The organism is Ureibacillus massiliensis 4400831 = CIP 108448 = CCUG 49529 (assembly GCF_000772965.1).
In the GTDB taxonomy this organism is placed as follows: domain Bacteria; phylum Bacillota; class Bacilli; order Bacillales_A; family Planococcaceae; genus Ureibacillus; species Ureibacillus massiliensis.
The window spans coordinates 230,686-288,356 of sequence record NZ_JPVQ01000001.1; the positions used below are offsets into that span (position 1 = coordinate 230,686).

53 protein-coding genes (1 of these 53 running past the window's edge) are annotated in these 57,671 nt (G+C 36.7%); 51 read left to right on the forward strand and 2 right to left on the reverse strand.

What is annotated here, in order from left to right; all coding sequences use genetic code 11:
• Both CD30_RS01150 and CD30_RS01155 read left to right on the forward strand, forming a co-directional pair.
• Positions 1-53, forward strand: the final stretch of a protein-coding gene (locus CD30_RS01150; protein WP_036171198.1) for a hypothetical protein. Its footprint begins 721 nt before the window's first position; the window shows 53 of its 774 coding nt (coding positions 722-774); its start codon lies off the left edge, out of view; the stop codon is at positions 51-53.
• 259 nt (positions 54-312) lie between these two features.
• Entirely contained in the window at positions 313-534 is a 222-nt protein-coding gene (locus CD30_RS01155; protein ID WP_036171203.1) for a hypothetical protein, read from the forward strand.
• A gap of 80 nt (positions 535-614) precedes the next feature.
• On the opposite strand, the gene CD30_RS01160 is transcribed toward CD30_RS01155, so the two are convergent.
• Positions 615-1,151 carry an HXXEE domain-containing protein gene (locus CD30_RS01160; RefSeq protein ID WP_036171206.1) on the reverse strand — a complete coding sequence of 179 codons (537 nt, stop codon included), beginning with the start codon at positions 1,149-1,151 and terminating at the stop codon, positions 615-617.
• 264 nt (positions 1,152-1,415) lie between these two features.
• Here CD30_RS01160 and CD30_RS01165 point away from each other — a divergent pair, with 264 nt between their 5' ends.
• The 9 genes from CD30_RS01165 (at position 1,416) to CD30_RS01205 (ending at position 15,785) form a co-directional block, all read left to right on the forward strand.
• Positions 1,416-3,551 (forward strand): (Fe-S)-binding protein, encoded by a 2,136-nt coding sequence (locus tag CD30_RS01165; protein ID WP_036171209.1) that lies wholly within the window; start codon positions 1,416-1,418, stop codon positions 3,549-3,551.
• A 421-nt stretch (positions 3,552-3,972) separates the two neighbouring features.
• The gene (locus tag CD30_RS01170) at positions 3,973-5,166 is read left to right on the forward strand and encodes an acetyl-CoA C-acetyltransferase (RefSeq protein ID WP_036171212.1); all 1,194 of its coding nucleotides are present in this window, start codon (positions 3,973-3,975) and stop codon (positions 5,164-5,166) included.
• Between the two features lie 159 nt (positions 5,167-5,325).
• On the forward strand, positions 5,326-6,180 hold the full coding sequence (locus CD30_RS01175) for a 3-hydroxybutyryl-CoA dehydrogenase (RefSeq protein ID WP_036171463.1): 855 nt from the start codon (positions 5,326-5,328) through the stop codon (positions 6,178-6,180).
• A gap of 13 nt (positions 6,181-6,193) precedes the next feature.
• Positions 6,194-7,330 carry an acyl-CoA dehydrogenase gene (locus CD30_RS01180; protein WP_036171216.1) on the forward strand — a complete coding sequence of 379 codons (1,137 nt, stop codon included), beginning with the start codon at positions 6,194-6,196 and terminating at the stop codon, positions 7,328-7,330.
• Between the two features lie 99 nt (positions 7,331-7,429).
• Positions 7,430-8,569: an acyl-CoA dehydrogenase gene (locus CD30_RS01185; RefSeq protein ID WP_036171218.1), complete on the forward strand. Its 1,140-nt coding sequence runs from the start codon at positions 7,430-7,432 to the stop codon at positions 8,567-8,569.
• A gap of 2 nt (positions 8,570-8,571) precedes the next feature.
• Positions 8,572-9,213: a TetR/AcrR family transcriptional regulator gene (locus CD30_RS01190; protein ID WP_036171221.1), complete on the forward strand. Its 642-nt coding sequence runs from the start codon at positions 8,572-8,574 to the stop codon at positions 9,211-9,213.
• Positions 9,214-9,383: 170 nt separating this feature from the next.
• On the forward strand, positions 9,384-12,656 hold the full coding sequence (icmF, locus tag CD30_RS01195; RefSeq protein ID WP_036171224.1) for a fused isobutyryl-CoA mutase/GTPase IcmF: 3,273 nt from the start codon (positions 9,384-9,386) through the stop codon (positions 12,654-12,656).
• Positions 12,657-13,008: 352 nt separating this feature from the next.
• Complete coding sequence (rpoE, locus tag CD30_RS01200) at positions 13,009-13,608, forward strand: DNA-directed RNA polymerase subunit delta (RefSeq protein ID WP_170933628.1); 600 nt, start codon at positions 13,009-13,011, stop codon at positions 13,606-13,608.
• A 575-nt stretch (positions 13,609-14,183) separates the two neighbouring features.
• Positions 14,184-15,785 carry a CTP synthase gene (locus tag CD30_RS01205; RefSeq protein WP_036171233.1) on the forward strand — a complete coding sequence of 534 codons (1,602 nt, stop codon included), beginning with the start codon at positions 14,184-14,186 and terminating at the stop codon, positions 15,783-15,785.
• A 161-nt stretch (positions 15,786-15,946) separates the two neighbouring features.
• On the opposite strand, the gene CD30_RS01210 is transcribed toward CD30_RS01205, so the two are convergent.
• Positions 15,947-16,483, reverse strand: coding sequence for a DUF2529 family protein (locus CD30_RS01210; protein WP_036171235.1), 537 nt, complete (start codon positions 16,481-16,483; stop codon positions 15,947-15,949).
• Between the two features lie 231 nt (positions 16,484-16,714).
• Between CD30_RS01210 and CD30_RS01215 the strand changes: the two genes are divergently transcribed.
• The 40 genes from CD30_RS01215 (at position 16,715) to CD30_RS01405 (ending at position 57,575) form a co-directional block, all read left to right on the forward strand.
• Positions 16,715-17,110, forward strand: a complete 396-nt coding sequence (locus CD30_RS01215) for a response regulator (protein ID WP_235801984.1) — start codon at positions 16,715-16,717, stop codon at positions 17,108-17,110.
• Between the two features lie 392 nt (positions 17,111-17,502).
• Positions 17,503-18,357 (forward strand): class II fructose-bisphosphate aldolase, encoded by an 855-nt coding sequence (locus tag CD30_RS01220; RefSeq protein ID WP_036171241.1) that lies wholly within the window; start codon positions 17,503-17,505, stop codon positions 18,355-18,357.
• Positions 18,358-18,852: 495 nt separating this feature from the next.
• The gene (gene fsa / locus CD30_RS01225) at positions 18,853-19,503 is read left to right on the forward strand and encodes a fructose-6-phosphate aldolase (protein ID WP_036171245.1); all 651 of its coding nucleotides are present in this window, start codon (positions 18,853-18,855) and stop codon (positions 19,501-19,503) included.
• A 158-nt stretch (positions 19,504-19,661) separates the two neighbouring features.
• Entirely contained in the window at positions 19,662-20,942 is a 1,281-nt protein-coding gene (locus CD30_RS01230; protein ID WP_036171248.1) for a UDP-N-acetylglucosamine 1-carboxyvinyltransferase, read from the forward strand.
• 89 nt (positions 20,943-21,031) lie between these two features.
• Positions 21,032-21,994: a class II fructose-bisphosphatase gene (gene glpX / locus CD30_RS01235; protein WP_036171251.1), complete on the forward strand. Its 963-nt coding sequence runs from the start codon at positions 21,032-21,034 to the stop codon at positions 21,992-21,994.
• Between the two features lie 152 nt (positions 21,995-22,146).
• Entirely contained in the window at positions 22,147-23,430 is a 1,284-nt protein-coding gene (gene rho / locus CD30_RS01240) for a transcription termination factor Rho (RefSeq protein ID WP_036171254.1), read from the forward strand.
• A gap of 275 nt (positions 23,431-23,705) precedes the next feature.
• A complete protein-coding gene (gene rpmE / locus CD30_RS01245; protein WP_036171257.1) occupies positions 23,706-23,906 on the forward strand; it encodes a 50S ribosomal protein L31 in 201 nt (66 codons plus the stop codon).
• Positions 23,907-24,398: 492 nt separating this feature from the next.
• On the forward strand, positions 24,399-24,980 hold the full coding sequence (locus tag CD30_RS01250) for a thymidine kinase (RefSeq protein WP_036171260.1): 582 nt from the start codon (positions 24,399-24,401) through the stop codon (positions 24,978-24,980).
• Positions 24,981-25,813: 833 nt separating this feature from the next.
• Positions 25,814-26,890 (forward strand): peptide chain release factor 1, encoded by a 1,077-nt coding sequence (gene prfA, locus CD30_RS01255; RefSeq protein ID WP_036171262.1) that lies wholly within the window; start codon positions 25,814-25,816, stop codon positions 26,888-26,890.
• Positions 26,877-27,740 carry a peptide chain release factor N(5)-glutamine methyltransferase gene (gene prmC, locus CD30_RS01260; protein ID WP_036171265.1) on the forward strand — a complete coding sequence of 288 codons (864 nt, stop codon included), beginning with the start codon at positions 26,877-26,879 and terminating at the stop codon, positions 27,738-27,740. Before prfA ends, prmC begins: the two co-directional genes overlap by 14 nt.
• A 44-nt stretch (positions 27,741-27,784) precedes the next feature.
• Positions 27,785-28,402, forward strand: coding sequence for a stage II sporulation protein R (locus CD30_RS01265; protein WP_052126004.1), 618 nt, complete (start codon positions 27,785-27,787; stop codon positions 28,400-28,402).
• 116 nt (positions 28,403-28,518) lie between these two features.
• A complete protein-coding gene (locus CD30_RS01270; RefSeq protein ID WP_036171268.1) occupies positions 28,519-29,544 on the forward strand; it encodes an L-threonylcarbamoyladenylate synthase in 1,026 nt (341 codons plus the stop codon).
• A 304-nt stretch (positions 29,545-29,848) separates the two neighbouring features.
• On the forward strand, positions 29,849-30,352 hold the full coding sequence (locus tag CD30_RS01275) for a manganese efflux pump MntP (RefSeq protein WP_036171271.1): 504 nt from the start codon (positions 29,849-29,851) through the stop codon (positions 30,350-30,352).
• A 41-nt stretch (positions 30,353-30,393) separates the two neighbouring features.
• Positions 30,394-30,834 (forward strand): low molecular weight protein arginine phosphatase, encoded by a 441-nt coding sequence (locus CD30_RS01280; protein WP_036171274.1) that lies wholly within the window; start codon positions 30,394-30,396, stop codon positions 30,832-30,834.
• Positions 30,835-30,839: 5 nt separating this feature from the next.
• On the forward strand, positions 30,840-32,147 hold the full coding sequence (locus CD30_RS01285) for a methyl-accepting chemotaxis protein (protein WP_036171277.1): 1,308 nt from the start codon (positions 30,840-30,842) through the stop codon (positions 32,145-32,147).
• 523 nt (positions 32,148-32,670) lie between these two features.
• Entirely contained in the window at positions 32,671-33,108 is a 438-nt protein-coding gene (gene rpiB / locus CD30_RS01290; RefSeq protein ID WP_036171279.1) for a ribose 5-phosphate isomerase B, read from the forward strand.
• A 9-nt stretch (positions 33,109-33,117) separates the two neighbouring features.
• Positions 33,118-33,663, forward strand: coding sequence for a TIGR01440 family protein (locus tag CD30_RS01295; RefSeq protein ID WP_036171467.1), 546 nt, complete (start codon positions 33,118-33,120; stop codon positions 33,661-33,663).
• A 217-nt stretch (positions 33,664-33,880) separates the two neighbouring features.
• Positions 33,881-35,125, forward strand: a complete 1,245-nt coding sequence (gene glyA / locus CD30_RS01300; RefSeq protein WP_036171282.1) for a serine hydroxymethyltransferase — start codon at positions 33,881-33,883, stop codon at positions 35,123-35,125.
• A gap of 145 nt (positions 35,126-35,270) precedes the next feature.
• Positions 35,271-37,451 carry an EAL domain-containing protein gene (locus tag CD30_RS19385; RefSeq protein WP_052126005.1) on the forward strand — a complete coding sequence of 727 codons (2,181 nt, stop codon included), beginning with the start codon at positions 35,271-35,273 and terminating at the stop codon, positions 37,449-37,451.
• A gap of 296 nt (positions 37,452-37,747) precedes the next feature.
• On the forward strand, positions 37,748-38,377 hold the full coding sequence (gene upp / locus CD30_RS01310) for a uracil phosphoribosyltransferase (RefSeq protein WP_036171284.1): 630 nt from the start codon (positions 37,748-37,750) through the stop codon (positions 38,375-38,377).
• A gap of 394 nt (positions 38,378-38,771) precedes the next feature.
• The gene (gene wecB / locus CD30_RS01315; protein WP_036171287.1) at positions 38,772-39,893 is read left to right on the forward strand and encodes a non-hydrolyzing UDP-N-acetylglucosamine 2-epimerase; all 1,122 of its coding nucleotides are present in this window, start codon (positions 38,772-38,774) and stop codon (positions 39,891-39,893) included.
• Between the two features lie 744 nt (positions 39,894-40,637).
• Positions 40,638-41,009, forward strand: a complete 372-nt coding sequence (locus tag CD30_RS01320) for an ATP synthase subunit I (protein ID WP_036171291.1) — start codon at positions 40,638-40,640, stop codon at positions 41,007-41,009.
• Between the two features lie 29 nt (positions 41,010-41,038).
• Entirely contained in the window at positions 41,039-41,764 is a 726-nt protein-coding gene (gene atpB, locus CD30_RS01325; RefSeq protein ID WP_036171294.1) for a F0F1 ATP synthase subunit A, read from the forward strand.
• Between the two features lie 80 nt (positions 41,765-41,844).
• Positions 41,845-42,069, forward strand: a complete 225-nt coding sequence (gene atpE / locus CD30_RS01330; protein WP_036171299.1) for a F0F1 ATP synthase subunit C — start codon at positions 41,845-41,847, stop codon at positions 42,067-42,069.
• A 252-nt stretch (positions 42,070-42,321) separates the two neighbouring features.
• Positions 42,322-42,849, forward strand: coding sequence for a F0F1 ATP synthase subunit B (atpF, locus tag CD30_RS01335; protein ID WP_036171300.1), 528 nt, complete (start codon positions 42,322-42,324; stop codon positions 42,847-42,849).
• Entirely contained in the window at positions 42,846-43,382 is a 537-nt protein-coding gene (locus CD30_RS01340) for a F0F1 ATP synthase subunit delta (protein ID WP_036171303.1), read from the forward strand. Before atpF ends, CD30_RS01340 begins: the two co-directional genes overlap by 4 nt.
• A gap of 28 nt (positions 43,383-43,410) precedes the next feature.
• Positions 43,411-44,919, forward strand: a complete 1,509-nt coding sequence (atpA, locus tag CD30_RS01345; RefSeq protein WP_036171305.1) for a F0F1 ATP synthase subunit alpha — start codon at positions 43,411-43,413, stop codon at positions 44,917-44,919.
• Between the two features lie 49 nt (positions 44,920-44,968).
• Positions 44,969-45,832: an ATP synthase F1 subunit gamma gene (gene atpG / locus CD30_RS01350; protein ID WP_036171307.1), complete on the forward strand. Its 864-nt coding sequence runs from the start codon at positions 44,969-44,971 to the stop codon at positions 45,830-45,832.
• 112 nt (positions 45,833-45,944) lie between these two features.
• Positions 45,945-47,360, forward strand: a complete 1,416-nt coding sequence (gene atpD / locus CD30_RS01355; protein WP_036171309.1) for a F0F1 ATP synthase subunit beta — start codon at positions 45,945-45,947, stop codon at positions 47,358-47,360.
• 22 nt (positions 47,361-47,382) lie between these two features.
• Positions 47,383-47,790: a F0F1 ATP synthase subunit epsilon gene (locus CD30_RS01360; protein ID WP_036171311.1), complete on the forward strand. Its 408-nt coding sequence runs from the start codon at positions 47,383-47,385 to the stop codon at positions 47,788-47,790.
• Between the two features lie 198 nt (positions 47,791-47,988).
• Positions 47,989-48,231, forward strand: coding sequence for a DUF1146 family protein (locus tag CD30_RS01365; RefSeq protein ID WP_036171473.1), 243 nt, complete (start codon positions 47,989-47,991; stop codon positions 48,229-48,231).
• Positions 48,232-48,736: 505 nt separating this feature from the next.
• The gene (gene murA / locus CD30_RS01370) at positions 48,737-50,053 is read left to right on the forward strand and encodes a UDP-N-acetylglucosamine 1-carboxyvinyltransferase (RefSeq protein WP_036171314.1); all 1,317 of its coding nucleotides are present in this window, start codon (positions 48,737-48,739) and stop codon (positions 50,051-50,053) included.
• 319 nt (positions 50,054-50,372) lie between these two features.
• Positions 50,373-51,323, forward strand: coding sequence for a stage II sporulation protein D (gene spoIID / locus CD30_RS01375; RefSeq protein WP_052126006.1), 951 nt, complete (start codon positions 50,373-50,375; stop codon positions 51,321-51,323).
• Between the two features lie 69 nt (positions 51,324-51,392).
• A complete protein-coding gene (locus tag CD30_RS01380; RefSeq protein ID WP_036171317.1) occupies positions 51,393-52,064 on the forward strand; it encodes a M23 family metallopeptidase in 672 nt (223 codons plus the stop codon).
• A gap of 304 nt (positions 52,065-52,368) precedes the next feature.
• On the forward strand, positions 52,369-52,626 hold the full coding sequence (locus CD30_RS01385; RefSeq protein WP_036171320.1) for a sporulation transcriptional regulator SpoIIID: 258 nt from the start codon (positions 52,369-52,371) through the stop codon (positions 52,624-52,626).
• A 236-nt stretch (positions 52,627-52,862) separates the two neighbouring features.
• Positions 52,863-53,045: a hypothetical protein gene (locus CD30_RS20270; RefSeq protein WP_170215794.1), complete on the forward strand. Its 183-nt coding sequence runs from the start codon at positions 52,863-52,865 to the stop codon at positions 53,043-53,045.
• Positions 53,046-54,256: 1,211 nt separating this feature from the next.
• Positions 54,257-55,252 carry a rod shape-determining protein gene (gene mreB / locus CD30_RS01390; protein ID WP_036171322.1) on the forward strand — a complete coding sequence of 332 codons (996 nt, stop codon included), beginning with the start codon at positions 54,257-54,259 and terminating at the stop codon, positions 55,250-55,252.
• An 89-nt stretch (positions 55,253-55,341) separates the two neighbouring features.
• Positions 55,342-56,178, forward strand: a complete 837-nt coding sequence (locus CD30_RS01395; protein ID WP_036171325.1) for a flagellar hook-basal body protein — start codon at positions 55,342-55,344, stop codon at positions 56,176-56,178.
• Between the two features lie 108 nt (positions 56,179-56,286).
• Positions 56,287-57,126, forward strand: a complete 840-nt coding sequence (locus CD30_RS01400; RefSeq protein ID WP_036171328.1) for a flagellar hook-basal body protein — start codon at positions 56,287-56,289, stop codon at positions 57,124-57,126.
• 134 nt (positions 57,127-57,260) lie between these two features.
• Positions 57,261-57,575, forward strand: coding sequence for a DNA-directed RNA polymerase subunit beta (locus tag CD30_RS01405; RefSeq protein ID WP_036171330.1), 315 nt, complete (start codon positions 57,261-57,263; stop codon positions 57,573-57,575).
• The last annotated feature ends 96 nt before the right edge of the window (positions 57,576-57,671 follow it).

The following is a 57,671-nucleotide window of genomic DNA, read 5'->3' on the forward strand; positions in this document are numbered from 1 at the left end:
AAATTACTAGAAACGAAGGTAATATTGAATATATTCAAGATAGCGAGAAATAGTAATATATTTGTAGATAAGATATCAGGCTTTTATGAATGCATTCCAGATTATAAGAGTAAGTAAAAATACAAAAATAAATACTCATTAAGTAATTTGCTATTGTAAAATATTATATTTAAAGAACGGACACTATCCTTGAGGATAGCGTCATTTTTATTTTAAGGAAATTTTCAAAAATGGAAATTTCTAAATGAAGGACATAGTATATGCTCTTCTAAAAATGAGTAGAGAAGAATTATAACTAGAGGGGGAGCATTAATGAAGAAAACTATAATTGGCGGAATTATTACAGCAATCTCTAAAGAAATAGCAGTAAATATTTTAAATGATTTAGAAGGAACCGATATCACGGTAAGTCAAATACAAGCAGGATTTAATGCAGGGGTTGAAGGTAAAAAAATAACAAATAATATTCGTGCATTTTCTAGCTATAGTCCTGAATTCAAATCAACATATATGGATATCTATATCATGAAATAATGATTATTAAAATGATGGATGCTCTAAATATCAGAGTCATCCATCATTTTTTATTTGTTAAGCAAGGAGGGCACAATCTCTTAAATGAATTTTTTACCTACCCAATGAGCGAAAAGTAATACAGGGACAATTAGAATACTTAAAGGCAAGGAAATCCATATCGTTTGCCAACTAATAATTTCATAATGAAGCATCGCAGGAAATAAATATAAACTATAAGGAATGATAATGATAACAGAAGTAATGGCTCCGGGTGTAATTGAACGAAGAAGAATAGATTGACCGATATGAGTAAAAGCATGTAAAAAGAATACGAGTTGCACAGTTGTAAATAAATAAATATCACCAAAAGGTTCGCCTAGTACATAACGACTTGCAAGAATCGTTGAAATACTAACGAACAGGAAGACTACTAGAACGGCGACAGTAAATTGAGCTGTTGTCATTGAAAACTGTTTAACAATTTGCTCCGCCATTTTTTTAGGCAAAAGCGTGAATATCTTTGATTTATTTCGAGCTAACCATTTTTCCACCATAATAATCTCTTCAAAATCATGAAAAATAAATAAAATTGGAAATAGCCAAATTAACGTTAATAAATAACCCCAATGCTCCATAAACGTGCTCCTTTATTTTGATTTAAACAGACCACAACAATAATGTTCCTATATTTACCATAACTTTTCAATCGAAATTGTGAAAGTATCGTAATTCAAACATTTCGGAAATTTCAAACTACTTATTGACTGAATGCTCATTCATCTCTTAGAATAAAAGTATAGATATACGTTTCGTAGTGGATGGAAAACTAGCATTATATTTAAGTCTAATAGGGGTAATAAATAGCCAATTATATTGGGGAGACAAGAGAGGGAGACAAGATGAGTCCTTTATTAATTGCAAACTGGGTATTCTTCATTTTAGTAGTGTTTTATGCTTTAGGATTATTTATCTATTTATTAAAGACAAGATATGAATATGTAAAGCTAGGAAAAAAAGAAGAATTCAATGACAGTGTCAAAGAGCGACTTGAAAAAATTTGGGTTAATGTTTTTGGACAAAAGAAATTATTAAAAGATCCTAAGAGTGGTCTTATTCATGTATTTTTCTTCTATGGTTTTATATTAGTTCAATTTGGTGCGATCGATTTCATTTGGAAAGGACTAGCACCTGGTTCTCATTTGCCGCTAGGGCCACTCTATGAAGTGTTTACTTTATTTGAGGAGTTCGTAGCCGCAATAATTTTATTTGCTGTTTGTTGGGCATTTTACCGACGTTATATTGAAAAGCTTGTTCGTTTAAAACGCGGATGGAAAAATGGACTAGTGTTAATTTTTATTGGCGGTTTAATGGTATCGACATTAGTTGGCAACGCAATGAGCATGATTTGGCAAGGACATGGCTTTACAGGAAGTGAACCAATTGCTTCGAGTATCGCAGCGGTATTTGGATTCTTACCTCCAACAGCTGCTGCGGTAGTCTTTTATGCTATGTGGTGGGTTCATTTACTTATCTTATTAACATTCTTAGTATATGTTCCACAGTCGAAGCACTTCCACTTAATCGCAGGTCCAGTCAATGTTTATTTTCATCGACTTGATCGTGCTGGTACACTCCGTCCGATTAACTTTGAAGCGATGGAGGAAATGGAAGACGAAGAAGAAATGCCATCTTTTGGTGTTGGTAAAATTCAAGATTTCACTCAAAAGCAATTAATAGATTTATATGCTTGTGTTGAATGTGGGCGTTGTACAAACATGTGTCCAGCTACTGGAACAGGGAAAATGCTTTCACCAATGGATTTAATCGTCAAATTACGAGACCACCTTACGAATACTGGGGCAGTGGTGACAAAGAAAAAACCTTGGGTACCTGCTTCATTCTTTAGAAATACAAATGGCAATCAACTTGCTATGGCAGCAGGAGCAGAAGGTGCAATAATTGAGGATATTTACAGTCCATCTTTAATCGGAGATGTTATTACGGAAGAAGAGATTTGGGCATGTACAACTTGCCGTAACTGTGAAGATCAATGCCCTGTAATGAATGAGCATGTTGATAAAATTATTGATCTTCGTCGTTACTTAACAATGACAGAAGGAAAAGTAAACTCTGACGCACAACGCGCTATGAATAATATTGAACGTCAAGGAAATCCTTGGGGACTTAATCGTAAAGAAAAGGAAAACTGGCGTGATCTTGATCCAACAGTCACTATTCCAACAGTGAAAGAAGCAAATAAATCTGGAGAAGGCTTTGAATATTTATTCTGGGTTGGCTCAATGGGTGCATTTGATAGTCGTTCACAAAAAATTGCATTATCCTTTGCTCGATTATTGAATGAGGCAGGCGTGAAGTTTGCAATTTTAGGTAATAAGGAAAAGAACTCTGGGGATACGCCAAGACGTTTAGGAAATGAATTCTTATTCCAAGAACTTGCTACTGCAAACATCGATGAGTTTGAAAAAAACGATGTAAAGAAAATCGTCACAATCGATCCGCATGCATACAATATATTTAAAAATGAATACAAAGATTTCGGTTGGGAAGGCGAAGTTTACCATCACACAGAGTTATTGTATGACTTAGTGGAACAAGATAAATTAACGTTAAACCATCGTGTGGAAGAAACAATCGTATTCCATGATTCATGTTACTTAGGTCGATATAACGACGTTTATGATCCGCCACGTGAAATTTTAAGATCCATTCCAGGTGTGAAGTTAGTAGAAATGGAACGTAACCGTGAAACAGCAATGTGCTGTGGAGCAGGTGGAGGATTAATGTGGATGGAAGAGCATGTTGGTAATCGAATTAACGTCGCTCGTACTGAACAAGCATTAGCGACAAACGCATCGGTCATTTCTTCAGGCTGTCCATACTGCTTAACAATGCTTTCTGACGGTACAAAGGCAAAAGAAGTAGAAGATAAAGTAGGCACATACGATGTTGTAGAATTACTAGAACGCTCCGTCTTTGGAGAGCAATTGAATAAGTTGGAAGAAGCTGTGATGTAAGTAACCATTTTGAAGTGAGTAAATTAGCAATAATCTTCATTCTTTACGATCAAAGTCATCTAAGTAAAAATGGGAGTTCTAAAACACTCCCATTTTTCATAAATATTATCCGAGCGAGCGTTCAGTCAATTGAGCGTCTGAACACGTAGCGGTGAGACGCTCAATTTGCGACGAGGATAGCGAAGCGACGCAGGAGCAAATTGGTATAAAACTGAAATTGAGTCATCGAATTTGCGACGAGGATGGTGCCATCTGTGATGTGACCACCGCAGTAGCACATGGTTTTGACTCAACTGAAATTGAGTCATTTTGTTTGCGACGAGGAACCACTGCAACGCAAGAGCGTACAAAATTTTATCTATAACTCTATGAATCCAGAAAATCGTTTACTAGTTTAAACAAATAATATAGGGGTGGAAAAATGAACAAAACAGTTATTTTAGATGGGGCAAGAACTGCTTTTGGAAAATTTGGTGGTGCATTATCGGCACTATCAGCAAGTGATTTAGGTGGTATTGCCATCAAAGGTGCATTAGAAAAAGCAAAGGTAAAACCTGAGGAAGTAAATGAAGTAATGATGGGTACTGTCTTACAAGGGGGACAGGGACAGATTCCTTCACGCCAAGCAGCTTCCAAAGCTGGTATTCCATTTAACGTGAAAACAGAAACGATTAACAAAGTATGCGCATCCGGTATGCGAAGTGTTACGTTAGCAGATCAATTAATTCGCCTAGGGGAAGAGGAAGTTATCGTTGCAGGTGGCATGGAATCGATGTCAAATGCCCCTTACTATTTACCAAAAGGACGTTGGGGTCTTCGAATGGGTGACGCAACATTAATCGATGGCATGGTATATGATGGACTATCCTGTGCATTCCATCCAAACAATGTTCATATGGGAACTTATGGCAATAGCACAGCGAGCGAGTTCCAATTAACAAGAGAGCAACAAGATAGCTGGGCATTGCGAAGTCATACATTAGCACTACAAGCGATGGAATCTGGAAAATTTGCAGAAGAAATAGTGCCTGTTGAATTGAAAGGACGTAAAGGAGATATCACACTAGTTGAAACAGATGAAGCGCCTAGAAAAGACTCTTCTTTGGAAGCGTTATCAAAACTTAGACCAGCCTTCGATAAAGAAGGAACGGTTACAGCAGGGAATGCCCCTGGTGTAAATGACGGAGCATGCGCAATGGTTCTAATGAGCGAGGAAAAAGCTGAAAGAGAAGGTCGTACACCACTTGCTACAATAGTTGCTCACGCAGAAGTAGGTGTGGACCCTAAGGACTTCCCACAAACGCCAGGGCTAGTCATTAACGAAATATTAAAGAAAACAGGTAAATCTATCGAAGAAATCGATTTAATTGAAATTAACGAAGCATTTGCAGCTGTTGCATTAGTAAGTAATCAAATTGCAGGGATTGACCCTGAAAAAGTAAATGTCAATGGTGGTGCAGTTGCTTTAGGCCATCCAATAGGCGCATCAGGTGCAAGAATTATTTTAACGTTAGCTTATGAATTAAAACGTCGAGGTGGTGGCATTGGCATTGCCGCTATTTGTTCGGGTGGCGGTCAAGGGGATGCCATTATGATTGAAGTACCTAAACAATAATAGATTCACAAGCAATCCTTTCACTAATCGTTTCTTAAAATACTCTGTTTATCACGACTTCAAAGTTTTCTGATGAGGAAGAGAATGATCCCTTCCTTTCGTTCGGAACCTTATGCAGTTTTATTTAACAGTGCAATTAAAATATGGGAGGTAAACGATATGGCAATTCAAAAAGTAATGGTAATCGGTGCTGGACAAATGGGATCAGGCATTGCGCAAGTATGTGCTCAAGCAGGATATGAAGTCATCTTAAATGATATTAAACAAGAGTTTCTAGATCGTGGACTAAATGGCATTACTAAAAATTTAGGTCGTGATGTGGAGAAGGGTCGTAAAACAGAAGAAGAGAAATCGTTAATTTTAAGTCGTATTACCCAATCTCTTGAAACAAAAGATGCCTTTGATGTGGATATTGTCATTGAAGCTGCAACGGAGAATATGGATATTAAACAATCCATCTTTAGAGAAATTGATGCCATTGCACCAATGCATGCAATACTTGCTACTAATACATCTTCCTTACCAATTACTGAAATTGCAGCAGTAACAGAACGCCCTGAGCAAGTAATTGGAATGCATTTTATGAATCCCGTTCCGGTTATGAAGCTAGTAGAAATTATTCGAGGTCTTGCAACAACTGATGAAGTATATAAAGCAGTTGAAGAGATGACAACTTCTTTAGGAAAAACACCAGTTGAAGTAAATGATTTCCCTGGATTTATATCAAATCGAATTTTATTGCCAATGATTAATGAGGCGATTTATGCATTGTATGAAGGGGTTGCAACAAAAGAAGCAATTGATGATGTTATGAAGCTTGGAATGAATCACCCAATGGGACCACTAACGTTAGCTGATTTCATTGGTTTAGATACTTGCTTATACATTATGGAAATTCTTCATGAAGGATTAGGAGATAGTAAATATCGTCCGTGCCCGTTGCTTCGGAAGTATGTGGCGGCTGGTTGGTTGGGTCGAAAATCAGGTCGAGGCTTCTACGTCTATGACATCTAGGGAGTGACTCTGTATGGATTTGCAAATGACGAAAGAGCAAATCATGGTTCGAGATATGATCCGGGATTTTGCTCAGTCGGAAATTACACCATTTATTGAAAACATGGAGCAAGGTGAGTTTCCGACACCTATCCTAAAAAAAATGGGAGATCTCGGGCTAATGGGGATGACTACACCAGAAAACTTAGGTGGAGCAGGAATGGATTTCACTTCCTATATCTTAGCAATTAATGAACTTTCAAAAGTAAGCGCTGTCGTAGCTGTTATTTTATCTGTTCATACATCTGTCGGGACAAATCCGATTCTATATTTCGGTAGTGAAGAGCAAAAGAAAAAATATATTCCGAAATTAGCAAGCGGTGAATTTTTAGGTGCCTTCTGTTTAACAGAACCAGGTGCTGGATCAGATGCGGCATCACTTAAAACACGTGCAGTAAAAGACGGCGACCATTATATTCTCAATGGTTCAAAGGTGTTTATTACAAATGGTGGAAAAGCGGATGTTTACATTGTATTTGCTTCTACCAACCCAGAAAAAGGTCCCCGTGGGATATCTGCATTCATCGTTGAAAAAGATACACCTGGCTTAATTATCGGGAAAAATGAAGAAAAGATGGGGCTTCACGGCTCAAAAACCGTACAGCTTACCTTTGAAAATATGAAAATCTCAGATAGTCAGTTATTAGGTGAGGAAAATCATGGGTTCAAAATTGCTATGGCTAATTTAGAGGTTGGACGTATTGGAATTGCAGCACAAGCTCTTGGGATTGCAGAAGCTGCTTTTGAAGCAGCTGTTGACTATGCAAAGGGGCGAATTCAGTTTGGTAAGCCAATTGCCACTCAACAAGGAGTAGGCTTCAAACTGGCAGATATGGCAACTCAAATAGAGGCTGCTCGATTACTCGTCTATAAAGCCGCTGATTTAAAAACAAGAGGCCTATCCTGTGCGAAAGAGGCATCAATGGCAAAATTATTTGCTTCAAGAACCGCCGTTAAAGTAACGACAGAGGCGATTCAAGTGTTTGGTGGGTACGGATATACAAAGGATTATCCGGTAGAGCGATTTTTCCGTGACGCAAAAATTACTGAAATCTATGAAGGTACAAGTGAAATCCAAAAGATTGTCATTAGCAAAAATTTATATAAGTAAGTGTTTCATAAAGAAAACTACGACCAAATACCAAGCATAAGTTTTTTTAAAACTTCGAACAAAGGGTTGTATATAAAAAATTACACTGGGGGTAGGAATATGAACTTTCAATTATCAGAAGAACATGAACAATTACGAGAAATGATCAGAGACTTTGCACTAAATGAAGTAGCACCAACTGCTGCAGAAAGAGATGAAAACGAAGCATTCGATCGCAAAATTTGGGATAAAATGGCTGAACTCGGCTTAACAGGAATTCCGTGGCCAGAAGAATACGGGGGAGCGGGGTTCGACTACTTAGCTTATGCAATCGCAGTTGAAGAACTTTCCAGAGTTTGTGCATCAACAGGGGTAACGTTATCAGCACACACTTCATTAGCGGGTTGGCCACTTTATAAATTTGGCACAGAGGAACAAAAACAAACATACTTACGCCCAATGGCAGAAGGTAAAAAAATCGGTGCTTATTGTTTAACAGAACCAGGCTCAGGCAGTGATGCAGGTGGGATGACAACAAATGCTAGACTTGAAGGTGATGAATATGTTTTAAACGGATCGAAAATTTTCATTACCAATGGTGGAGAGGCTGAAATTTATATAGTTTTTGCAGTTACTGATCCGTCCTCAAAACATAAAGGAACAAGTGCGTTTATTGTTGAATCAAGCTTCCCAGGATTTAAAGTTGGGAAAAAAGAAAAGAAAATGGGCATTCGTTCTTCACCGACTACGGAAATTATTTTTGATAATTGTCGTGTTCCAAAAGAAAATCTACTTGGAGAAGAAGGGGAAGGCTTCATCATCGCGATGAAAACGCTAGACGGTGGTCGAAATGGAATCGCAGCACAAGCGGTAGGTATTGCTCAAGGTGCTTTAGATGCCGCTGTTGGCTATGCAAAAGAACGTGTTCAATTTGGAAAGCCAATCGTTGCAAACCAAGGTGTGTCATTTAAATTAGCAGATATGGCGACAGCGATAGAAGCTTCTAGACTTCTTACGTATCAAGCTGCTTGGTTAGAATCAAATAATTTACCATATGGGAAGGAGTCTGCAATGGCGAAATTAATGGCAGGCGACACAGCGATGTCTGTCACAACAGATGCAGTACAAATTTTTGGGGGCTATGGCTATACAAAAGAATATCCAGTCGAGCGCTATATGCGTGATGCCAAAATCACTCAAATATACGAGGGAACACAAGAGATTCAACGTCTTGTCATCTCCCGTATGATAACAAAATAAAAATGGCTCAAAAAAATAAAATTGTCGTTCAGACATCAGTAAAAGATGAAAGTCTAATTGAATTAAGAAGGCAGCAAATTATAGGTGGGGCTGTCAAACTTTTTAAAGAAAAGGGCTTTCATCGAGCGACAACGAGAGAAATCGCAAAATCGGCTGGATTTAGTATTGGGACGTTGTATGAATACATTCGCACAAAAGAAGATGTCCTCTATTTAGTATGTGATCATATTTATGATGAAGTGAAACAGCAACTAGCGGGCATTACAACTCATTCAGGAACCCTTGGAGAATTGAAGCACGCTATTAAACAATATTTTAAATTGATTGATAGTATGATAGATGAATTTACAATCATGTATCAAGAAACAAAATCGCTTTCAAAAGAAGCGATGCATTACGTATTTGAAAAGGAATTAGGGATGGTTAGCTTCTTTGAACAAATTATTAAAAACTGTATGCCATCTGGGGGGAAGGCATTAACAGATGATGAAATCTTCCTTGTAGCAAATCAAATTGTTGTTCAAGGGCAAGCTTGGGCCTTTCGTAAGTGGACACTTCAAAAACGATACACGCTAGAAGAATACACTAATGCTCAAACAAAACTATTGCTTTCAGGGATGATACATCTACAAGAAGAAGAGTAAGAAGCTCATTACACCGCTAATAAGCATATATCTATTGCTTGTCATTAGCGGTGTTTATTCATAACAGGTACTAATGATGCACGCGACATTGAATCTGTATGCAAATGTTGATTCTGACACAACTCACAAAGGAATTGCACAATGTTTACGTTAAGAAAGGGGTAAGACGTATGGTGAAATTAGAGAAAGAACAAGCAGAACTAGGGGTATATCGTCCAAAACATCATGTTCGGTTTGTAACTGCTTCGAGCTTGTTTGATGGGCATGATGTATCCGTTAATATTATGAGAAGAATTTTACAAGCAAGTGGCGCAGAGGTGATACACCTTGGTCATAACCGTTCTGTAGAAGAGGTTGTGAATACAGCAATACAGGAGGATGCACAAGGCATTGCAGTTTCATCTTATCAAGGTGGTCATATGGAATACTTTAAATATATGTATGACCTGCTCCAACAAAAGGGAGCACCCCATATTAAAATATATGGCGGTGGTGGCGGAGTAATTCTGCCACGAGAGATTAAAGAGCTCCATGAATACGGAATCGCTGGCATTTTCTCACCGGAAGATGGCATGAAATTAGGTCTTCAAGGAATGATTAATAAACAGATTGAAGGAGCAGATTTTTCAACATTAACAGGGAATTATTTGGAGCTTCTAAATGAGCTTTCGACAGAGAGACCAGAAATTGTAGCAAACTTAATTACAGCAGCTGAAATCGGTGGTTCTGAAGAAATCGCTCAGCTCATAATCGAAGCGAAAAAAATAGCACAAAAAACACCGGTTATCGGTATTACTGGTACAGGTGGTGCAGGAAAATCATCCTTAACTGATGAATTGATTCTTCGGTTCCTACGAGAGTTCCCTGATAAGAAGGTTGCTATTATTTCAGTTGATCCAACAAAGCAAAAAACGGGTGGCGCCTTACTTGGTGACCGCATACGTATGAATGCCATATTCAATGATCGGGTTTATATGCGCAGTCTTGCCACGAGAGGGTCAAGAACAGAATTATCCGACTCTATCGGCGATGTGCTAACGATTGTTAAAGCGGCAGGATATGACCTAATCATTGTTGAAACGAGTGGTATTGGTCAAGGGGATGCAGAAATTACAAAATATACAGATCTTTCAATGTATGTGATGACGAGCGAATTCGGTGCACCAACGCAGCTTGAAAAGATCGATATGATTGATTATGCAGATTTGATCGTTATAAATAAATTTGAGAAAAAAGGTTCTGAAGATGCCCTTAGACAGGTACAAAAGCAATACCAAAGATCCCACGGCTTATGGAATGAAAGCTTAGATCGTATGCCCGTTTACGGTACGATTGCAAGTCAATTTAATGATAAAGGAACGAATGCATTATTTGCTGCCCTTATTTCGAAGATAAATGAAAAGCTCCAATACAATTGGCAAACTTCCTTTGACCAGTTTGTGAAAACACAAAAACAAGACGTAATTATTCCAAATAACCGAAGATACTATTTAAGAGAAATTGCTGAAACGGTTCGCAATTACCATAAGCACGCAGCACAACAAGTAGAGCTTGCTCGAAAGCTATATCAATTAGAAGGTACGATTGAAACGGTCCGTACACAAACACCAGATGCCGATGCTTTATTAGCTTCATTGACATCATTAGCAGAAGGTGTGAAAAGCCAACTAACTCAGCAATCGATCCGCATTATCGAAAACTGGGAAAAATTAAAGGAAGCCTATTCAGGTGATGAATTTGTTACAAAAGTACGGGATAAAGAAATACGAACAATCCTAACAACAACTTCTTTATCTGGTACAAAGATTCCTAAAATTTCATTACCAAAGTTTAAAGATTATGGTGAAATTCTACGATGGGTATATGCAGAAAATGTACCTGGCGAGTTTCCATATACAGCTGGTGTATTTCCATTCAAACGTGAAGGGGAAGATCCAAAGCGCCAATTTGCAGGGGAGGGTACACCAGAACGAACAAATAAACGATTCCATTATCTATCTAAGGATGACGATGCAAAACGGCTTTCAACTGCCTTTGATTCTGTAACATTGTACGGCGAAGACCCAGATTACAGACCGGATATTTACGGAAAAGTTGGGGAGTCTGGTGTTAGTGTTTGTACGTTAGAGGATATGAAAAAGCTCTATGATGGATTCGACTTATGTGCACCTAGTACTTCCGTTTCAATGACTATTAATGGTCCAGCACCTATTATATTAGCGATGTTCCTAAATACAGCGATTGATCAGCAAGTACGCCAAAAAGAACAAGAGCTTGGTAGACCGCTTTCGTTGGATGAATTTACAGAAGTGCGGGAAAAAACATTGCAGGTTGTGCGCGGGACAGTACAGGCGGATATTTTAAAAGAAGATCAAGGACAAAATACTTGTATCTTCTCTACGGAATTTGCACTTCGTATGATGGGAGACATTCAACAATACTTCATTGATCATAAAGTAAGAAATTATTATTCAGTATCGATTTCTGGCTATCATATTGCAGAAGCTGGTGCTAATCCAATATCTCAGCTTGCATTTACACTTGCAAATGGTTTCACATATGTTGAGTATTATTTAAGTCGAGGTATGAATATTGATGACTTTGCACCAAATCTTTCATTCTTCTTCTCTAATGGGCTAGATCCTGAGTATACAGTAATTGGTCGAGTAGCTCGTCGTATTTGGTCAATTGTCATGCGCGATAAATACGGAGCAAATGAACGGTCTCAAAAATTGAAATATCATATCCAAACTTCTGGACGCTCCCTTCATGCACAAGAGATGGATTTCAATGATATACGCACTACTCTACAAGCTTTGATGGCATTGCAAGATAATTGCAATTCATTGCATACAAATGCTTATGATGAAGCGATCACAACACCAACGGAAGAATCGGTTCGCCGTGCGATGGCAATCCAGCTTATTATTACGAAGGAACATGGTTTATCGAAAAATGAAAATCCAATGCAAGGTGCCTTTATTATTGAAGAGCTTACAGACTTAGTAGAACAAGCAGTGTTGGACGAATTTGAACGGATTAATGATCGTGGTGGCGTATTAGGCGCGATGGAAACTCAATATCAGCGCGGGAAAATTCAAGAAGAATCCATGTATTACGAGCAATTAAAGCATACTGGACAATTACCGATTATTGGCGTCAATACCTACTTGAATCCGAATCCGAAAACAGAAGAAGAGATAAATTCATTACAAGTGGCACGTGCTTCGAAAGAAGAAAAGGAGCTTCAAATTCATAATTTAAGAGATTTCCAAAAAACACATGAAGGTAAATGCGAAGAAGCCTTGAACAAATTAAAAGAAGTAGCACTGTCCGGTGGAAATATATTTGCACAATTAATGGAAACAGTGAGAGTAGCAAGTCTAGGACAAATTACAAAAGCTTTATATGAGGTTGGCGGAAAATATAGAAGAAATATGTAATAAATAAAAGTAGTCTAACGGTGTGTTGTTATTACTATGATAAATACAAAGATATAATTATCTTATAGTAATATTAAAGGCAGGCTATAGCTTTTGAAACCAATTTTTCACAAGATCACAGTACTTGCATCTATCATTGCCGCCTTTCTTCTGTATAATAGTGGAATGGGTGCTATTCCTTTATATATTACCTGTATATTTTTTTCATTTTTGGAATAGTAGCGATATATAAAATAAAAAACAATAAATCAAACTAGCATAGTATATGATACTTTGTATATAATGGGTATTATTGTTAAGATTACTTTAGCGAAGCTTAAATGTAATGTATTAGAGAAAGGACGTGCACGAATTGAACCTTCGTGAAATGACAAAAGAACAATTAGCAGAGGAATCGTTAATTGACCTAGCATATGCACTGTTAGAAGAAAAAAAATCACCTATCCCGTTTACGGATTTATTAAAAGAAATTCAAAACTTAAATGGTGCTTCTGATGAAGAAATCCAAAAATATTTAGTACAATTTTACACAGATATGAACATTGATGGTCGTTTTTTACTTAATCAGGAAACTCAATGGGGTCTTCGTGAATGGTACAAAGTGGAGACTATCGAAGAAGAAACAGCACCAACAGTTAAATCACGTAAGAAAAAATCAAAATCTGCTCTTCTTGATGATGAAGAAGAAATCGAAATTGATGAAGACGATTTAGTATTCGAGGAAGACTTCGAAGAGTTTGTTGAGGAAGAGATAGCTGACGATGATGAAGAAGAAATCGATGATGAGGATATCGATTTCGATGAAGACATAGATGCAATAGACTCTGACGTGGATGTTGAAGTCGATGTAGATGAAGAAATCGACGATGATTTAATCGATGACGAAGAAGCATTTATCATTGATGATGAAGAAGAGGAACTAGATGAAGAAGATGTAGAGGAAGAAGAATAAATTATTTTGAACCTTGCGCTTTATATCGGTAATTTCAAGTTTTGTCACTTTTTCATTCTGAAATGACTTGACTTCTTTATATGATACGTTTAATCTTTTACTTGGGCTCCATTAGAAATGGAGATTGGCCGTGATTATTCAAAGCTCCCCCTGCAACATATGCAGGAGGAGCTTTTTTGTTTTTTAGCTCGGTAATATTTTATTTGTTGATGAAAGTTGATAGTCGTAAAATGCTAAGGTGAAGTAACGAATACGCGTCCGACTAAGTTAATTTTGGAAACGAAAATCAACAATATAGTAAGTTTCAGAGCTTTATTTATAAAAGCAAGGTATCACAACTTCGTATCAAAAATACTTGTACATAGTGCTGTGTACCTTGTGCAAGATAATAAATACACTTATTGTAAAGTGCGCCAAAAACCCTTCCAATCACATCAATGAAAAAATAAAAGAAAAGTAAATAGTGATTCATTGTATAGCTATGAAAAACTCGTGGAAGGTTGCTTATATAAAAGCACGACTCGAGGAACTCAAGGCTTTTCTTATTTTTTAAACGTATAAGAGGAGGATAACAAATGACAAAGTATATTTTCGTAACAGGTGGAGTAGTTTCATCACTAGGGAAGGGAATTGTAGCATCTTCTCTTGGAAGACTATTAAAAAATAGAGGACTACAAGTAACGATTCAAAAATTTGATCCATACTTAAACATTGACCCAGGTACAATGAGTCCATATCAACACGGTGAAGTTTTCGTAACAGATGATGGTGCAGAGGCTGACTTAGACTTAGGTCACTATGAACGTTTCATCGATATTAATTTAGGTAAGCACTCGACAGTAACTTCTGGACGTGTATACCAATCGGTTCTTGCAAAAGAACGTCGTGGTGATTACAACGGTAAAACGGTACAAGTTATTCCTCATGTAACAAATGAAATTAAAGACCGTATTCAACGCGCAGGCCGTGAAACAAACGCAGATATCGTTATTACAGAGGTAGGCGGTACTGTTGGTGATATCGAGTCTTTACCATTCTTAGAGGCGATTCGCCAAATGAAATCCGACCTTGGCCATAACAATGTTATGTATGTTCACTGTACTTTAATTCCGTACATTGCAGCTGCTGGGGAATTAAAAACAAAACCAACTCAACATTCAGTGAAGGAATTACGTTCACTTGGAATTCAACCAAACATTATTGTAGTTCGTACAGAGCACCCTGTTTCTCAAGAAATGAAAGAGAAGTTAGCTTTATTCTGTGATGTAACGCCTCGAGATATTATTGAGTCCCGTGATGCAAATTATTTATACGAGATTCCTCTAAACCTTCATGCTCAAGATTTTGATGATATCGTTTTAGAACACTTCCGCATTGAAGCACCAGAAGCGAATATGGAAGAATGGAAAGAGCTTGTTGATAAAGTTGCCAATTTAAAACATAAAACACGCATTGCTCTTGTTGGGAAATATGTAGAGCTACAAGATGCGTACATTTCAGTTGTAGAAGCATTGAAACATGCTGGCTATGTTTATAATTCTGATATCGAAGTTGACTGGATCAATGCTGAAGATGTAACAGAAGAAAATGTTCATGAGTTATTAAATACTGCAGACGGGATACTTATTCCAGGTGGATTCGGAGACCGTGGTATCGAGGGGAAAATCTCAGCAATTAAATATGCCCGTGAAAATGATGTGCCATTATTAGGGATTTGTTTAGGTATGCAACTTGCATCTATCGAATTTGCTCGTAACGTATTAGGTCTAAAAGGGGCACATACTACTGAGATTGATAAAGAAACACCATACCCAATTATCGACTTCTTACCAGATCAAAGTGATGACATCGATTTAGGTGGTACATTACGTTTAGGACTATATCCTTGTAAATTAAAAGAAGGCTCTCGTGCGATGGAAGCTTATAATGACGAACTAGTATACGAACGTCACCGTCATCGTTATGAATTCAATAATGAATTCCGTGAAGCAATGGAAGCTGAAGGTCTTGTATTCTCAGGGACAAGCCCAGATAATAAACTAGTTGAAATTATCGAATTACCAGAGAAAAAATTCTTCGTGGCATGTCAATTCCACCCAGAATTTGTATCTCGTCCACAACGCCCGCAACCATTATTCCGTGAGTTCGTTGGCGCAGCATTTAATAATAAAAAATAAAATCTCTCTTTTTAGTAAAAGGGAATCTTTAAATTCTCAATGATTGAAACGAAAAAAGGCTATTTTCCAAACCATTCAGTTTGGAGAGTAGCCTTTTTATAATATTTAATCTAGATTTAATTTTAATTGTTTAAAATAGATAAAATTGAATTCAAAAAGAACTAGAGAAGTTCATCATCGGTAAAAATCATTTCATCATAGCTTAATTTTATCGCTTCATAAACAAACAATGCAGCTATTAAATGAGGGATCACGGTTCTTTCACCAAGTTTTGTAGGATGTGGTAAAATACCACCACGAATTTTCATAGAAACATACGTATAGGCCAACTCGCTTAATTCGTTTGTTTCACTTGCTGGTTCACTTGCCACAACCGCAAAAGGAATAAACTCATCATTCAGCTTTTTAGCCAGCTGAAGGGCATCTGCATTTTGACAGCTTTTTGTAAAAATACAAACACGATCAACATCCGTAATTTCAACATCCTTTGACCATTTCACGAGCTTATAAAAAGGTTCTGTACTATGTAATGCATTAAATTCTACTGGCTCTAAATTATCAAAACATGCAAAATAAATGTTTCCTTCACCAACGGATGCCTGTGCAAGCAGTCGTGCCGTTTCTTCTATAACTTCTTCCTCGCTTTGAGAAATTCTTTGTAATAATCCTGTTAATTGGGTAGTAAGTATTTTCAAAATTATGCCACCTTTCGACTTTATTATATAAAGTTATTTTGATAAAAACAAAATTTCTATACTTAATAAAACAAAATCCCACGAAAAATTATATTATTTTATTTTTTTCGACTATATTAAAAGATATATATAAAATAGTTGTTATAAAAATGTTTAGGGTACCAGAAAAAAGGGAATTAAAGGAATTGGATTGAATATATCGAATATTATATTAAATCAGGAATGTTGGGGGCAATGAAGGTGAAGGAATTATTAATTGTAGATGACAATCGTGGTATAAGAATGTTGCTGGAAGAGGTCTTTAGTAAAGATGGATATTTAGTTCATCTAGCTACAAATGGTGCGGAGGCTATTAGTATTGCAGAAAATAAGGATATTCATTGTGTCTTACTAGATATGAAATTACCTGACATGAACGGCATTGAAATATTGAAAACCATCGTACAATTCAAAAAAAATCTACCTTTCATCATGATGTCTGCCTATGCAGAGCAAGATTTAATAGAAAAAGCGAAAAATAATGGAGCTATTCATTTCATAACAAAACCCTTTAATATCCATGAATTAAAAGAGTTAGTTAGCAAATTTATTAAAAGTCATTCAGAATTACGGGTTAATGAAATTATTTAGAAGTTCATGTCACTATGTTTACATTTATTAAAGATTGACGGAAAATATTTACAATGAATATATTATGAATTTGAGGGAAACGCTTTATTTCGTGAATAAAGTTTGGGACGCTAAACATATTTATTACAATTATTAAGATATTTTTACACAAATTTGAAGGCTGTGGTTATTGTTCTAGTATTTCAATCGGCAGCTTTATAAGTGATATTATTGGGGAATATGTCAAAATGATTTCATTATTTAAGCTAGTATTAAAAAGGTGCACGAAAGCTGATAAAACGCCTTTCATATGAAAAACGGACGCCTCCATACGACTTGTGAGGCGTCCGCCTTTTTGATATGATGATATGGAATATTACACAAATAATTCTATCTTCAGGAGGATTTTCATAATGCCATTAGTATCGATGAAAGAAATGTTAATAAAAGCAAAAAATGAAGGGTATGCTGTAGGTCAGTTCAATATTAATAACCTGGAATTTACTCAAGCAATTTTACAAGCGGCAGAAGAAGAAAAATCTCCAGTGATCCTTGGTGTATCTGAAGGCGCAGGAAAATATATGGGTGGATTTGTTGCGGTGGTTCATATGGTTAAAGGCTTAATGGAAAGCTATAAAATCACAGTGCCTGTTGCCATTCATTTAGACCACGGTTCAAGTTTTGATAAATGTAAAGAAGCAGTAGATGCAGGATTTACTTCAGTTATGATTGATGCTTCACATCATCCGTTTGAAGAAAACGTAAAAATTACAAAAGAAGTAGTCGAATATGCACATGCAAATAATGTTTCAGTAGAAGCTGAGCTTGGTACAGTTGGCGGTGACGAAGATGGGGTAATCGGAGGAATTATCTACGCGAACCCAGAGGAATGTAAAGCGCTTGTTGAACAAACAGCTATCGATTGCCTAGCACCTGCTTTAGGTTCTGTTCACGGTCCTTACAAAGGTGAACCAAACCTAGGATTTGCTGAAATGGAGGAAATCTCAAATTTAACTGATTTACCTCTTGTTTTACACGGTGGAACTGGTATCCCAACAAAAGATATTCAACGTTCTATTTCATTGGGTACAGCTAAAATTAATGTAAATACTGAAAACCAAATTGCAGCAACAAAAGTAATTCGCGAAATTTTAGAAAATGACAAAAAAGTTTACGACCCACGCAAATATTTAGGTCCAGCTCGTGAAGCTATTAAAACAACAGTTATTGGAAAAATGCGCGAATTTGGTAGCTCTCAAAAAGCGTAATAAATAATATATAAAGAATGCAGTAAAATTTATCCCGCATTAACAGGTGCTATTTTCCAAAGTTATTAAACGAGAGTGGAGAAAGTGCCTGTAATGCCCGATTGGTTCGGCCCAACACAAAGTTGGTCACTTAGGTGTTGCCCTAAAGGCAATTTGCGACGAGTAAAAGCGCATCGACCATGAGCAGGACATGGCGGTTTAATTTAGCCTAAGTTCCAAATATTAGTGATGAAGCGGAATAAATTTGTATTTTCCTTTCACAACTATTGCTCCTTGATGCCACCCTATGTGATAGAACCCCACTCACTAAATTATCGTTTCACTTTATTATTAAACGAATTACGTGTATTATCCATAAATAACATGGCACGTATGCTAATAAGATTTTTTCATTCACAAAATGAAATGTAATATATATGCAAAAGAAGTGTTTGATGAAAAAAGAACCTTTACTGGTTTTTAAATCGTTTTTTAAATAGAATAGGGGGCATAAAAATGAAATTTTTTATAGATACAGCAAATTTTGATGAAATAACTGAAGCACATTCTTGGGGTATTATCTCAGGAGTGACAACAAATCCTTCATTAGTTGCAAAGGAAGAGAACATTTCTTTCCACGATCGTCTTCGTGAAATTGCAGAACTAGTCGATGGATCTGTAAGTGGTGAAGTCATTTCACTAGATGCTGAAGGTATGATTAAAGAAGGTCTTGAATTAGCAAACATTGCACCAAATATCACAGTAAAATTACCAATGACACCAGAAGGTTTGAAAGCGTGTAAATACTTTTCTGAAAAAGGTATTAAAACGAACGTGACATTAATTTTTAGTGCAAACCAAGCATTAATGGCAGCACGTGCGGGCGCTACATATGTTTCGCCGTTTATTGGCCGATTAGATGATATTGGGCAAAGTGGGAGTGAATTAATATCAACAATTGCGGATATTTTTGCAATTCATGATATTCAGACTGAGATTATTGCAGCGTCTATTCGTCACCCGCAGCATATTACTGATGCAGCATTGGCAGGAGCAGACATTGCAACAACTCCTTTTAAGGTATTGAAACAATTATTCCATCATCCACTAACTGACAAAGGAATTGAAGCCTTTTTAGCGGATTGGAAAAAGCGCGAAGGACAATAATATTATTAAGTGAAATAAAAAAATTTATGTAAAGAAAAACTCGTATCGTACCGAAAAGTAAAGCAATTGCCTAAAAATAATTGCATAGGTACACATACAAAAATTGAAGAAGTTGACTATAATAAGAGAAACTTTCCAATTACGAGGGAGAAGGCGTTATGGATGTTTATAAAATCATTGGCGAGAATCGTCTAAAAGGTACAGTAAAAGTCAGCGGTGCCAAAAATAGTGCAGTCGCGTTAATCCCAGCATCAATCTTGGCGAATTCTCCAGTAACAATTGGAGGAATACCTGAAATTGCTGATGCTTGGACGCTTAAAGCACTATTAGAAGAAATCGGTGGAGAAGTAGCTTTTGACAACGGACAAATGACCATTGATCCGACGAATATGCTTGCAATCCCTTTACCAAATGGCAATGTAAAGAAACTACGTGCTTCTTATTATTTAATGGGGGCAATGCTTGGGCGATTTAAAAAAGCAGTAGTTGGTTTGCCTGGAGGTTGTTTTTTAGGACCACGTCCGATTGATCAACATATTAAAGGGTTTGAAGCATTAGGAGCAAAGGTTACCAATGAGCATGGTGCAATTTATTTGCGTGCAGACGAATTAGTTGGTGCGAAAATATACTTGGACGTAGCAAGTGTTGGTGCAACGATTAATATTATGCTAGCAGCTGTTCGTGCAAAAGGGCGGACGGTTATTGAAAATGCTGCTAAGGAACCAGAAATTATAGATGTAGCAACACTTTTAACAAATATGGGTGCCAATATTAAAGGTGCAGGTACGAGTGTTATCCGTATCGAAGGTGTAGATGAACTTCATGGTACAAAGCATACGATTATACCGGATCGTATAGAGGCCGCAACATTTATGATAATGGCAGCAGCTATTGGCGATGGAATTACGATTGATAACATCATCCCATTACATCTTGAAGCGGTAATTGCAAAACTTCGAGAAATGGGTGTGAAGGTAATGGAAGGAGAAGAAAGTGTCTACATTCCTAGACCAGAAACTCTCCAAGCCGTTGATGTAAAAACATTAGTATATCCTGGATTCCCCACAGATGTTCAACAGCCGCTCTCCGTACTTATGACTCAAGCAGTAGGAGCTTCAAAAGTTACAGATACAATTTATTCGGCTCGTTTTAAACATATCGATGAATTGCGTCGTATGAATGCAATCGCAAAAGTTGAAGGCAATACAGCTGTAATTCAAGGACCAACAAAACTACATGGTTCATCTGTAACCGCTACAGATTTACGAGCAGGTGCAGCGCTTGTATTAGCAGGTCTGATCGCTGAGGGCGAAACCGAGATTCATGATATACACCATATTGAGCGAGGATACAGTTCTTTAATCGAAAAACTAAATTCTCTTGGTGCAAATATTCGCCGTGAAACCATTGCAGTTAGTACGATGGAATTAAAAGATTAAAAATAAAAGTTAAGCAGTTACTGAAGTATGTTACAATAGATGTGACATATAAATGTTCGTTTTTTCGAATAGCAGGAGGCAATTTAGAAATGGAACGTAGTTTAACTATGGAAGTAGTTCGCGTAACAGAAGCAGCTGCCATTGCATCTGCAAAATGGATGGGACGCGGATTGAAAGAAGAAGCAGATGACGCAGCAACAACAGCAATGCGTGCTCTATTTGATACAATTCCAATGCATGGTACGGTTGTAATTGGTGAAGGTGAAATGGATGAAGCACCAATGCTTTATATAGGAGAAGAGCTAGGTCTTCGTAATGGCGGACCTCAAGTGGATATTGCGGTAGACCCTCTTGAAGGAACTAATATCGTAGCAAAAGGTACAAACGGAGCGATGACGGTATTAGCCATTGCAGATCGTGGTAATTTATTAAATGCACCAGATATGTATATGGAAAAACTAGCGGTTGGACCAGAAGCAGCTGGTAAAGTTGATATAACAGCAAGTGTTACTGAAAACTTAATGGCAGTAGCAAAAGCGAAAAACAAAGAAATTTCAGATGTTGTAGCAGTTTTATTAGACCGCCCACGTCATCAACACATTGTAGATGAAATTCGTGCAGCAGGTGCACGTATTAAATTCATTCAAGATGGTGATGTGAGTGCGGCTATTAATACTGCCTTCGATGAAACAGGTATAGACATCATGTTTGGTACTGGTGGTGCTCCAGAAGGTGTTATTTCAGCCGTTGCACTAAAATGTCTAGGCGGAGATTTCCAAGCAAGACTAGTACCAGAAGATGATGCACAAATTGCACGTTGTGAAAAAATGGGCATCGATGTTTCCAAAATACTTTACTTAGACGACTTAGTAAAAGGTGACGATGCAATTTTCGCAGCAACTGCTGTTACGGATAGCGAATTAATGAAAGGTGTTCAATACAAAGGGGCGTACTGCTTAACTAATTCATTAGTTATGCGTGCTAAAACAGGTACAGTTCGCTTTGTTGAAGGACGACACAATATTGATAAAAAACCTAGATATGTAAAATAAACTTCTAAACTAAGATGTCTGATAATATATTTATTTATCAGACATCCTTCCTATAAATCTTTCATATGATTTCCTACGACGACTTCAATTCCAAAAGTGTAGTAATCAAAAATTTAAGTATAATCAAAAATTAATAAGACTGGAGTAATGCTATGACAGCGCATACAATAGCTCAATTAGAAAACATGACTTTAAAAGAGTTATATGCTCTTGCTCGTGATTATAAAATTTCGTATTATAGTAAATTAACAAAAAAAGAATTAATTTTTGCGATATTAAAATCACGTTCAGAACAAGAAGGCTTTTTCTTTATGGAAGGAGTTCTTGAAATTGTTTCAAATGAAGGATTTGGTTTCCTTCGTCCAATTAACTATTCACCATCAAAAGAAGATATTTATATTTCGGCTTCTCAAATTCGCCGTTTTGATCTTCGAAATGGGGACAAGGTATCAGGTAAAGTACGCCCACCAAAAGAAAACGAACGTTACTTTGGTTTATTACAGGTTGATGCAGTAAATGGGGAAGATCCTGAAATTGCTAAGGAACGTGTTCACTTTCCAGCACTTACACCACTTTATCCAGACCGTCAGATTAAACTTGAAACTGAACCGAATAAAGTATCAACTCGCATCATGGATTTAGTTGCACCTGTTGGTTTTGGGCAACGTGGCTTAATTGTCGCACCTCCAAAGGCAGGTAAAACATCTCTATTAAAGGAAATTGCTAATGCGATTACAACCAACTATCCAGAAGCGGAGTTAATCGTATTACTCATCGATGAACGACCTGAAGAAGTAACAGATATTGAACGCTCCGTTAATGCGGATGTTGTAAGTTCGACATTTGATGAACTTCCTGAAAATCATGTAAAAGTAGCGGAGCTTGTTCTTGAACGTGCTCGTCGCTTAGTTGAACATAAACGAGACGTTATCATTTTAATGGATTCTATTACACGCTTAGCCCGTGCTTATAACTTAGTTATTCCTCCAAGTGGACGAACTCTTTCAGGTGGTATTGATCCAGCAGCATTCCACAGACCGAAACGCTTCTTTGGATCGGCTCGTAATATTGAAGATGGCGGTAGCCTAACAATTTTAGCTACAGCACTTGTAGATACGGGTTCACGTATGGATGAAGTGATTTACGAGGAATTCAAAGGTACAGGGAACTTAGAGCTGCATTTAGATCGTCATTTAGCAGAACGTCGTGTATTCCCAGCGCTTGATATTCGTCGATCAGGTACACGTAAGGAAGAATTGCTTATCCCGGCTGAACAATTGGAAAAGCTATGGGGAATTCGCAGAACCTTCACCGATGCGCCTGACTTCACAGAACGCTTCTTAAAGAAACTTCGCGCCTCAAAAACAAACGAAGAATTTTTCGAAAAGCTAAATGAAGAGATGAAAAAAGCAACGAAAGGGAAAGGGTTAATTTAAAGTTCCTTTTTCCGATAATGTTGTACAAGTATTCTATGCGATCTAAACGAGAGTTAAGTGATCATTTAAGTGTGACAAAGTAATAGACTAAAACAATGTATAGCAGTATATAATTGAACAGGAATAATCTTCTTCTTGCAATCATTATTTATTCTTGCTATAATTTTTCAGGTATGCAACGTGTGCATATGTAACTGGCATATTCGGGTTATGTAAGGCACAGTTCGAATAAAAACTCTGTTCCAGATGGTTCAGGGCGAGAGGAGAAAACGAATATGAAACAAGGAATTCATCCAGATTACAAAACTGCAACAGTAACATGCTCTTGCGGTAACTCATTCCAAACTGGTTCAGTAAAAGAAAGCATCACTGTAGAGTTCTGCAACGAATGCCACCCATTCTATACTGGACGTCAAAAATTCGCGGCTGCTGATGGTCGTGTGGATCGTTTCAACAAAAAATACGGTCTTAAATAAGATTGACCTAAAACAAAACGTCTGCCACAAAATCGTGGCGGACGTTTTTTCTAGTTTTGATAGTCTTGTTTGGTGCTGAGTAAAGGGTTAATCCTGGAAATATCAGGAAAAACCTAGCGCTGAATGGACAAAAGTAGCATCTGAGCGGACAAAATGAACGTCTGAATGGACAAAAAATATGAGTGTGGACAAAACCTGACGCTGAATGGACAAACCCATGTCTGAGTGGACAAAACCCATGTCTGAGCGGACAAAATGAACGTCTGAATGGACAAAAAATATGAGTGTGGACAAAACCAGACGCTGAATGGACAAACCCACCTACTGAATGGACAAAAAACTACTTTTAAAAGTATCCAGACCAATAGTGAAAGGTTACATCGTGATATAAATGCTATCACTAATAGTACTATTACAATTAATCCATTGCAGACATCTTAAATAACGATAAAATGAATAAAGTAAGATCATCCTAAGAAAGAGGTAGTTTTGATGGCGCAATTATTCTTCAAACATGGAGCTATGAATAGCGGAAAATCTATTGAAATTCTAAAAGTTGCACATAATTATGAAGAGCAGAACAAACCTGTATTAATCTTTACATCTGGTATTGATGATCGAGATGAAGTTGGCTATGTTTCTAGTCGAATTGGTTTGCGCAGAAAAGCAATTCCAGTTTTTGAAGAGACAGATATTTTTGAATACGTAAAAAATCACCAAGAACAAAATGGATTGCTTCACTGTATCCTAGTCGATGAAGTTCAATTTTTAAAGAAAGAACAAATCCTACAGCTAACAAAAATTGTTGATGATCTTAATATTCCTGTGATGGGATTCGGGTTGAAAAATGATTTCCAAAACGAACTTTTTGAAGGTAGCCGCTACATGCTTATATACTCGGATAAAATCGAGGAAATGAAAACGATTTGTTGGTTCTGTCACAAAAAGGCGACGATGAATCTGCGAGTTGATGAAAATAATAAACCAATTTATACAGGCGAACAAATCCATATCGCTGGAAATGATACATACTATCCAGTTTGCCGTAAATGTCATGCCAATCCGCCACTTTAAAAGTTAGAAAGAAATGAAAAGAGATGGACTCATTGATTAACTTCTATGAAGGGTAAATTTACGATTTGATCGGATAGATGAAGGATTGGGGCGTATAATCTTGCTTTTGAGCACAATTGAAATTTGAATGTAATCAATCATTTATTTTGATCACATACTTCTCCAATACGAGCACATAAATTAATGATTGGAGCGCTAGTATCCGGTTATTGAGCGGAAGATACTCCCATTGGATCACATAGAGAAATTTTGGGCGTATACAAATATCATTCGAGCGGATAACACCCTTATTGGATCACATAGAATCAATTTTTGAGCGCGAAAGCAATCCGAAAAGTAGCCAAGCGATAATTCGATCACATAGAAATCCGATTCGGGCGGATAACACCCTTATTGGATCACATAGAATTAATTTTTGAGCGCAAAATCAATCCGAAAAGTAGCCAAGCGATAATTCGATCACATAGAAATCCGATTCGGGCGGATAACACCCTTATTGGATCACATAGAATTAATTTTTGAGCGCAAAATCAATCCGAAAAGTAGCCAAGCGATAATTCAATCACATAGAAATCCGATTCGAGCGGATAACACCCTCATTGGATCACATAGAATCAATTTTTGAGCGCGAAAGCAATCGGAATACAACCAAGCCATAATGGGATCATATTGAACCTGTTTTTAAGCACTAGATACCCATCAAAAACTTTCCATAACACTAGCTATACTGCAAAAATTTCTATATACTAATAAAGTGACTTTTTTCGAAATGACGTACAGTTAAACAATAAATATAATAAAATAAATAGAGCGAATAATTAGAGGTGAAATACATGTTTGATCGTCTGCAGGCGGTTGAAGATCGTTATGAAAGGCTAAATGAATTACTTAGCGATCCAGACATCGTAAGCGATAGCAAAAAGCTTCGTGAATATTCAAAAGAGCAATCGGATATTCAGGAGATGGTTGAAGTTTATCGCGAATATAAGCAAGTAAAGCAACAGCTAGCTGATGCTAAAGAAATGTTGGATATTGAAAAAGATCCAGAAATGCACGAGCTTGTTAAAGAAGAGTTTAATGAATTAAATGCCCGCATTCCACAATTGGAAGAGCGTTTAAAAATCCTTTTAATACCGAAAGATCCGAATGATGATAAAAACGTTATCATGGAGATTCGTGGGGCAGCTGGTGGGGACGAAGCGAACATTTTTGCAGGTGACCTATTCCGCATGTATACACGTTATGCTGAAACACAGGGCTGGAAAATCGACATCATGGAAGCAACACCAAATCCAGCAGGTGGTTATAAGGAAGTTATCTTTATGATTAATGGTCAAGGTGCTTATTCAAAATTCAAATTTGAAAATGGTGCACACCGTGTACAACGTGTTCCTGCAACAGAATCTCAAGGTCGTATCCATACTTCAACAGCTACAGTCGCTTGTTTACCAGAAGTAGAAGAAGTAGATGTTGAAATTCATGAAAAAGATATCCGTGTTGATACATTTGCATCATCTGGTGCGGGTGGTCAGTCTGTAAATACAACGATGTCAGCTGTTCGTATGACCCATCTTCCAACAGGTGTTGTTGTATCTATGCAAGACGAACGTTCGCAAATTAAAAACCGTGAGAAAGCATTAAAAATTTTACGTGCCCGCGTAGCTGATAAGTATATGCAGGAAGCGCAAAAAGAAATCGATGCAACACGTAAATCTGCTGTTGGTACAGGAGACCGTTCTGAACGTATTCGCACATATAACTATCCACAAAATCGTGTCACAGACCATCGTATCGGCTTAACAATCCAAAAGCTAGATCAAATTATGGAAGGTAAGCTTGATGAAATTATTGATGCACTGATTTTAGAAGACCAATCTGCGAAATTGGCGAACTTAAATGATGAAGCATAAAACAAATTATGAGGCCCTGCAATGGGCTTCTTCTTTTTTACTAGAGCATGGTCGTGACGAGAATGCTGCACGGTTGTTATTGCAGAACGTTTTAAAAACGAATTATTCAGGATTAATGATGCGAATGCACGATGAAATAACATCAGAACAGCTCATGCAATTCGAACTATACGTAAAACAGCATGCAGAAGGAAAGCCTGTTCAATACATTACAGGTGTAGAAGAGTTTTATGGTAGAACTTATCAAGTGGATGAATCTGTATTAATTCCTCGTCCAGAAACAGAAGAATTAATCGAAGGTACACTAAAACGAATACAAACACTATTTGGGGATAAAAAAGAACTCAACATTGTGGATATCGGTACTGGTAGTGGAGCAATTGGGATTACAATGAAATTGGAGTACCCAACAGCAAATGTTACGGCGACGGATATTTCAGAAGCCGCGCTCCAAACCGCGAAGAAAAACGCTAAATTGCTGAATGCGGAAATCGATTTTCGTTTAGGAGATTTAACTGAACCGATTCGAAAGCAAAAATGGGATGTGGTATTATCCAATCCACCATACATCGCATTTCAAGAGGCAGAAGAAATGTCTGAAGTTGTATTAGCCCACGAGCCACATAATGCATTGTTTGCGGAAGAGGATGGCCTTATTCTATATCGCAAACTAGCAGAAAACCTTCCAAATCTATTAAATAAACCAGCATTAATAGGTGTTGAAATAGGTTATACACAGGCAGTAGCAGTGGCAAATTTCTTTAAAAATAGTTTTCCACAAGCCAAAATCGAAATCGTAAAAGATATTAACAAAAAAAATAGAATGATTTTTTGTGAAATACATGAATAAAAAAATTCCTTTCTGACAATGATGTTGTCAGGGAGGAATTTAATATGTTAAATGATTACGAGATTACAAGAGTTGAAGAAAAAATTGATTATCATCCAATAGTTAGTGTTTTAAGACTTATCGCAGGTGGATTAGCAATCTACTGTATTATTCTAATGACACCACATTTTTTTAATGGAATCTATGAAACTCGAGAAAATTTAATAGAAGATTCATTGAAAATTCGTGTAGTAGCAAATAGTAATACATTTGCAGACCAAAAACTAAAAGAAGATATGGTGGAAAACTTATCCCCGATTTTCAATGAAATTAAACAAAACGAAATGTTAGCTGTGAGTAATGAGGAAGCGTTACAAAAATTATCAACAGCTATTGAACAAAACTATCCACAACACGATGTAAAGGTAACGGTAGGGGAGCACTTAATCCCAGCAAAAGCCGATTTTCATTATTTTTATCCACAAAGCTTTTATGAATCGATTGTTGTAACAATTGGAAGTGGCCGTGGGGATAACTTCTGGTGTAGTATTTTCCCTGATGTATGTGAGGGTCCGAGTGGTGACGATAAGGATCAGAAAAACAATTCTGAATCAGAGAAAGAGGAAGAGCCAGAAGTCGTGTTTGTTATTTGGGAATGGTTTTTAAGTTTATTTGGTTTATAATTTTGTAAAATACAAGATATACACAAATTTCTGAAAACTTATACACAATTGGTAGTGACTTTTCCACAAATTGTGCATAAGTGTGTTGGAACCTTTATTTAAAGGGAGATGTTCATATGGAAACAATTCGAATTTCTGTGGAAAATAATGTGGATAGTACAGAACTTTATTCACAAGCTGTGGATTTATTAAATGAAGGGGAAGTTGTTGCATTCCCAACTGAAACCGTATATGGCTTAGGGGCAGTGGCAACAAATGACCAAGCAGTGAAAAAAATATTTAAAGCAAAAGGTCGACCTTCAGATAATCCACTCATCGTACATATTGGAACTATTGATGAGGTATCTCATTATATTGAATATATACCAGAAAATGCTAGAAAATGTATGGATGCATTTTGGCCAGGGCCATTAACGATTGTAATGAAAGCGAAAGATAACATATTGGCACCTAGTGTAACAGCAGGATTAGAAACAGTTGGATTACGTATGCCAAGTCATCCAGTTGCGTTAAAATTACTCCAAACATTAAAAAAACCAGTCGCTGCGCCTAGTGCAAATCGTAGTGGCAAACCAAGTCCAACGAAAGCACAGCATGTGGAAGAGGATTTACAAGGAATTATTCCATTAATATTGGATGGTGGAACAACAGGAATCGGTCTTGAGTCAACAGTGCTTGACGTAACCGTTAATCCACCGGTGATATTACGTCCAGGTGGAGTTACGAAAGAAATGTTAGAAGATGTAATTGGACAAGTCATGCAGCCAAATCAAGAGCAGCAAAAGCTTGACTCAACGCCAAAAGCACCGGGAATGAAATATACACATTACGCTCCAAACGCGCCAGTTTATTTAATCGAAAGCAATAAAGAACTCGTTCACAAAGCCCTTATAAAATTGAAAAATGAAGGGAAAAAAGTAGCGCTATTAGCACCCGTTTCATATAAAGAATTGCAAAGTGACTTTTTCTTCCAAATTGATCATGAAGGGGTTCAGCTTTATGATGCTCTAAGATCTTGCGATAAAACAGATGCAAGTATAATATTGGCAACGGCCACAACTGTCGAAGGAGTTGGTGCAGCAATTATGAATCGATTAGAAAAAGCTGCGGGTGGAAAGTGGTTTGAAGCAGAATATGAGTAAATATAAATTAAATAAATGACTGTACATATTTCTGACTATATATGTACAGTCATTTTATTTTTTTTGGAAAGCTACATATCTTTAAAATTCCCATAGATAATGCTGAATCAAGTAGTTCAATGATTCGTTGGTCCTTCAGGTATATTTTACTGTACGCTGATTAACAACATAATGAAAAACAAGGGTTTCACAATAGTAAGAAACATAATTAAATAACTGTACCTGTATTTTAGATAATTAATGATATTGCCTGTCCTTTGAGCATAAAATGGTAAAAATTTAGCTTAAGGAAAGAGGACTTTAATTGCAGGAGATATTAATCGGACTTATTGTGGCACTTGATGTAGTGGCACTTTATTTATTGCTTCCCACTGTAAAAAAACGATTCTTATTAGCAGTTTGGACAGCCCTTTTACATATGATTTTTCCCATCATCGGGTTTACCCTAGGAAGCTGGATGGTTCAAATTCTAATGCAATGGTCAAACTTAATTTCGAGCACTTTATTATTTTTTATTGGCCTCCATTTAATTTTATCTACACAAAATCGTCAAATTAAGCCAATTCCAGTCCCAATTTTAGCTGTTTCTGCCAGTTTAGACACCTTTTCAGTTAGCATTTCTTTTGGTATGCTTAATTTACAAAAATATTTATTTATAGTAAGTGCAGGTATTTGGACATTTTTACTATCTTATATATCTTTGTACATTGCTAAAAGAGGTCATCGTTCCTTTAAAGGGAACTCTTTAAAGTGGATTGCTGGAATTTCTTTAATTTCTTTCAGCATTTATGCATTCATGAACAACTAAGATTTGAGATAAAATTCAAAAGAAAGAGTGAAGCAAACAGCATGAATATTTATTTTGTTTGTACAGGAAATACTTGTCGAAGCCCAATGGCAGAAGCAATTTTAAAACATAAACAATTGGATGGGGTTCATGTTAAATCGGCAGGAATATATGCATTAGAAGGAGGAGGAATATCAGAAAATTCAAAAGCTGTCCTTGAAAAGGAAAACATACCTTTTGAACATAAAACGAGCCAAGTAAATGAAAATGATATTGAATGGGCAGATCTGATATTGACGATGACATTAGCCCATAAGCAGATGATTCTTCATTCATTTCCAATGGCAAAAGACAAGACCTTCACTTTAAAAGAATATGTAGCACCATACAGTTCTAAAGACGTATCAGATCCTTTCGGAGGAGACATTTATACGTATACACAAACATATCAAGAACTAAAAAAACTGATTGATGAGCTCGAAATCAAAATCAATGGAGGCTAATACTAATGAATGAAAATAATAATAAAACATTTAGCTTACGTAAGAAACTTGTTTTATTTGTAACGTTACTTGCACTTATCACTTATTCAACTAGCTTTGTGTTTATTCATTTCCTTCATCCATATTTCTTCTCAAATTTTGCGTTTTTATCAAATAAAATCTGGTTTGAAATACTTACATATATTTTAGGGATTACATGGTCAGGTATTTTAGCTGCTATTTTAAGTGTTGTCATAACAAAACCATTGCAACGGTTAGAAGCAACAGCAACTCGTGTAGCGGAAGGTAAAATTGGACAAGATGTGGATATGCCGAAAACACGCGACGAAATCCAATCTGTTGCAGAAGCATTCCAGTTAATGCTTGTGAATCTTCGTCAAATGGTAGAAAGTATTGATTCAAACTTCCAAAAAACGAATTCTGCTATTATTGATTTATCAGAACAAACAGCATCTGCCTCTAACCAAGCGGAAGGGATTGCTCGTACTGTCGGGCAAATCTCATCGGGTGCAGAATCTTCTGCTGAAGCTGTACAAGAAACAGTTGAAGCGATAGAAGATGTAAGAGAGCTTGCTACTGAAGTAAATCAACGTGCATTAAATTCGGCAAATCAATCAAAGCAAATTATTGGTGAATTAAATACAACAACTGATTCAATTCAAGGTTTAGTAAATAGCATACGTAAAATTGTAACAGGCAATGAAGATGCTTTAAAAAATATCCATCAATTAGAGAAAAATGCTGAACAAATTGAGCGCATTATCGGTCTTGTTGGAGATATTGCGGCGCAAACGAATTTACTCGCGTTAAATGCCTCCATTGAAGCGGCGCGTGCTGGTGAGCATGGAAAAGGTTTTGCCGTTGTTGCTGAAGAGGTTCGTAGTTTAGCAGATGAAAGTGCAAAAGCAGTTCAAGGGATTACATCACTTATTCAAACAATGCAAGAAAACGTATCAATCGTTGTACATCAAATGAATGATCAAGTTGCTTTTGCTGTTAAAGAATCAGCAAAAGTTTCAGAGACTACTACTTTAGTAGAAAGTATGGCAAATAGTGTTCATGAGATGGCAGATGCAGTTGTTGAGATTTCGGCTCTAATTGAAAAGCAAATGTCTAATATTGAAACAACAGCACATCAATCTCAGGAAGTTGCTGCTATTGCAGAGCAAACATCTGCTGGTGCAGAAGAAGTGCGAAGTGCAACAGAAGAGCAAGCCTATGCTATTGAACAAATTGAAAAATTGTCGAAAGACTTGAAATTGCAGTCTGAACAGCTTTACAAAGTAATACAACAATTCGATCGTACTCAGTAAAAGGAACAGTTTAATAAAATGTAAGTCGAGAAGGTTAACCTATGAGAAAGTTCATTAGGGTTAACCTTTTTTATTAATAACTTTCATTTATAAGGGGAAAAAATAGGTTGTCTCTGATATGGATAATTTTGGGGTTTGAATCAATTTTAAAGTTCATCCTATCTAGAATGATAAATAATCTTGGATTTTAGTTTTCGTATTTGATAAACCGAACAAAAGGCGAATAATATGTTCGATATTCTCATGTTTACTATTAAAATATGAACATTTTATTATATGTAAGCGAAAACATTCGTATTTTGAGAAATTGTTTTAATGAAAGATGTGAAATTTCATGTTATTCTATTTCAAGAAGTGGTACACTGTTGATGATATGTTTTAACGGAGTTTTCCGTTTATAAAACCGCTATAGAACTAACAATACATTCAAAAGCTTAAATACATGAATATGTTAGTAAATAGCATTCAACACAAAAATGAGCAGTAAAAGTAAAATGCAGAACAATCGAAGTGAGGGAATAACATGAAAATAGCCATTTCTTCAGATCACGGTGGCAATAATTTACGTAAAGAAATCATGGCGCTTCTAGATGATCTTCAAATACATTATGAAGATTTTGGACCACAAACAACAGATTCAGTCGACTATCCAGACTTTGCAAAACCAGTTGCAGAGGCTGTAGCAAAAGGCGATTTTGATCGTGGTATTTTAATTTGTGGTACGGGAATTGGTATGTCCATTGCCGCTAATAAAGTCAAAGGCATTCGTTGTGCATTAGTACACGATGTATTTAGTGCAAAGGCAACAAGATGTCATAACGATTCAAACATTTTAGCGATGGGAGAACGTGTTATTGGCCCAGGTCTTGCTTGTGAAATAGTAAAAACATGGTTAAACACTGAGTTTGAAGGTGGGCGTCACGTACGCCGAGTAGAAAAAATTTCTGAAATTGAAGGGTAAGTGCTAACATTGGCAACTTTAGATCTTATTCAAAAACAAATTTCTCTACTATTAACAGAATTGGAACAACAAGTGGAGTTTCAACCAAAGCAATTGTTTGTAGTTGGGTGTTCTACTTCTGAGGTACTCGGATCAAAAATTGGAACTGCTGGTGCAATGGAAGTAGCGGACATCTTATATGAAGAGCTTGCTACATTTGCACAAAAACACGACTTATATTTAGCTTTCCAAGGCTGTGAGCATATTAACCGCGCATTAACATTGGAATATGAAGCTGCTCGAGAGTTTGGCTATGAGCCTGTAACAGTCATTCCGGTAAAACATGCTGGTGGGTCTATGTCAGCACACGCTTATTCAAAAATGAAAAAGCCAGTTGTCGTTGAATATATTCGCGCACATGCAGGAATTGATATTGGTCAAACTTTGATTGGCATGCATTTGAAAGAAGTTGCTATTCCCATCCGTACATCTGTTAAACAGATTGGTGAGGCAGTAGTGACGATTGCAAAAACTAGACCAAAGTTAATAGGCGGACCACGTGCAGTCTATGAATAACTAATAGCACTGATTTCAATTCAGTGACTTTAGTTCAAAAAGTTGAATCATCTCTAAGAACCTTGTAAAGACTTCTATGACATTTCTATCAAAGGTGCTCAAAAATCTATCTAAAAGAAAAGATACGAAAAATTTGTAACTCAACTAATTAATTCAACCTGAATTTGTTAGTTTGAAATAAATAAAAATAACTTTCTATTTAGGGGGACATATTAAAATGGCTTATGAAAAACTAGCTGCACAAGATAAAGCGGTATTAGAAGGAATTTTAGCAGAGAAAAAGCGTCAACAATCAAACATCGAATTAATTGCATCTGAAAACTTTGTTTCAGAAGCGGTTATGGAAGCACAAGGTTCTGTATTAACAAATAAATACGCTGAAGGTTATCCAGGTAAACGTTACTATGGTGGCTGTGAACATGTAGACGTGGTAGAGGATATTGCTCGTGATCGTGTTAAAGAATTATTTGGTGCGAAATTTGCGAACGTACAACCTCACTCAGGTGCACAAGCAAATATGGCTGTTTATTTCACAATTCTTGAACCTGGCGATACAGTACTTGGTATGAACCTATCACATGGTGGTCACTTAACACATGGTTCACCAGTAAACTTCTCAGGTGTTCAATACAATTTCGTAGAATACGGTGTAACAAAAGACACAAACGTAATCGACTATGAAGATGTACGTGCAAAAGCTTTAGAAAATAAACCAAAATTAATCGTGGCTGGTGCTTCAGCATACCCACGTGAAATTGATTTTGCGAAATTCCGTGAAATCGCTGATGAAGTTGGCGCATATTTCATGGTAGATATGGCGCATATCGCAGGTCTTGTTGCGACAGGTGAACATCCATCTCCAGTACCATATGCTCACTTTGTTACTTCAACAACTCACAAAACATTACGCGGTCCTCGTGGTGGATTGATTTTAACAAACGACGAAGAACTAGCTAAAAAAATTGATAAAGCTATTTTCCCTGGTATCCAAGGTGGTCCATTAATGCACGTAATCGCTGCAAAAGCAGTTGCTTTTGGTGAAGCATTACAACCTGAATTTAAAGAATATGCAATACAAATTAAGAAAAATGCAAAAGCTCTTGCAAATAGCTTAACAGCAAACGGCTTAAAGCTTGTGTCTGGTGGTACAGATAACCACTTATTACTAGTAAACGTTAAATCTGTTGGCTTAACTGGTAAAGTAGCTGAACATTTACTTGATGAAGTTGGTATTACAGCAAATAAAAATACAATTCCTTACGATGAAGAAAAACCATTTGTCACTTCAGGCATTCGTCTAGGTACAGCGGCAGTGACTAGTCGTGGATTCAAAGAAGAAGACTTAGAAGAAGTTGGTTCAATAATTGCAACACTTCTTAAAAACCCTGAAGATGAAGCAGTTAAAAACGAATGTGCTAATCGTGTGAAAGTACTTACAGACAAATATCCATTATATGCTTAATCATTAAAAAAGAGACCCTAAAGTGAGTGGTAAATACTTGCAGGGTCTCCTTTTTTCTATGAAAACAATATGTTTACTTGCAGTATTATATAAATGTAAAATACTAATTAAATAATACTATTATTTTCAAGGAGGGGAGAAAGAGATGACAACTAAACCCTTGAATAGTAAAAATGATGCTTTATTTCAGACTTTAAAAAGCATAGGAAACCAATCGAAAAAAAGCTATGTCATTTTAGAATTGGTGAACAAGCAGCTGAAAATTTGTTATTGCAATGAACAACTTTATAATATAACTCGATATACATCGAATGATTTAATAAATAAGTCTTTTGAAACTCTATTCTCCAATGAAAATAGTAGTGTTTTAAAGCAAGTAGAAGAAAATATACATAAAGGTGAGTTGTTTAAAGAAGATTTATTGCTGAATATATTTTTAGACACACCAATATTAGTAGATGTTACGATTATCCCACTCCAGCTTGAAAAAGGAGAAGGTCTCTTATCATTACTAATCATAAATGAATTTTCACATAATCATTTGGAACAAATCCTTCATCACATAGAAGAACAAATCTATAAAGCAATTGAACATGAAAGTACATTAGTGAAAAAGTTGCAAATCGTTTGTGAAGGCATCGAAGAATTATTAAATGGACGAACGGTTTCAAAAATCTACATCCGAGAAAATAATAATCATAAACAGCTTCAAATGGTGATGGCACAAAAATATGGGCTGGAAGAGCCATATATATTCAGAAGAAGAGCTGATATCCAGTATTTAAATAATTTGATTGACCAAGCAGAACTTAATATGTACGAAAATATTGATTATCATAGACTCGATGAATGTACTCGAAAAGTTATAGAAGAGAAAGGTTTAACAAAATACTGTACAGTACCTATTGAAAATCATGTTAACAATCGAATTGGTATGATTGTAATTTATTTTGATAGCATTGTCTTTGATCATCTCGAAAGATATAAAGCGTTTCTTCATAAAATTAATAATTTAATTTCGTTAGCTTATATTTATGACCAGAAGCTGAGGGAGATCTCTTTTCTAGCCTACAATGATGTGTCTACAGGTATACCAAATCGACTAGGCTTTATGGAAAGTTTAAAAGAGTTAGAGCAGAAGCAAATATATGGCCTTATCCATATTATAGAGCCTAGTGAATTCGCAGAAGTCGTCGAGTTATATGGGCGCGAAGCAGGCGATGAACTACTAAATCAATTATGTAGAAAGTTGAAAATGCTGCGAAGGAAAGAAGAGGATTTCATCGCTCGTTTTTCAAGCTCAAAAATTATTGCCTTCACTCATCATAAAAAAGGTGAAAAGATAGTTGATTTTAATCGGATTTCAGAAACGTTAGTTGAAGTACCTTTTATTATTCAAAATAATCCCGTATACATAACGTTGAAATGTGGTATAGCACCATTCAATGAAGAGATTCCATACAAAGATTCTATACGCTTTGCTGAAAATGCCTTTTCAGAAGCAAAACATCGCGCGGGGAATGTATTAGTTTCCTTCAAAGGTGACATGGATGGAAAGCTAAAAAAGAACTTATTAATTAGTAGTCTTTTAACAAAAGCAGTAAAAAATAGTGAGATAGAGGTTTATTTCCAGCCTAAGGTGAATTTAAAGGATGGGTCTATTAGTAGTATTGAAGCTTTAGCAAGATGGAATTCACCGACACTAGGTTTTATTTCCCCATTTGAGTTCATGCCTGTTGCTGAAAAGACAGGGTTAGTAAGGGAAATCGATTTACAAGTTATAGAAAAAGTCTTGCAATGGTTTAGTTTGCGTGAAGAAAAAAGAAAGCCAATTGTCCCAATCGCTGTAAATATTTCTCCAGATCATTTTTATCATCCGAGATTTGTAGATCAGCTTGTCGAATTAGTAAAAAAATATAACGCAAACCCTTGTAATATTATTATTGAAATTACAGAAAATATGAGTCTTGTTGATCTAACAAAAGCAAGAAGAATCATCAGGGAGTTAAAATTTTGGGGCTTTCGTACAAGTGTCGATGATTTTGGTATGGGCTATTCATCATTAAACTACCTTCAGGAGCTTTCCTTCGCCGAGTTAAAAATCGATCGCAATTTTACGATGAAAATTCATGAAAAAGGTACATATGCCATCGTGAAAGCAATCATACAAATTGCACAAGCATTAAATATTGATACTGTTGCTGAAGGAGTGGAAACCGAAGAACAAGCACGTACATTAAAGGAACTAGGCTGTGATACAGGGCAGGGCTACTTATTCTATAAACCTATTTCAATGAAAGAATTTGAAGAAAATATTGAGTTGTAATCTTGGATGTAGCTAATACGTGGCTGCATCTTTTTTCTGTTTTGAAGAAGATGCGGGAACATAATTAAAATGGATTTTAAGCTTTAAGTTAGTTGGGGAGTTTGCTTATTGGTCCTAAACGAAGAATAAATAAAGCTGAAAGGAAAGTAACGAAAGAATCCACATAGTTAATAGCATTTTAATAGATAATACGTATATGAAATTTCTATGTAATAAAAGTGTCGAAAACTGTACTTTTGAGACACCTACAATTTTGTTATACTTATAAGGATAAACAACAGATAGGAGAGATCCCAATGGGCAAAGTATATGTATTTGATCATCCATTAATCCAGCATAAGTTAACGTATATTCGCGATAAAAATACTGGAACAAAAGAATTTAGAGAATTAGTTGATGAGGTTGGCACTTTGATGGCTTTTGAAATAACAAGAGACATGCCATTAGAAGAAATTGATGTGGAAACACCAGTACAAACAGCGAAAGCAAAAGTATTATCAGGTAAGAAAATTGCACTTGTGCCAATTTTAAGAGCAGGTCTTGGAATGGTTGAAGGCGTTTTAAAACTAATTCCAGCTGCGAAGGTCGGACACATCGGATTATATCGTGATCCTGAAACTCTAAAACCAGTTGAATATTACGTAAAACTTCCAACAGATGTGGAAGAACGTGAATTCATCGTAGTTGACCCAATGCTTGCTACTGGGGGATCTGCTGTTGAAGCTATATATGCATTGAAAAAACGTGGTGCTAAAAATATTAAATTCATGTGTTTAATTGCTGCTCCAGAAGGTGTAGAAGTTATGCAAGAGGCCCATCCTGATGTGGATATTTACATTGCTGCACTAGATGAGAAACTAAACGATCATGGCTATATCATTCCTGGACTAGGTGATGCAGGTGACCGTTTATTTGGAACGAAATAATTCCAGCATTTAAAAATTATGAGTTAAGGTGTTCCAAAGGCAAGGGATATTCAATTTGCTCTACTTACTTTAAACACATGGGATTGACGGGATACTAAGAAATGAAATCTCACCCGACGTGTGAAAAGCGTACAATATAGGAAACAAAAGAGGTGTTCTTTAGTATCAAACGAAAAGTCGTTTCATTGTACTAGAGAATCCCCCTTAGTCCTGTATAAAGAGAGGTTAGCTTTAAAAGTTACTATTACAACGTTAACGAATGCTTTCTCCCTTGAACGAATTTCGTAGCAATATTTCAAAATCCCAGAACTAACAAGAGCCCCAAGCAAAACTCACAAATTTCATGCCTAAACAAAAACGATAATATTTACATACAAAGGATGGTGCAGTTATTTTGCAAAAAAAGTGGAAAGTAATGACCATATTTGGGACTAGACCAGAAGCGATTAAAATGGCACCGCTTGTTTTAGAGCTTGAAAAGCATCCAGATGATATTGAATCTATCGTTGCTGTTACTGCACAGCATCGTCAAATGCTAGACCAAGTATTAGAAACATTTGAGATTACGCCAAATTATGACTTAAACATTATGAAGGACCGCCAAACATTGATTGACGTTACAACAAATGCACTGCGTGGCCTTGATGAAATTATGAAAGAAGCAAAACCAGATATTGTCCTTGTTCACGGGGATACATCTACAACATTTGTTGGAAGTCTTGCTGCTTTATACAATCAAATCGCCATTGGTCATGTTGAGGCAGGTCTAAGAACAGGGAATAAATACTCACCTTATCCTGAGGAAATGAATCGACAATTAACAGGTGTAATGGCAGACTTGCATTTTGCGCCAACTGAACAATCAAAAGAAAATTTATTAAAAGAAAATAAAAATCCAGAAACAATATTTGTTACTGGAAATACAGCAATTGACGCATTAAAAACGACAGTTCGTGAACAATATAGTCATCCTGTTTTAGAGAAAATAGGAAAGGATCGTATGATTCTACTTACAGCACACCGTAGAGAAAACTTAGGCGATCCAATGCGTCACATGTTCCGCGCAATTAAACGTCTTTTAGCAGAGCATGAGGATGTGCAAGTGGTATATCCAGTTCATTTAAATCCCGCAGTTCGAGAAGTAGCTGATGAAGTATTAGGCAATGACGAAAGAATTCATTTGATTGAGCCACTTGAGGTTTTAGATTTCCATAACTTTGCTGCAAGATCTTACATGATTTTAACCGATTCTGGTGGTGTACAAGAAGAAGCACCATCCCTAGGGAAGCCAGTTCTAGTATTAAGAGATACGACAGAGCGGCCGGAAGGAATTGCTGCGGGTACATTAAAGCTTGCAGGAACAGAAGAAGAAACAATTTACTCAATGGCAAAAGAATTGCTAGAGGATCAACATGCCTATGAAAAAATGGCAAAGGCCTCAAATCCATATGGAGACGGAGAAGCATCACGCCGAATCGTTGAAGCATTGATTAATTTCCTAAGTAAAAGTAAATAATACTATTCATTATTATAATTTGCCTAGAAAAGGTAAATTATAATAATGAAGAAATTATATTAGGGAATTGCAACTGTTTTATTAAAAATAAATAGGTAGCAATATTTAAGAACTCTATTAGTAAATTATGAATTTAATTCCTTATTTTATGTAATCGGCGAATTTGATCACTAACATGAAATTCTGTTTGCGCTCCTTTACTAGCAATGCACAAAATTGCAATGTACCAAAATAATGACTTTAAGAGTAAATCTTGTCAAGAAAGTATTAATTTTTTTAGATTTTATTTTTTAAACAAGATGAAAGTAAATTTAATAAACAAGTCAAAATTCATTCATGAATTTGTCAACAATTTGACAATGTTTTTGAAGTTGTGAAGTTTTTCACCTTAACTAATTGACATCATTTTTTGGCTATTGTATGCTTACAAAGGGTAAGTGTGATAAGGGTTTTTCAGGGTCAACTGGCCAAAAAACACTTGTTATATCAAGTTTCTACTAGATTGACAGTTAAAACTGTTTAACGTCAATTTGCAACGTCATCAAGCGTTAATTTGCTAAAATTTACTGCGGGAAGTAGCAATAAAACAGAAGTTTCCCTCGAATTCGAGAAATTTCGACATTATGACATCATTCTTAGTTGTTTTATTCATTTGTGAAGTCCGTAAGTAAACATGCACTTGATATCAAAAAAGTGGCAACCGATTACATGTTTACTCGAAAAAAGATCAGGAGATATATGCCAATGCTAGATTTGCATCACATTTTCGCTATGCAGAAGAAAGCGTTATTTTTTTTGTTCGCTCTCAGTGCATTAGGTTGGGGATTTACATCTTATCAATCCATATTCCTAGGAATAAGTTTAGGTGCATTCTTTGGTACATATAACTTTTGGATTCTAGTTCGACGGATGGACAAGTTTGATCGGAATTTGGGCGAAGGAAAGAGAACAGCCTCGCTCGGGACAGCATTACGCTTTGGATCAGGTGTTGCAGCAGTAGCTATCGCGATTACGTTGCCAGAATATTTCCACTTAATTAGCACAGTAACTGGGCTAATGATTCCGTACGTATTCCTCATTGTAGGGGCTATCGTATATTTAGTTAAAAATAAGTAGAGCAATGGAAAGTGAGGTGAAATGCAGTAATGAATCATAGTGCTCCAGAGTTAACGTTGGACTTAGGTGTGTTTTCGCTCACGTTCAACCTTTCCACAGTTTTAATGTTATTGATTACAGCTGTTATCGTGTTTATTATCGCAGTTGTTGCTACTCGTAATTTGAAGCTAAAACCAACAGGGATGCAAAACTTCTTTGAATGGATTATGGACTTCGTAAAAGGAATCATCGGTAGTAACATGGACTGGAAAACAGGTGGGCGATTCCACGTATTAGGGATCACGCTTATCATGTTTATCGCAGTAGCGAACCTTTTAGGGTTACCATTTTCAGGTATCGTTATAAATGGCGATTTATGGTGGAAATCACCAACAGCTGACCCAGTAGTTACAATGACGTTAGCATCTATGATAATGGTTCTATCCGCTTACTATGGTATTAGAATGCGCGGTGCAAAACATTATTTTGGAACTTTCTTCCAACCGATGTCTTTCATGTTCCCGCTAAAAATTATCGAAGAGTTCGCGAACACATTAACATTAGGTTTGCGTCTATACGGTAACATTTACGCTGGTGAAATCTTACTTGGCTTACTAGCAGGTTTAGTAGGTTCAGGTGCTGTAGGTTTCTTAGGCGGTATTATCCCAATGATGGCATGGCAAGGATTCTCGATCTTTATCGGCTTTATCCAAGCATTCATCTTCACTATGTTAACAATGGTTTATCTTTCACATAAAGTGAGCACAGACCATTAATAATAAAAGCTTTTAGTGTCTTACATTAATTTGCTTTAAAAAAACAAAATTTTAAACAATTCCAAGGAGGATTTTAATCAATGGTAGGTTCAGTAGGTTTATTAGCAGCGGCAATCGCAATCGGTTTAGCAGCATTAGGAGCAGGTATTGGTAACGGTCTTATCGTATCTCGTACAGTAGAAGGTATCGCTCGTCAACCAGAAGCACGTGGCGTTCTTCAAACTACTATGTTTATCGGGGTTGCGTTAGTAGAAGCATTACCGATCATCGCGGTAGTAGTAGCATTCATCGTAATGAACCAATAATGGTTGAATTTAAATTTAAGGATGGCGAAGCAATTTTCCTTTAAGAAACTTCGCCATTCCTTTTATTGAGAATAGACGACAGTTGTCTATGAAGTTTTTCTGAAATTGAAAGTAAATTATTTTTAAATAGAAGAAAAGCGTCTTTTTGCTCGAATATCCTAGTGTACATATCACTTAGGGCAGGACATTCAAGTTCCATTGAGCGTTCATGGGCGCATGTGAATCATAGCTCTTGAAGGGAGTGAAACAATCGTGGGTTTAGATTATTTAGTACTGAACGCGGCGGAAGGTGACCATTTATTTAATGGTGGTGACGTACTTGCTACAGTTATCATCTTCGCTGTTTTAATGTTACTTCTTAAAAAATTCGCTTGGGGTCCATTAATGGGCATCATGAAACAACGTGAAGAGTTAGTTTCTAGCGAAATCGATGCAGCTGAAAACGCTCGCAAAGAGGCAGCAGCACTTTTAGAGGAACATAAAGCTTTATTAAAAGAAGCACGCACTGAAGCACAAACAATTATTGAGAGTGCGAAAAAACAAGGCGATGCTCAACGTGAAGAAATTATTTCAGCAGCTCGTGCAGAAGCAAACCGCTTAAAAGATTCTGCTGTTCGTGAAATCGAAACAGAAAAAGAAAAAGCAATCGCAGCTGTACGTGAAGAAGTCGTTTCACTATCAGTTCTTGCAGCATCTAAAGTTCTTGGTAAAGAAATTTCTGAAGAGGACAATAGTGCTTTAATTAAAGAAACGATTGCGAAGGCAGGCGTTGCAGAATGAGTAAATCTCAAGTAGCAAAACGTTATGCCGAAGCATTGTTTCAATTAGCGCAAGAAAAAAACGCTCTTGTTGAAGTTAGTAACGATCTAAAAGAATTAGTAAAAGTAATTGAAAGTACTCCAGAGTTAATTTCATTACTTGTTAATCCTAAATTCTCTATCGAACGTAAAAAACAAATTGTTGCAGAAGTATTCTCTAAAGCAAATCCATTTGTTGTAAATACACTAAATCTTCTTATTGAGAAGAAACGAGTAAATGAAGCAGCAAATTTAGCTGAAGAATTTTCTGAACTAGCAGCAGCAGCTCAAGGTTTTGCTGTAGCAAAAGTATTCTCAACTCGTGCATTAACAGACGATGAATTAAATGAAATCTCTTCTGCATTTGCAAAACGTGTTGGTAAAGAACAACTTAACATTACAAACGAAATCGACCCATCAATTTTAGGTGGCGTGCGAGTTCAAATCGGTAACTACATTTTTGATAACACTGTAGCTAGCAAGCTTCAGGGTTTAAAACGTACGTTAGTTGGTTAATCAAAAAGAAATGTGAGAGGTGACATTCATGGGCATCAAGGCTGAAGAAATCAGCGTGCTGATAAAAAAGCAGATTGAAAATTACCAATCTGAATTAGAAGTAAGCGAAGTTGGTACAGTTATCACTGTTGGTGACGGTATCGCTCGTGCTCATGGCCTCGACAACGTCATGGCTGGAGAATTATTAGAATTCTCAAATGGTGTTATGGGTATGGCTCAAAACTTAGAAGAAGGTAACGTTGGTATCATTATTCTAGGTAACTACCTTGGCATTAAAGAAGGCGATGAAGTTCGTCGTACAGGTCGTATCATGGAAGTACCAGTTGGTGAAGAACTAATTGGTCGCGTTGTAAACCCACTAGGAATTCCTGTGGATGGACAAGGCCCTATTAATACTACAAAAACTCGTCCTATCGAAAGTCCAGCTTTCGGTGTAATGGCTCGTAAATCAGTACACGAACCATTACAAACAGGTATCAAAGCGATTGACGCTCTAGTACCAATCGGTCGTGGTCAACGTGAGTTAATCATCGGTGACCGTCAAGTTGGTAAAACATCTGTTGCGATCGATACAATTTTAAACCAAGCAGACCAAGATATGATTTGTATCTATGTTGCAATTGGTCAAAAAGAATCTACAGTACGTGGCGTAGTAGAAACACTACGTAAAAACGGCGCTTTAGATTACTCAATCGTTGTAACTGCATCTGCTTCTCAACCAGCTCCATTATTATACTTAGCTCCTTATGCTGGTGTATCTATGGCTGAAGAGTTCATGTTACAAGGTAAACACGTATTAATCGTATATGATGATTTATCTAAACAAGCAGCAGCTTACCGTGAGCTTTCATTATTATTACGTCGTCCTCCAGGTCGTGAAGCTTATCCTGGTGACGTATTCTACTTACACAGTCGTTTATTAGAACGTGCTGCGAAATTAAACGAAACATACAAAAATGGTTCGATTACAGCTCTTCCATTCGTTGAGACTCAAGCTGGGGATATCTCTGCATACATCCCAACTAACGTTATCTCAATTACAGATGGACAAATTTTCTTACAATCTGACTTATTCCACTCAGGTGTACGTCCAGCGATTAACGCCGGTTTATCAGTATCACGTGTAGGTGGATCTGCGCAAATTAAAGCGATGAAAAAAGTTGCTGGTACACTACGTCTTGACTTAGCTGCTTACCGTGAACTTGAATCATTCGCACAATTCGGTTCAGATTTAGATAAAGCAACTCTTGCTAAACTTGAACGTGGTAAACGTACAGTTGAAGTATTAAAACAAGAGTTAAACAAACCATTAAAAGTTGAAAAACAAGTTGCGATTCTTTATGCATTAACTCGTGGATTCTTAGATGATATTCCAGTAAAAGATATCACTCGTTTCGAAGCTGAATTCTTAAGCTGGTTAGATGTAAACCACACAAACGTTTTAGATCATATCCGTACAACTAAAGAACTTCCATCTGATGAAGAAATGGCTAACGCTATTAACGAATTCAAAAAAACTTTCGCTAAATCAGAGTAAGTTTTACTTTGCCCGAATGTGATTAAAATGAAAAGGTGGTGAATTACCAGTGGCAAATTTACGTGATATAAAAATTCGTATTAACTCAACAAAGAAAACAAAATCGATGACGAAAGCCATGCAAATGGTTTCTGCATCTAAGAAAAACCGTGCAGAATTAAACGCGAAATCTTACGTTCCTTACATGGAAAAGGTACAAGACGTTGTTGCGGCTATTGCTTCAGGTACATCTGATGCATCCCATCCAATGTTAGAAACTCGTCCAGTTAAGAAAACAGGTTATATTGTGATTGGTTCTGATCGTGGTCTTGCAGGTGCTTATAACTCAAACGTTATTCGTGAGTTAACTCGAACACTTAATGAACGACATAAGTCAAAAGACGAATATGTTATTTTGGCTATCGGACGTGTAGCAAGAGATTTCTTTGTTAAACGAGGCTACAATGTCATTGATAGTGTAGTAGGTCTACCTGACCAACCTACATTCTCAGACGTAAAAGCAATCGCTCGTAAAGCTGTTGGTATGTTCGCTGATGGTACATATGACGAATTATATATGTACTATAACCACTATATCAGTGTTATTTCACAAGAAGTGACTGAGAAAAAGGTATTACCAATTACAGATTTAGCACCAGCATCTGAAGGTATTTCAGCTTCTTATGAATTCGATCCAAGTGCGGATGCAATTTTAGAAGTATTGCTACCACAATATGCAGAAAGCTTAATCTATGGTGCTTTATTAGATGGTAAAGCAAGTGAACATGCTGCCCGTATGACAGCGATGAAAGCTGCAACTGACAATGCTGACGAGTTAATCAAATCATTAGATCTTGTTTACAACCGTGCACGTCAAGCAGCTATTACTCAAGAAATTACAGAAATCGTTGGTGGAGCAGCAGCCTTAGAATAGGCTGTGCTTCCCAATGTCGTTATAAGGTTTAAGCGAGCAAACATTCTTAAAGCAAGACTTTTTGATCATGTTTTGCCCGCTAGTTACCATACTCGATAGGAGGTACAAAGGAATGAACATAGGACACGTTATCCAAGTAATGGGTCCAGTTGTTGACGTAAAATTCAGCAACGGTCAATTACCAGCAATCTATAACGCTTTAACAGTTAAGATTGAACGTCCAAATGAAGAAGCTGTTACTTTAACTTTAGAAGTAGCCCTTCATTTAGGTGACGACTCTGTCCGCACAATTGCCATGTCATCTACTGACGGACTGCAACGTGGTGCAGATGTTACAGATACAGGAAAAGCAATCTCTGTACCAGTTGGTGAAGTAACTTTAGGACGTGTATTCAACGTACTAGGTGAAGTTATCGACTTAGGAGAAGAAATTCCAGAGAGCGAACGTCGTGATCCAATTCACCGTGAAGCTCCAAAATATGATGATTTAACTACAGAAGTTCAAATTCTTGAAACAGGTATTAAAGTAGTAGACTTATTAGCTCCTTATATCAAAGGTGGTAAAGTAGGTTTATTCGGTGGTGCCGGTGTAGGTAAAACTGTATTAATCCAAGAATTAATTAACAACATCGCTCAAGGTCATGGTGGTATCTCTGTATTCGCTGGTGTAGGTGAACGTACTCGTGAAGGTAACGACTTATTCCACGAAATGAGTGACTCTGGCGTTATTAGTAAAACATCAATGGTATTCGGTCAAATGAATGAGCCACCTGGTGCACGTATGCGTGTTGCCTTAACTGGTCTTACAATGGCTGAATATTTCCGTGATGAACAAGGACAAGACGTTCTTTTATTCATCGATAACATCTTCCGTTTCACTCAAGCAGGTTCTGAGGTATCAGCGTTATTAGGTCGTATGCCTTCTGCCGTTGGTTACCAACCAACTCTTGCTACTGAAATGGGTAACTTACAAGAACGTATTACATCAACAAACAAAGGTTCTGTTACATCAATCCAAGCGATCTATGTACCAGCCGATGACTATACTGACCCAGCTCCAGCAACAACTTTCGCTCACTTAGACTCAACAACTAACCTTGAACGTAAGTTATCTGAAATGGGTATCTATCCTGCGGTAGATCCACTTGCATCAACTTCTCGTGCTTTATCACCTGAAATCGTTGGTGAAGAACACTACAACGTTGCTCGTGCAGTACAATCAACTATCCAACGCTATCGTGAATTACAAGATATCATCGCTATCTTAGGTATGGATGAATTATCTGATGAAGATAAACAAACAGTTGAACGCGCTCGTCGTATTCAATTCTTCTTATCACAAAACTTCCACGTTGCGGAACAATTCACTGGTCAACCAGGTTCATTTGTACATGTAAAAGATACTGTACGTAGCTTCAAAGAAATCCTTGAAGGTAAATATGATCACTTACCAGAAGATGCATTCCGTCTAGTTGGTAGCATTGAAGAAGTAGTAGAAAAAGCTAAAGCTATGGGCGTAGAGGTATAATCACGGACGAGGAGGAAAAAATATGAAGACAGTTCAAGTCAATATTGTCACTCCCGACGGCCCAGTGTACGATTCAGAAGTTGCAATGGTAATCGCTAAAACAATTTCTGGTGAAATTGGGGTTCTTCCTGGCCACATTCCTTTGGTTTCTCCGCTATCAATTGGTGGCGTAGAGTTAAAGGATGCAAACGGTAAAAGCGAATTCGTAGCCGTTAGTGGCGGATTCATTGAAGTACGTCCTGAAAAAGTATCGATTTTAGCTCCTTCAGCTGAAGTAGCTTCTTCAATCGATCTAGCCCGTGCGCAAGAAGCAAAAGCACGTGCTGAAGAACGTTTAAAAATGAAAAATGATGAAATCGATTTCCAACGTGCTGAATTAGCATTAAGACGTGCAATGAATCGTATCAACGTTCATGAGGGTAATGTGTAATTTAACATGTATAAAGCGGACAGTTAGTTCTGTCCGCTTTTTTTCATACATTAGTAGGAATTTCACTTACTTAAGTTGAATCAAATAAAAGGTGGCTGCTTTTTTATTAGTTTATCTTGTTTATTGACAGATGAATACAATGGAAATGCAAGTCTAAAGAAACAGTCGTTCACTCATATTTTAAAGGGAGGAAAAGTTATGGATCTTTATAATACATTTGGAATACAAGCTGGAATTGGGATTTTTTCGCATATCTTTTTTATTGGTATTTCATTTTACGCACTACAATCTTTACGTTTGGAACAATTATTTAAAAAAGGGCACACTTTTCAAATTCAACTCATATATATATTGCTTAGCATTGCAATTGGCTCAAGTGTTTCAAATTTCATACTCGATATCACAAGTTGGTCCCAACAATTGCCATATCTTTTCTCGTAAATTCATGATATAACGGTTAAATGGATTAAAAGGTAATTTTTTTGTTACATAAATGTGTCGACATAAGAATGGGGATTTTAATAAATTTAGCCCAAACTCAAATATGGTAAAATTTGAATGAAATTTGGAATTATGACAGATTATTGAAAATAAAAGGTATTATATGCCTTGTAAGGATAAGTGAAAATGATTCGTTTGTCGTTACAGACATATAATTTTATATTTCCTGGGTAATATTGATGAAAAATGTATGATTTCCCTAGGTAAATTTATTTTACTTTTCCTTTCGTAATTCGACATCTGTCAAAGCAAAAATTCACCAATATTGAGAGCTTTGCGTAATATAAATTGTAGATTAATATTTAAAAATAACGTAAAATATCTACTTGAGAACTTGTTAAAGCCATATAATAAATGTAACATTATGGTAGTCGGTTCATTAAGCATGTAGAAAGAGAATTAAAGAATTGTAGGTTACGGACAATTGAATTCGGAGGGACGAATTGTGGAGAAAATTATTGTTACGGGAGGCCAAAAGTTAAAAGGGTCCGTAAAAGTTGAAGGTGCAAAAAATGCTGTATTACCAATATTAACTGCATCTTTATTAGCATCAAAAGATAGAACAACAATAAAAGATGTTCCGAATTTAGCGGATGTTCAAATTATTAATGAAGTACTAAAAAGCTTAAATGCAGATGTACAATATGACGTAGAAAATAATGAAATTAATATAAATGCTACAAAAACACTTAACAGTGAAGCACAATTTGAGTTTATAAGTAAAATGCGCGCCTCAATTTTAGTAATGGGTTCATTATTAGGACGCAATGGGTTTGCAAGGGTTGCACTGCCTGGCGGGTGTGCGATTGGTTCGCGTCCAATTGAACTTCATTTAAAGGGTTTCGAAGCGATGGGTGCAAAAATTACTTTTGGTCATGGTTATGTTGAAGCTAGCGTGAAAGATAGATTAAAAGGTGCTGAAATCTATTTAGATTTTCCTAGTGTAGGAGCGACTGAGAACATTATGGCAGCTGCTGCACTTGCGAGAGGCACGACAATCATAGAAAACGCAGCAAAAGAACCTGAGATTGTAGATTTAGCAAGCTTTATAAACAGTATGGGTGGACGTGTCGTTGGTGCTGGAACAGATACTATTCGTATTGAAGGCGTTGAAGAACTTCATGGAACAACTCATCATATCATACCTGACCGTATTGAAGCAGGGACATTTATGGTCGCTGCTGCGATTACACGAGGTGATGTATTGATTGAAAATGCTCTATCAGAACATTTGATGCCAATTATTGCAAAAATGAGAGAAATGGGTATTGAAATTACTGACGAGAATAATGGTATTCGTGTACGTGCTACAAATCCACTTAAAGCAGTCGATATTAAGACATTGCCTCATCCTGGCTTTCCAACGGATATGCAAGCACAAATGATGGCTTTATTATTAACAGTCGAAGGTGCAAGCATCATTACTGAAACCGTCTTTGAAAACCGCTTCATGCATGTTGAAGAATTCCGTCGAATGAATGCTGAAATGAAAATCGAAGGCCGTACTGTGTTTATCGAAGGTCCTGTTAAGCTTCAGGGTGCTGAAGTAGCTGGAACAGACTTACGAGCGACAGCGGCTTTAATATTAGCTGGTTTGGCTTCTGAAGGAATTACACGAGTTACAAATTTACATCACTTAGACCGTGGATACGTTAATTTCACTGAAAAACTAGCTTCACTAGGGGCAAATATAATCCGCGTTAAAGAAGAGGAATTATTAGATGTGAAAGTAAATAGATCTACATTAAGCCAACTTGTTTAATGTATGATTTTAAGTTTCATTTATTCCACCCTATGATATGAAAAATTAAAATATGACTGGGCTTTTGAGAAATTTTTTTAAAAATTTTTCGAAGCCTAGTTTTTTTGATTATGAAGGGGTGAACCTAACGAATAGAAATTTAAGGGGTATTGATTTCATTGAAGCCTATAAAAGGGAACGGGATTTCGAATGGGGTAGGTAAATTATTCTTCTAAATATTAACCTATGCTTCAAGAACTTAAATCAATAGCGCGAACTGTCGTTTTTTCGAACCTTTTGTTAATAATAATTTACTAGCTTCATACATATGGTTATTAGTATGAAAAATATAAATAGCATGAGAAAATGGACACCACACATTCTAATCAGTTGCTTTATACTCGTATTATTCATTATGCCATTATTGTTTCGATCACCAGTAAAGGAACCCACTGAAGAAGAAAATGTGTCACTTCCTGAAAATAAATGTGGGATTATGATTAAGGTGGCAGATACGGACTCGCCAATCGAACTTGAGGAATATGTAGTTGGTGTAGTGGCAGCGGAAATGCCTGCGAACTTCCATAAAGAAGCGTTAAAGGCCCAAGCCATTGCAGCAAGAACGTATGTATTAAAATCAACAAACTTTGGTCAGTCAGAAATTGCCCCTACTGTAGCAAGACAAGTTTACTATGATCAAACAGTACGTCAAAAAAATTGGCAAAGCTCCTTTGAAGAAAACGAAAGAAAAATACGTGAAGCAGTAGAAAGCACAAAAGGCGAAGTTATTTTTTACAATGAAGAATTAATTACTGCGATGTTCCATTCCATGAGTAACGGTATGACAGAAAGCTCAAAAAACTATAGTGGAAGCGACTTGCCTTATTTACAACCTGTGGCAAGTACGGATTTTCAATATGCAGATAATTATGAAGTAACAAAAACATTTACATTAAATGAATGGAACGAAAAATTAGGGGGTAACTGGACACTTAATCAAGTGAAACAGTTTAAACTAGCTAGAAACGATACAGGGAGGGTAGAAACGGTATCAATCCAAAGCGAAGTTTGGACGGGTCGTGAATTTCGAACTTTACTAGATTTGCGCTCAACAGACTTCCAAATAGCTGTTCAAGGTGAAACAATTGTTGTGACAACAGAAGGTTTTGGTCATGGAGTTGGAATGAGTCAATACGGTGCAGATGCGATGGGAAAACAGGGTTCTAATGCACATGAAATTATCCAACATTATTACAAAAATACAAAAATTGAAAAAATATCATGTTCTTAGTAGAAAAATTGGAAAATTTATGATTAGAATTGTCAAAATCTGTTCACACTGATTTCTGAGGTGATGAATATGAGAGAAGACAACAAATCTAAAATTCCTTCTCCTACTAACAAAAATGATAAATTACAAAGTAAGCCCTGGTTTTGGCCGTCTGTTTATGCTGCAATTGCCGTTGCGCTAATCGGTCTAATTTTCAGTTATAACGCACTCATTGGTAATAATGAACAAGAGCAACCGGTTGCTGTAAATAATCAGCCTGCTGATGAAAATACAGTGATTGAAACAAATGCTCAAGTAGAAACAATGAAGTTCCCATTTGACGAAACTAAATTAGAACAAGTTTCGGTGCTTCAAGATTTCTATGATATTACTGCAGATGAAGAAACAAGAGAAAAAGCTTTACTTGTTTTCAATCAAACATTTTCAACATCTTCAGGTGTTTCATTATCAATGAATAGTGAACCATTTGAAGTACGAGCAGCAATGAGTGGCGAAGTTACAGAAGTGAAATTGGATGCATTTACAGGCAATCAGATTATCATTACACATCCAAACGGAATGGAAACACGTTATAGTTCAGTGACTGATATCCTTGTTAAAGAGGGCGACGAGGTAATTCAAGGTCAACCATTAGCAACAACAACTGATAATGAATGGAACCCAACAGCTGGCGTTCACCTTCATTTCCAAGTGTTGCAAGATGGAGAACATGTTAACCCAAGAGACTTCCTATCTTTCTAAATTAGAAATCCTAAATTCCGTTTACTAAAGCAAGCGACATGTGGGTCACGGTCCATGGTGTTATCTGGTTCTTAATATAGATGCCCGATATCAAAATTGATCCATAACTACGTATGCCACATCGCAACACTTTAGTTTATTTACTTAATGAAGTTCTGAATGCAGTCGAATTATCATATTGTGAATAAACGTTAAAATCGCTAGTTGCAAACGTCTATGAAACAATCGCAATATGAACACGTCAAATTTACGCTTATCGTTAGCAAAACGGCACTTTCTTATATCCGATAGAAAGGAAGAGAACGTGCACGAGCACATTCGACATCGCTGCGTTCGACTTGGTGAACTGCTCCTCGAAACTGGTGAAACGGTCCGCGTTCTTGCAAAAATGACAGGCTATTCTAAAAGTACGGTTCATAAAGACTTAACAGAAAGATTATTTCTTGTAAATGAATCGCTTGCTAATGAAGTGAAAGAAGTACTAGCTTATCATAAATCAATTCGTCATTTGCGAGGGGGCGAGGCGACACGCCAGAAGTGGCAGTCCCGACAAAAAAAATGAAAAAGCATTTAGTTTGGCTTATCTACATAAGTCAACTAAATGCTTTTTCCTTTGTTGGAGGACGTCGACGGAACGTTTGATTTGCTACTTATTATATGAGGGCGACACTGGATATAGCGTGTTGACTGGAAGAGGGTGTTAAAAAACGTTCTGTATAGACCAAATTATGGCGAGTGGACAAAACAATGAAGCGAACGGACAAAACCAGGTTCTGGATGGACAAAACGATCAAGTGAGTGGACAAAAACAGACTGCGAATGGATAAAACGAAAGCGAGTGGACAAAACAATGAAGCGAACGGACAAAACCAGGTTCTGGGTGGACAAAACAATCGAGTGAGTGGACAAAAACTGACCGCGAATGGACAAAACAAAGGCGAATGGACAAAACGAAGGCGAGTGGACAAAACAATGAAGTGAACGGACAAAATAAGGTTCTGAGTGGACAAAACAATCGAGTGAGCGGACAAAAACTGACCGCGAATGGACAAAACGAAGGCGAGTGGACAAAACAATGAAGTGAACGGACAAAATAAGGTTCTGAGTGGACAAAACGAACGAGTGAGCGGACAAAAACTGACCGCGAATGGACATAATGAAGGAGAGTGGAGAAAACAATGAAGTGAACGGACAAAATAAGGTTCTGGGTGGACAAAACAATCTAGTGAATGGACAAAAGCTGGCTGCGAATGGACAAAACTAAAGCCAGAATACAAAACTTTAATGCAAACAGTAAAAATACACCATTATAGACAACAGAATTACATCCGTAACCTTGATTGGAGCGGATACAGAATTTATTAGATCACTTAGAGCGGGCTTTGGATCACTTAGCAATACGTTTTGGGCAGATAATGCAGCCTTTTGATCACAAAGCTAACTTTTGGGCGGATAAGGAACTAATTTGATCACAAAGCTCATCGATTGGAGCGGATAACCCGGAGTTTATGTGCAGACACTGCATCAGTAGTAGATTCTATAGACTGACAATCTATTCAATCCCACGTATCCCAATGATTGGAGCCTAAAAAAAACTAATATGATCACATAACCCATCGATTGGAGCGGATAACCCGGAGTTTATGTGCACGCCTTTTCATCAGAAGCAGATTCTATAGTCTTACAATCTATCCCACGTAAGACAATCATTGGAGCCTAAAAACAAACTAATATGATCACATAACTCGCCAAATTGGAGTGGATAACCCGAAGTTTATCTATAAGCTTGTACCCAGAAGCATATTCAATCCAATCGCATAAATGAAAATTCATCAAGCATCCAAACCAGTTTCAATCAACGGGTAATCTATTCGCATAACCTAAAACTTCTAGCCGATACACTATCAAGAACCCAAACCAGATTCACCCAACCACCATCCCAATCCCATAACTAAACCACAGCCACAAAAAAATATCCCTTACACTCACATCCCTTCTAAAATACTTCGCTTCATCAATTTTCCAAAAAAAGAAAACTTCAATTCCCACATTCACAGGATTTACCTATGCAGAAAGAACACGGCAACCAAATTAAGGATGTAATTATTATTTGAATATGATAAAATATTCTAGATAAAGATATAGAAAAGTTAGAAAAATGTTGGAATTGGCGGGAAGGAGATCTATAGTATATGTTTTCTAAAGATATAGGCATCGATTTAGGAACTGCAAATGTACTCATTTACGTTAAAGGAAAAGGAATTGTATTAAATGAGCCATCTGTAGTTGCAATAGACAAAAATACAAACCGTGTGCTTGCTGTTGGTGAAGAAGCTCGACAAATGGTGGGCCGTACACCTGGTAACATCGTAGCAATTCGTCCTTTAAAAGATGGCGTAATTGCTGATTTTGATGTGACCGAAGCAATGCTAAAGCACTTTTTAACTAAATTAAACGTTAAAGGCTTTTTATCAAAACCACGTATCCTAATATGCTGTCCAACAAACATCACAAGCGTAGAGCAAAAAGCAATTCGAGAAGCTGCTGAAAAATCAGGCGGTAAAAAAGTCTATTTAGAAGAAGAACCAAAAGTTGCTGCAATTGGTGCTGGTATGGATATTTATCAACCAAGTGGAAATATGGTTATTGATATCGGTGGTGGTACAACTGACATAGCAGTACTTTCAATGGGCGACATTGTAACAAGTGAATCCATTAAAGTAGCTGGAGACGTATTTGATAACGAAATACTGCAATACATAAAAAAACAATACAAACTATTAATCGGAGAACGTACAGCAGAGCAAATCAAAATGACGATTGGTACAGTATTTCCAGGTGGACGAAACGACGAAATGGAAATTCGCGGTCGCGACCTTATTACAGGCTTACCTCGTACGATTACAATCAATTCAACAGAAATTGAAAAGGCATTGCATGAGTCTGTGTATATGATTGTACAAGCTGCTAAAAATGTTTTAGAAAGAACTCCGCCAGAATTATCCGCAGACATTATTGACCGTGGTATTATAATAACTGGTGGCGGTGGTCTCCTACATGGTATGGACCAATTATTAATTGAAGAATTAAAAGTACCGGTAATAATTGCCGAAAAACCAATGGACTGTGTTGCGATTGGAACTGGTATAATGTTAAATAACATCGATCGTGCAACTGCGAAATTTTAATTAAGACAACATTTTCAACCGATCATTGATTAAATTAAAATCATTTTGTTTAAATAAATTAAGAAACCGAAAAAAAGAGGTGAACAACATTGTTTAAAGGATTTTATACTGTAGCATCTGGGATGATTGCACAACAAAGAAAAACAGAGATTATCACAAACAATATGGCGAATGCGAACACACCTGGATATAAAGCAGACCAATCGACGATTCGATCTTTTCCTGATATGTTAATTTCCGCAATCGGTAATACCAACATTCCAACAGAAAAGAATTTAAATTTCCAAAATGCACAAGAAATTGGCGGGTTAAATACGGGTGTTTATTTACAAGAAACACTTGCTAATTATGGGCAAGGTTCACTAATGCAAACGAACTTAACAACAGACGTGGCATTAATCGATGGTACATTACCAATTGATGAGGAGTCTGGCAACCAAGGGGCGATCTTCTTCCGACTGGAACATCCAAATGGCGGTGAAGTCTATACTCGTAATGGTAACTTTACATTAGATGGACAAGGCTACCTTGTAAATGGGAACGGCTATTATGTTTTATCAAATGAAGGTGAACGTATTTATTTGCCAAATGATGATTTCCAAGTCGCAGAAGACGGTACCATCACATTTGCAGATGTAAATGTTGCACAAATTGGTGTATCATTTAGCGCAAATCCTGATGTTTTAGTTAAACAAGATAACGGTTTGTTCCGCACAATTGATGGAGCTTTATTGCCTTCAGCTTACAATCAAGAAGGAGTCGCATTTGGACTTAAACAAAGCTATTTAGAAGGCTCTAATGTAGATTCAGCTAGATCTATGACAGATCTTTTAACAGCTTATCGTGCATTTGAAGCGAATCAAAAAGTACTTCAAGCTTATGATCAAAGCATGCAAAAGGCTGTTAATGAAATCGGTAAAGTATAAGAAATATTAACTTAAACGGGTAGCACAAAATAATTACGTATTGCCCTAATAATACAACTCAAGGTATCCCACAAAATAACGTGGTACCAATTAAAAGGAGGGCTCAGAATGCTTCGGACAATGATTACAGCAACGAATACACTTACACAATTGCAACAGCAAATGGATACAATCAGTAATAACCTTGCTAATAGCAGTACAACGGGGTATAAAGCAAAAGAAGCACAATTTTCAGAGCTTCTTTACCAACAATACAATAATGACGAGTTAGACAGAACGTTACGTCAATCACCAGTAGGAATCCGTTATGGTGTTGGTGCTAAAATTAGTCAAATTCAAACAAATCATAGTCAAGGGAACCTTCAAATGACTGATCGTGATTTGGACCTTGCATTCACAAAGGAAAAACAATATTTCAACATCTTAATGCCAGCTGGAGATAATGGGACAAACCTAGTTTATTCTCGTCAAGGCGACTTTTACGTTTCACCAGTTGCAAATGGCCAAGTGATGTTAGTGAATTCTGATGGATATGCAGTTGCAGATTCTGATGGTAACCCAATCGTTTTCCAAGACCAGTTCCAAAACTTCACATTAACAGAGGACGGTCTTTTAGGTGTGAGCTATCCTAATGGTCAAACAGCTACTTTCGAATTAGGTATTACAGAAATTCAAAAGCCACAAGTAATGGAACATGTTTCAGATACATACATTGATTTACCTGAAAACTTTGCTGAGCTAGGGCTTGAGGAACAAGAAGTATTAGTTGATATGCTTGGTGCAAATCGTGTGAATATCGGTGTTCAAAACGGTGCTTTAGAGCAATCAAACGTCAACCTTTCAAAGGAAATGACAGATTTAATAACTGCACAACGTTCTTACCAATTTAATTCACGTGCAATAACGATTGCTGACCAAATGTTAGGGCTTATCAATGGGATTCGATAAACTATAATTCATTGATAGATAACATGTCTAATAGTTATAAAAATCGTTGATAATAACAATAAAAAACAATTCTTGCATCACATGGTGTCAAACTCCTGACGCCATGTGATATGGTATTCTAAAGGAGTAAAAAAATGACAAACGAATTAAAAAATGAACAACGTATGTCTCAAAATAGTCGGACAGAACGTACCCGAAAAGCTAAAGCCGAGCACAAAAAGAAAAAGGTAAAAAAAGAAAAGAAACAGCCGGAATCGACTAAAGAAATATTTCTTTCTCGTTTAGCCTCAACTGGTATCAAGCTACTTATTTTTTTCATTATCATTATTTTCGTAGCAATCATCGGTTTAATGATTGGGTTTGGTGTAATCGGTGAAGGCAATCCGGTCGATGCATTAAAATGGGAAACATGGCAACACATATTAGACATCATCAATGGGAAAGAATAATCTACTCTCGAATTTCTGATACGTTTCAAGCTTCGAAACGTGGGTTATTAGGGACATTATTTTTTTCCAATTTTTATTGTCCAATATTTTTTATGG

Coding starts and splice junctions, on each gene's coding strand:
- CD30_RS01155 (WP_036171203.1), top strand. CDS start 313: ATGAAGAAAACTATAATTGGCGGAATTATTACAGCAATCTCTAAAGAA.
- CD30_RS01160 (WP_036171206.1), bottom strand. CDS start 1,151: ATGGAGCATTGGGGTTATTTATTAACGTTAATTTGGCTATTTCCAATT.
- CD30_RS01165 (WP_036171209.1), top strand. CDS start 1,416: ATGAGTCCTTTATTAATTGCAAACTGGGTATTCTTCATTTTAGTAGTG.
- CD30_RS01170 (WP_036171212.1), top strand. CDS start 3,973: ATGAACAAAACAGTTATTTTAGATGGGGCAAGAACTGCTTTTGGAAAA.
- CD30_RS01175 (WP_036171463.1), top strand. CDS start 5,326: ATGGCAATTCAAAAAGTAATGGTAATCGGTGCTGGACAAATGGGATCA.
- CD30_RS01180 (WP_036171216.1), top strand. CDS start 6,194: ATGGATTTGCAAATGACGAAAGAGCAAATCATGGTTCGAGATATGATC.
- CD30_RS01185 (WP_036171218.1), top strand. CDS start 7,430: ATGAACTTTCAATTATCAGAAGAACATGAACAATTACGAGAAATGATC.
- CD30_RS01190 (WP_036171221.1), top strand. CDS start 8,572: ATGGCTCAAAAAAATAAAATTGTCGTTCAGACATCAGTAAAAGATGAA.
- icmF (WP_036171224.1), top strand. CDS start 9,384: ATGGTGAAATTAGAGAAAGAACAAGCAGAACTAGGGGTATATCGTCCA.
- CD30_RS01205 (WP_036171233.1), top strand. CDS start 14,184: ATGACAAAGTATATTTTCGTAACAGGTGGAGTAGTTTCATCACTAGGG.
- CD30_RS01215 (WP_235801984.1), top strand. CDS start 16,715: ATGAAGGTGAAGGAATTATTAATTGTAGATGACAATCGTGGTATAAGA.
- CD30_RS01220 (WP_036171241.1), top strand. CDS start 17,503: ATGCCATTAGTATCGATGAAAGAAATGTTAATAAAAGCAAAAAATGAA.
- fsa (WP_036171245.1), top strand. CDS start 18,853: ATGAAATTTTTTATAGATACAGCAAATTTTGATGAAATAACTGAAGCA.
- CD30_RS01230 (WP_036171248.1), top strand. CDS start 19,662: ATGGATGTTTATAAAATCATTGGCGAGAATCGTCTAAAAGGTACAGTA.
- glpX (WP_036171251.1), top strand. CDS start 21,032: ATGGAACGTAGTTTAACTATGGAAGTAGTTCGCGTAACAGAAGCAGCT.
- rho (WP_036171254.1), top strand. CDS start 22,147: ATGACAGCGCATACAATAGCTCAATTAGAAAACATGACTTTAAAAGAG.
- rpmE (WP_036171257.1), top strand. CDS start 23,706: ATGAAACAAGGAATTCATCCAGATTACAAAACTGCAACAGTAACATGC.
- CD30_RS01250 (WP_036171260.1), top strand. CDS start 24,399: ATGGCGCAATTATTCTTCAAACATGGAGCTATGAATAGCGGAAAATCT.
- prfA (WP_036171262.1), top strand. CDS start 25,814: ATGTTTGATCGTCTGCAGGCGGTTGAAGATCGTTATGAAAGGCTAAAT.
- prmC (WP_036171265.1), top strand. CDS start 26,877: ATGATGAAGCATAAAACAAATTATGAGGCCCTGCAATGGGCTTCTTCT.
- CD30_RS01265 (WP_052126004.1), top strand. CDS start 27,785: ATGTTAAATGATTACGAGATTACAAGAGTTGAAGAAAAAATTGATTAT.
- CD30_RS01270 (WP_036171268.1), top strand. CDS start 28,519: ATGGAAACAATTCGAATTTCTGTGGAAAATAATGTGGATAGTACAGAA.
- CD30_RS01280 (WP_036171274.1), top strand. CDS start 30,394: ATGAATATTTATTTTGTTTGTACAGGAAATACTTGTCGAAGCCCAATG.
- CD30_RS01285 (WP_036171277.1), top strand. CDS start 30,840: ATGAATGAAAATAATAATAAAACATTTAGCTTACGTAAGAAACTTGTT.
- rpiB (WP_036171279.1), top strand. CDS start 32,671: ATGAAAATAGCCATTTCTTCAGATCACGGTGGCAATAATTTACGTAAA.
- glyA (WP_036171282.1), top strand. CDS start 33,881: ATGGCTTATGAAAAACTAGCTGCACAAGATAAAGCGGTATTAGAAGGA.
- CD30_RS19385 (WP_052126005.1), top strand. CDS start 35,271: ATGACAACTAAACCCTTGAATAGTAAAAATGATGCTTTATTTCAGACT.
- upp (WP_036171284.1), top strand. CDS start 37,748: ATGGGCAAAGTATATGTATTTGATCATCCATTAATCCAGCATAAGTTA.
- CD30_RS01320 (WP_036171291.1), top strand. CDS start 40,638: ATGCTAGATTTGCATCACATTTTCGCTATGCAGAAGAAAGCGTTATTT.
- atpB (WP_036171294.1), top strand. CDS start 41,039: ATGAATCATAGTGCTCCAGAGTTAACGTTGGACTTAGGTGTGTTTTCG.
- atpE (WP_036171299.1), top strand. CDS start 41,845: ATGGTAGGTTCAGTAGGTTTATTAGCAGCGGCAATCGCAATCGGTTTA.
- CD30_RS01340 (WP_036171303.1), top strand. CDS start 42,846: ATGAGTAAATCTCAAGTAGCAAAACGTTATGCCGAAGCATTGTTTCAA.
- atpA (WP_036171305.1), top strand. CDS start 43,411: ATGGGCATCAAGGCTGAAGAAATCAGCGTGCTGATAAAAAAGCAGATT.
- atpD (WP_036171309.1), top strand. CDS start 45,945: ATGAACATAGGACACGTTATCCAAGTAATGGGTCCAGTTGTTGACGTA.
- CD30_RS01360 (WP_036171311.1), top strand. CDS start 47,383: ATGAAGACAGTTCAAGTCAATATTGTCACTCCCGACGGCCCAGTGTAC.
- CD30_RS01365 (WP_036171473.1), top strand. CDS start 47,989: ATGGATCTTTATAATACATTTGGAATACAAGCTGGAATTGGGATTTTT.
- spoIID (WP_052126006.1), top strand. CDS start 50,373: ATGAAAAATATAAATAGCATGAGAAAATGGACACCACACATTCTAATC.
- CD30_RS01380 (WP_036171317.1), top strand. CDS start 51,393: ATGAGAGAAGACAACAAATCTAAAATTCCTTCTCCTACTAACAAAAAT.
- mreB (WP_036171322.1), top strand. CDS start 54,257: ATGTTTTCTAAAGATATAGGCATCGATTTAGGAACTGCAAATGTACTC.
- CD30_RS01400 (WP_036171328.1), top strand. CDS start 56,287: ATGCTTCGGACAATGATTACAGCAACGAATACACTTACACAATTGCAA.
- CD30_RS01405 (WP_036171330.1), top strand. CDS start 57,261: ATGACAAACGAATTAAAAAATGAACAACGTATGTCTCAAAATAGTCGG.